Annotated in this window: 45 protein-coding genes and 1 tRNA gene (1 of these 46 running past the window's edge); 21 read left to right on the top strand and 25 right to left on the bottom strand. The window is 46.8% G+C overall.

The genetic code is table 11. From position 1 onward, the window contains the following. Positions 1–16, top strand: the final stretch of a protein-coding gene (locus Q7V32_RS06565) for a VPLPA-CTERM sorting domain-containing protein (protein ID WP_304896180.1). It extends 533 nt beyond the left edge of the window; the window shows 16 of its 549 coding nt (coding positions 534–549); the start codon falls outside the window, past its left edge; it ends in the stop codon at positions 14–16. Between the two features lie 227 nt (positions 17–243). Here the strand turns inward: Q7V32_RS06565 and Q7V32_RS06560 are convergent, their stop codons facing one another. Genes Q7V32_RS06560 through argH form a run of 3 tightly spaced genes read right to left on the bottom strand, consistent with a single transcriptional unit; the run spans position 244 to position 5,124 of the window. After that, positions 244–3,084, bottom strand: a complete 2,841-nt coding sequence (locus Q7V32_RS06560; RefSeq protein WP_304896179.1) for a class I adenylate cyclase — start codon at positions 3,082–3,084, stop codon at positions 244–246. A 43-nt stretch (positions 3,085–3,127) separates the two neighbouring features. Beyond that, positions 3,128–3,733: a histidine phosphatase family protein gene (locus Q7V32_RS06555; RefSeq protein ID WP_304896178.1), complete on the bottom strand. Its 606-nt coding sequence runs from the start codon at positions 3,731–3,733 to the stop codon at positions 3,128–3,130. Then, complete coding sequence (gene argH / locus Q7V32_RS06550; protein WP_304896177.1) at positions 3,730–5,124, bottom strand: argininosuccinate lyase; 1,395 nt, start codon at positions 5,122–5,124, stop codon at positions 3,730–3,732. Before argH ends, Q7V32_RS06555 begins: the two co-directional genes overlap by 4 nt. 425 nt (positions 5,125–5,549) lie before the next feature. Between argH and Q7V32_RS06545 the strand changes: the two genes are divergently transcribed. Continuing rightward, a complete protein-coding gene (locus tag Q7V32_RS06545; protein ID WP_304896176.1) occupies positions 5,550–6,848 on the top strand; it encodes an HD-GYP domain-containing protein in 1,299 nt (432 codons plus the stop codon). 203 nt (positions 6,849–7,051) lie between these two features. After that, positions 7,052–7,342 (top strand): transposase, encoded by a 291-nt coding sequence (locus Q7V32_RS06540; RefSeq protein ID WP_304896175.1) that lies wholly within the window; start codon positions 7,052–7,054, stop codon positions 7,340–7,342. Between the two features lie 400 nt (positions 7,343–7,742). Here Q7V32_RS06540 and Q7V32_RS06535 read toward each other — a convergent pair whose 3' ends face one another. Beyond that, entirely contained in the window at positions 7,743–8,465 is a 723-nt protein-coding gene (locus tag Q7V32_RS06535) for a phosphoadenylyl-sulfate reductase (protein ID WP_304896174.1), read from the bottom strand. Positions 8,466–8,502: 37 nt separating this feature from the next. Next, a complete protein-coding gene (gshA, locus tag Q7V32_RS06530; protein WP_304896173.1) occupies positions 8,503–10,089 on the bottom strand; it encodes a glutamate--cysteine ligase in 1,587 nt (528 codons plus the stop codon). A 99-nt stretch (positions 10,090–10,188) separates the two neighbouring features. On the opposite strand from gshA, the gene recQ reads away from it, so the two are divergent. After that, positions 10,189–12,315: a DNA helicase RecQ gene (recQ, locus tag Q7V32_RS06525; protein ID WP_304896172.1), complete on the top strand. Its 2,127-nt coding sequence runs from the start codon at positions 10,189–10,191 to the stop codon at positions 12,313–12,315. Positions 12,316–12,323: 8 nt separating this feature from the next. Here recQ and Q7V32_RS06520 read toward each other — a convergent pair whose 3' ends face one another. From Q7V32_RS06520 to Q7V32_RS06510, 3 genes are read right to left on the bottom strand one after another with little or no spacing between them, the layout of a single operon-like run. Then, complete coding sequence (locus tag Q7V32_RS06520; protein ID WP_304896171.1) at positions 12,324–12,779, bottom strand: DUF1249 domain-containing protein; 456 nt, start codon at positions 12,777–12,779, stop codon at positions 12,324–12,326. Positions 12,780–12,788: 9 nt separating this feature from the next. Beyond that, the gene (locus Q7V32_RS06515; protein WP_304896170.1) at positions 12,789–13,193 is read right to left on the bottom strand and encodes a 6-carboxytetrahydropterin synthase; all 405 of its coding nucleotides are present in this window, start codon (positions 13,191–13,193) and stop codon (positions 12,789–12,791) included. A gap of 42 nt (positions 13,194–13,235) precedes the next feature. Beyond that, the gene (locus Q7V32_RS06510; protein WP_304896169.1) at positions 13,236–13,535 is read right to left on the bottom strand and encodes a PilZ domain-containing protein; all 300 of its coding nucleotides are present in this window, start codon (positions 13,533–13,535) and stop codon (positions 13,236–13,238) included. A 242-nt stretch (positions 13,536–13,777) separates the two neighbouring features. Here Q7V32_RS06510 and Q7V32_RS06505 point away from each other — a divergent pair, with 242 nt between their 5' ends. Further along, positions 13,778–14,791 carry a tryptophan--tRNA ligase gene (locus Q7V32_RS06505; protein ID WP_304896168.1) on the top strand — a complete coding sequence of 338 codons (1,014 nt, stop codon included), beginning with the start codon at positions 13,778–13,780 and terminating at the stop codon, positions 14,789–14,791. Positions 14,792–15,102: 311 nt separating this feature from the next. Here the strand turns inward: Q7V32_RS06505 and Q7V32_RS06500 are convergent, their stop codons facing one another. From Q7V32_RS06500 to recC, 4 genes are all read right to left on the bottom strand, one after another. Then, positions 15,103–15,672 (bottom strand): YigZ family protein, encoded by a 570-nt coding sequence (locus Q7V32_RS06500; protein ID WP_304896167.1) that lies wholly within the window; start codon positions 15,670–15,672, stop codon positions 15,103–15,105. Positions 15,673–15,773: 101 nt separating this feature from the next. Then, on the bottom strand, positions 15,774–17,768 hold the full coding sequence (gene recD, locus Q7V32_RS06495) for an exodeoxyribonuclease V subunit alpha (RefSeq protein ID WP_304896166.1): 1,995 nt from the start codon (positions 17,766–17,768) through the stop codon (positions 15,774–15,776). Continuing rightward, entirely contained in the window at positions 17,765–21,457 is a 3,693-nt protein-coding gene (gene recB, locus Q7V32_RS06490) for an exodeoxyribonuclease V subunit beta (protein WP_304896165.1), read from the bottom strand. Before recB ends, recD begins: the two co-directional genes overlap by 4 nt. Then, positions 21,454–24,921, bottom strand: coding sequence for an exodeoxyribonuclease V subunit gamma (gene recC, locus Q7V32_RS06485; protein WP_304896164.1), 3,468 nt, complete (start codon positions 24,919–24,921; stop codon positions 21,454–21,456). The genes recB and recC overlap by 4 nt, the downstream gene beginning before the upstream one ends. An 896-nt stretch (positions 24,922–25,817) precedes the next feature. Between recC and Q7V32_RS06480 the strand changes: the two genes are divergently transcribed. Next, entirely contained in the window at positions 25,818–28,229 is a 2,412-nt protein-coding gene (locus tag Q7V32_RS06480) for a SulP family inorganic anion transporter (protein WP_304896163.1), read from the top strand. Between the two features lie 458 nt (positions 28,230–28,687). Beyond that, positions 28,688–28,921, top strand: a complete 234-nt coding sequence (locus Q7V32_RS06475) for a winged helix-turn-helix domain-containing protein (RefSeq protein WP_304896162.1) — start codon at positions 28,688–28,690, stop codon at positions 28,919–28,921. 13 nt (positions 28,922–28,934) lie between these two features. Here the strand turns inward: Q7V32_RS06475 and Q7V32_RS06470 are convergent, their stop codons facing one another. The 8 genes from Q7V32_RS06470 to Q7V32_RS06435 form a co-directional block, all read right to left on the bottom strand. Next, entirely contained in the window at positions 28,935–29,387 is a 453-nt protein-coding gene (locus Q7V32_RS06470; RefSeq protein WP_304896161.1) for a hypothetical protein, read from the bottom strand. A gap of 34 nt (positions 29,388–29,421) precedes the next feature. Beyond that, positions 29,422–32,496, bottom strand: coding sequence for a PAS domain S-box protein (locus Q7V32_RS06465; protein WP_304896160.1), 3,075 nt, complete (start codon positions 32,494–32,496; stop codon positions 29,422–29,424). 377 nt (positions 32,497–32,873) lie between these two features. Next, positions 32,874–33,620, bottom strand: coding sequence for a DUF2182 domain-containing protein (locus tag Q7V32_RS06460; RefSeq protein WP_304896159.1), 747 nt, complete (start codon positions 33,618–33,620; stop codon positions 32,874–32,876). Positions 33,621–33,630: 10 nt separating this feature from the next. After that, positions 33,631–34,242 carry a DUF1326 domain-containing protein gene (locus Q7V32_RS06455; protein WP_304896158.1) on the bottom strand — a complete coding sequence of 204 codons (612 nt, stop codon included), beginning with the start codon at positions 34,240–34,242 and terminating at the stop codon, positions 33,631–33,633. After that, positions 34,242–34,976, bottom strand: a complete 735-nt coding sequence (locus tag Q7V32_RS06450; RefSeq protein ID WP_304896157.1) for an SDR family NAD(P)-dependent oxidoreductase — start codon at positions 34,974–34,976, stop codon at positions 34,242–34,244. Before Q7V32_RS06450 ends, Q7V32_RS06455 begins: the two co-directional genes overlap by 1 nt. Before the next feature lie 106 nt (positions 34,977–35,082). Next, positions 35,083–35,736, bottom strand: coding sequence for a DUF938 domain-containing protein (locus Q7V32_RS06445; protein ID WP_304896156.1), 654 nt, complete (start codon positions 35,734–35,736; stop codon positions 35,083–35,085). 202 nt (positions 35,737–35,938) lie between these two features. After that, the gene (locus Q7V32_RS06440; protein WP_304896155.1) at positions 35,939–37,822 is read right to left on the bottom strand and encodes a hypothetical protein; all 1,884 of its coding nucleotides are present in this window, start codon (positions 37,820–37,822) and stop codon (positions 35,939–35,941) included. A gap of 247 nt (positions 37,823–38,069) precedes the next feature. Next, positions 38,070–38,468, bottom strand: coding sequence for a putative lipoprotein (locus Q7V32_RS06435; protein ID WP_304896225.1), 399 nt, complete (start codon positions 38,466–38,468; stop codon positions 38,070–38,072). Here Q7V32_RS06435 and Q7V32_RS06430 point away from each other — a divergent pair. From Q7V32_RS06430 to Q7V32_RS06415, 4 genes are all read left to right on the top strand, one after another. After that, positions 38,383–38,622, top strand: a complete 240-nt coding sequence (locus Q7V32_RS06430) for a hypothetical protein (RefSeq protein WP_304896229.1) — start codon at positions 38,383–38,385, stop codon at positions 38,620–38,622. The genes Q7V32_RS06435 and Q7V32_RS06430 overlap by 86 nt on opposite strands. A 237-nt stretch (positions 38,623–38,859) precedes the next feature. After that, positions 38,860–39,555: a mobilization protein gene (locus Q7V32_RS06425; protein WP_304896154.1), complete on the top strand. Its 696-nt coding sequence runs from the start codon at positions 38,860–38,862 to the stop codon at positions 39,553–39,555. Between the two features lie 124 nt (positions 39,556–39,679). Next, positions 39,680–40,489 (top strand): transglutaminase family protein, encoded by an 810-nt coding sequence (locus tag Q7V32_RS06420; RefSeq protein ID WP_304896153.1) that lies wholly within the window; start codon positions 39,680–39,682, stop codon positions 40,487–40,489. A gap of 197 nt (positions 40,490–40,686) precedes the next feature. Then, complete coding sequence (locus Q7V32_RS06415) at positions 40,687–41,442, top strand: peptidase (RefSeq protein ID WP_304896152.1); 756 nt, start codon at positions 40,687–40,689, stop codon at positions 41,440–41,442. A gap of 139 nt (positions 41,443–41,581) precedes the next feature. On the opposite strand, the gene Q7V32_RS06410 is transcribed toward Q7V32_RS06415, so the two are convergent. Both Q7V32_RS06410 and Q7V32_RS06405 read right to left on the bottom strand, forming a co-directional pair. Beyond that, positions 41,582–42,061, bottom strand: a complete 480-nt coding sequence (locus Q7V32_RS06410; protein WP_304896151.1) for a PepSY domain-containing protein — start codon at positions 42,059–42,061, stop codon at positions 41,582–41,584. Between the two features lie 284 nt (positions 42,062–42,345). Further along, a complete protein-coding gene (locus tag Q7V32_RS06405) occupies positions 42,346–44,574 on the bottom strand; it encodes a TonB-dependent receptor domain-containing protein (protein ID WP_304896150.1) in 2,229 nt (742 codons plus the stop codon). Positions 44,575–44,941: 367 nt separating this feature from the next. On the opposite strand from Q7V32_RS06405, the gene Q7V32_RS06400 reads away from it, so the two are divergent. Together Q7V32_RS06400 and Q7V32_RS06395 are read left to right on the top strand one after the other, a co-directional pair. Next, positions 44,942–45,331, top strand: a complete 390-nt coding sequence (locus Q7V32_RS06400; protein WP_304896149.1) for a hypothetical protein — start codon at positions 44,942–44,944, stop codon at positions 45,329–45,331. A gap of 182 nt (positions 45,332–45,513) precedes the next feature. After that, positions 45,514–45,590 (top strand) — tRNA-Asp (locus Q7V32_RS06395). 59 nt (positions 45,591–45,649) lie between these two features. Here Q7V32_RS06395 and Q7V32_RS06390 read toward each other — a convergent pair. Continuing rightward, entirely contained in the window at positions 45,650–46,117 is a 468-nt protein-coding gene (locus Q7V32_RS06390; RefSeq protein WP_304896148.1) for an NUDIX domain-containing protein, read from the bottom strand. Positions 46,118–46,403: 286 nt separating this feature from the next. Between Q7V32_RS06390 and Q7V32_RS06385 the strand changes: the two genes are divergently transcribed. The 7 genes from Q7V32_RS06385 to Q7V32_RS06355 all read left to right on the top strand — a co-directional run bounded on the left by Q7V32_RS06385 (position 46,404) and on the right by Q7V32_RS06355 (position 55,788). Continuing rightward, entirely contained in the window at positions 46,404–47,315 is a 912-nt protein-coding gene (locus tag Q7V32_RS06385) for a LysR family transcriptional regulator (RefSeq protein ID WP_304896147.1), read from the top strand. Between the two features lie 189 nt (positions 47,316–47,504). Continuing rightward, positions 47,505–47,789, top strand: a complete 285-nt coding sequence (locus Q7V32_RS06380; RefSeq protein ID WP_304896146.1) for a hypothetical protein — start codon at positions 47,505–47,507, stop codon at positions 47,787–47,789. Between the two features lie 392 nt (positions 47,790–48,181). Further along, a complete protein-coding gene (locus Q7V32_RS06375) occupies positions 48,182–49,276 on the top strand; it encodes an efflux RND transporter periplasmic adaptor subunit (protein ID WP_304896145.1) in 1,095 nt (364 codons plus the stop codon). Continuing rightward, a complete protein-coding gene (locus Q7V32_RS06370) occupies positions 49,273–52,335 on the top strand; it encodes an efflux RND transporter permease subunit (protein ID WP_304896144.1) in 3,063 nt (1,020 codons plus the stop codon). Before Q7V32_RS06375 ends, Q7V32_RS06370 begins: the two co-directional genes overlap by 4 nt. Before the next feature lie 312 nt (positions 52,336–52,647). Then, positions 52,648–53,238: a DUF882 domain-containing protein gene (locus Q7V32_RS06365; protein WP_304896143.1), complete on the top strand. Its 591-nt coding sequence runs from the start codon at positions 52,648–52,650 to the stop codon at positions 53,236–53,238. 590 nt (positions 53,239–53,828) lie between these two features. Further along, positions 53,829–54,815, top strand: a complete 987-nt coding sequence (locus Q7V32_RS06360) for a sterol desaturase family protein (RefSeq protein WP_304896142.1) — start codon at positions 53,829–53,831, stop codon at positions 54,813–54,815. A gap of 472 nt (positions 54,816–55,287) precedes the next feature. Continuing rightward, positions 55,288–55,788, top strand: coding sequence for an alpha/beta hydrolase (locus tag Q7V32_RS06355; protein WP_304896141.1), 501 nt, complete (start codon positions 55,288–55,290; stop codon positions 55,786–55,788). A gap of 91 nt (positions 55,789–55,879) precedes the next feature. On the opposite strand, the gene Q7V32_RS06350 is transcribed toward Q7V32_RS06355, so the two are convergent. Together Q7V32_RS06350 and Q7V32_RS06345 are read right to left on the bottom strand one after the other, a co-directional pair. Continuing rightward, positions 55,880–56,275: a hypothetical protein gene (locus Q7V32_RS06350; RefSeq protein WP_304896140.1), complete on the bottom strand. Its 396-nt coding sequence runs from the start codon at positions 56,273–56,275 to the stop codon at positions 55,880–55,882. A gap of 16 nt (positions 56,276–56,291) precedes the next feature. Further along, positions 56,292–56,858, bottom strand: coding sequence for a cytochrome c (locus Q7V32_RS06345; RefSeq protein ID WP_304896139.1), 567 nt, complete (start codon positions 56,856–56,858; stop codon positions 56,292–56,294). A gap of 147 nt (positions 56,859–57,005) precedes the next feature. Between Q7V32_RS06345 and Q7V32_RS06340 the strand changes: the two genes are divergently transcribed. Next, complete coding sequence (locus Q7V32_RS06340; protein WP_304896138.1) at positions 57,006–57,509, top strand: NUDIX hydrolase; 504 nt, start codon at positions 57,006–57,008, stop codon at positions 57,507–57,509. Positions 57,510–57,671: the final 162 nt, after the last annotated feature.

The raw sequence follows: 57,671 nt of genomic DNA, 5'->3' as shown, positions 1-57,671 counted from the left end.
TAAAAAAGCAGCTTAAATAGTGAGAAAAACTGACTAATAACCGGTTAAGTTTTAAAGCTGCTTAAAGAAGTATTGCTGTAGATGCGAATGGATTTGCATCTACAGTCGGACTTCGAAGTGTCGGAGTTAAACTCATTCTCTTCCGAAATACTTCAGCCATCTACTCAATTAATAACCCTTATCCTAACCTTCGTTCTCAGGAAGAGCGTTAAGATAAGGGACATTTAAAGCCGGACTATAGCGTTACTGATTGATGGCTTGTAAAAGGTTCGCGCCATTAATCCTGTCTTCTATCTTTTGCTTGTATTTCAAAAAATGCAGAGTTTGCAACACGCCGGGGTTGGTTATGCCCAATGTGGCAAGCGGGACTTCAATATCAGAGATATGGATCGGATAACTTTGTCCTGATTTGCGGAATTCCAAAATATAGTTTACCGCTTCATTGATGACCTGCTTGCCGTAGTTGAGGGTGGAAAATTCCCTGTCATTGCAGTAGATCGTATACCGGGCATTATAGCCGGTCATCTCTCCGGAGACCCTGATATTAAGCACCTTGTCAGATGACGACAGATCAAAGGGTTTCGGCAGGTAACGGTTGATCTGATAAGGCTTAGACGTGATTTCGAAAAATTCGACCGGAATAGAGGCTTCAAAAAAATGACGGCTAAGCACCGTTTGTATGAACGTTTGATATTTGTTTAACAGCCCATCCCTATTCGCCTGGGGATGATGCTGCATGAAGAGCGAGCCTCTTTCGTCGAGCACATAAATTTGAATCCCGTTTTTGTCCGATTCAAAAAAAATCTGGATGAATCCGGGTTTGTTTTGTTCAAAAATTAATGGAAAAGCCGTGTTTTCCAGCGCTTCACAATCTATTTCAACAGGGCTGTAGCTGCGTTGGGGAGCGGAAAATTCGCTGAGTAACGCTTGCCTGGAAATGGCGGTGCGAAAATTAAGCAGCTGATTGTCGAATTGAAAAATGAAGAACTGTTCACTGCCTGCAATAATCAGGCGGGGCGAGTAATCGGCATGATGATTTTGCTGAAGTGACAGCAAGCGCGTAAAGATGTTCTGCAGTCGTTGTACGATGCTTTTGGCTCTGATCGAACCTGAACAAATGACGGTGAGATCTTTTTCTTTAAGCGGAAGTTGATGATTATTGAAAATATCCAAAAAGGAAAACAGTAATCCGTCCATGCCATACCAATGCTGGGTGGTCATTTCTCCCCAGCTCGAGATGGATAACTGATCGATGGAATGAACAAAACAGAGTTTTTCTGTTCCGTAACACAGGGGGTCGGAGTGTTCGCTTAAAATTAATTTTCCGTCGTCTCTAAGCCGTTCAGGGTCTATGCCCAAATTAACGACCAACAATGATTTTATAATTTTGTCGGGTGCTTTGTAGTTGTCCAGTTCAGGTGCTTGAACGCTGGAAATAAAACTGTGAATTTGAGCAGTCAGTGTTTCCAGTTCCCGATTTTGCAGCATGAGCGTCTGCGACTGGACGTGCAGCTGGATTTTTTTTTCGTAGAGCCCGTTGACGATAATCCAGGCCAGCATTTCCAGTAAGCTGTAACTCTTTTTGATGGGCGGATTTTTGGGTTTTGAGTCGTTACTGATTCGCTCGACATGGAGTGCCCAGCCGCTCTGGTTATCTGCAAATGAAGTTTCAAGCAGACTCAGTTCATTTTCTCTGACCTGTAGCGCCGACCGGGTTGTCAGGTATTCAATTTTTCCCGGTTTTTTATCCAGAAAGGCGTGTAATTTCCGGCCTATCAGTTTCAAGTCGTCATGATGCTGGTAATCGGCCCGAACATAGTGACCGGCAAAGCCTACCGTCATCCGGTAACATTCTGACAAATGACGAATGATCATCCCATGTTCGCGCACGGCTTTTTGAATATTCCAGCTCTGTTGATGGCTTAAACTGGTGATCAAGTTTGGCGGCCAGTGCCAGCGAGCAGCAATAGACTTGATAAATTCAACGCGATGCAGTCTTTTTTGAGTGTCCTTTTCTCGTTCGCCCAAGCCCATGATTTTGATATAAAGACTTTGTCTGGCCAGTTCCAGCCGTTCAACGCTTTGTGCCTTGCCCAGATAGGTTTCAAGTTTTTCATAAATCAACAGGTAAGGATCCAGATCTCCGATTCTGAAGTTTCCCTGATAAATCATTTTTTTCATATCCGAACAAAGCCATTGTGTTTTCGGATATTCGCTGGCGTAACATTCCATCAGCAATAATTTCAAGAAGGACTTGTGCGGTGAATTGATGGCTTTGTAAATGTGCCACAACGTCACGGTTATAAACTCTTCCGCAGGAACCGCTTCCAGAGAACCAAAATCGATCAGTTCATGGCCTGAAATGAAACGGTTTTCAATCAGATGTTGTGTGTAATAGCCTGATTGATGCTCCTGATGGGGCGGAACCAGCCACCAGGCCGGGGATCTTCCGGCAATATAGAGTGCTGTTCGGTAAAACTCTTCCAGCAGCAAATAATGTTGGGTTGTTCCGCTGCTTTCAGATGAGATCGGTGTGTCCTGACCGGCTTTGAACTTAACGCTGTCGATCAAAAAAAAGTGTACTTCCAGCCCCAGCGAGGTAGCCCATTCCTCAATAGCCAGGCATTTTTGTTGAAGTTCTTCCAATTCGTCATGGCTTAACTCCGGGTCATGGCACAGCCAGATATCCATGTCACTGGTTTTGGAAAAGGCGATACTGCTGACGCTGCCCATCAGAAAAATACTCCAGATGGCGTAGCGACTTCTTAATTTATTGTTGAGTTTAAAATTTTTCGATAACTGCGCGGCATCTTTAAGGGCTTGTCTGGAAGGCGTGTAATCAGAAATACCTGACGGGGTCTCCTTGCTTATAAAGCCGGGCAACAAAGGCGTATTCTGGTGAAATAAAAGCGGCAGCAGATTTAAGAAACAACTTTGCCGGGGCTGCAGAAAACTTTGTATGCGCTTTAGTTGATGGAGGTGCAGATTTTTAAAGCGCTGAATAACCGTCAGCAAATCTTTTTTGCTGATATCTTCGCCGGGTGACCCGAGGGTGATGGCCTTTAAGTTGAGTTGAGTAAACATGACGCTGGTTGCCAGTCTGGATGCTGACAATTATAGAACAGGCTCAGTTTTGACGCTGACCGTGAGCAATCAGTTGGACAAATTGCTGGCCCTCAAGGTGACTTATCTGGAATCGACTCAGGCAGGCATGGTCTATTTTAATCCGGTAAGCGCTGCTGGAAGGCAGGTCCAGCAGTTCTTGAAATAAGGCTCTGATGACCCCCGCATGCGTGATGATCAGAAGATGCTTGCCTTGATGTTGGGCGATTAATTGCTGCCATGCGGTGACGATGCGGTGCCTGAACTCTGCAAAAACCTCTCCCTTTGGCGGCGGGAATTGATCGGGGTCCCGGTAAAATTGATCCAGTGCACCCGGCCAGCATTGTTCAATGTCATCGGCAAACTGTCCTTCCCATTCACCGAAATGATATTCCCTGATGGCCGGTTCAACCTGCAGCGGTAGGTCAAGATCGCTCGCCAGGCGTTCGGCAAAATTAAAGCACCGGCGAAGCGGAGAACAGACGATAAGGTCCCAGTCTTCGAGTCCCATAACGGCTTTGCGCATGTCCAGCCAGCCTGCCGGGGTTAACAGGTCGTCTGTAGAGCCTCGGTAGTAGCGGCCTCCTGAGGCTTCACCATGACGTAATAAATCAATCTTGGTCAGAATCAAGGTGTTTCAAGCGATTTTCTTGCGGTAAAAACGGCTTCTCTTACCGTATCGGGGGCCGTTCCTCCGATGTGCTTACGGGAAGCCACGGAGCCTTCCAGCGACAACACGGCAAAGACATCTTCGCCAATATCGGGTGAGAATTTCTGCAGCTCGGCCAAATCAAGTTCCGACAAATCACGCTGGGTAGTGATGCCCAGCCGAACCGCCTGACCGACAACTTCATGAGCATCGCGGAAAGCCATACCTTTTCTAACCAGATAATCGGCCAGATCGGTGGCGGTGGCAAACCCCTGTTTGGCGGCTTTATACATGCTGGCTTTTTTGGGCTTGATATGCGGCACCATGTCAGCAAATGCGCGCAGGCAATTGATCAGCGTGTCTACTGTGTCAAACAGCGGTTCCTTGTCTTCCTGATTGTCTTTGTTATAGGCCAGCGGCTGACTTTTCATCAGCATGAGCAGTGATATCAAATGACCGGTCACACGGCCGGATTTGCCGCGAACCAGTTCGGGCACATCGGGATTTTTCTTTTGCGGCATGATGGACGATCCGGTGCAAAAAGCATCAGGCATGTCAATAAAATCAAATTGGGCGCTGGTCCACAGTATCAATTCCTCGGAAAAACGCGATAAATGCATCATGATCAGGCTGCCTGCCGCGCAAAACTCAATCGCAAAATCTCTATCGCTGACCGAATCAAGAGAGTTGGCTGAGGGTCTTGAAAAATGCAGCAACTCGGCCGTCATGTGCCGGTCGATAGGGTAGCTGGTGCCGGCCAATGCTGCAGCACCCAGGGGCATTACGTTGATTCGTTTGTAACAGTCCTGAAGTCTTTCCTGATCACGGCAGAGCATTTCAAACCAGGCCATCAGGTGGTGCCCGAAAGTGATCGGTTGGGCAACTTGCAAGTGAGTAAAGCCGGGCATGATGGTATCGGCTTCCTGTTCTGCCAGATTTAACAACGCCGTCTGCAAGCGGGTCATTTCTTTGGCTATGTGTTCAACTTCGCTGCGAAGATATAAACGGATATCGGTTGCGACCTGATCATTCCGGGAGCGGCCGGTATGCAGTTTTTTTCCGGCAATTCCGATCAGATCGGTCAACCGGGCTTCGATGTTCATGTGCACATCTTCCTGCTTGACGGACCATGTGAATCGACCTTCGGTTATCTCGGTGCTGATTTTTTCCAGGCCGCAGATGATGTCGTCACGTTCTTTATCGGTCAAGACGCCAATCTTGCAAAGCATCTTGGCGTGAGCCAAAGAGCCTTGTATGTCTTGTTGCGCCATCCGTTTGTCGAAATCGACGGACGCGGTAAATACTTCGACAAAAGCGTCAGTGGCTTCAGCAAAACGGGCGCTGGATAGTTTCTCGTTATTAACGTTGGTCATGTCTTCTTGGCAAGGAAACTTAAAAACGCAAATTATACCGCTAATCTCACTAACTACACCAAAACAGCAGAGTTCTTCCGGTAATTTCTCTTTAATCTGTTCGCTGAATAGTGACTAAAGATCTCGTTAAAAATAATCTCCCACCTTGAAAAGTCTCCGTTTGCGCTAAAAGTTGCTGTCGCCCCGGCAGGGATTGCCGGGGTCCAGAAGCCATGGATGGCGTTGTGCTTTCACATCCTTGTGACCTGGATTCCGGCAATCCATGCCGGAATGACGGTGTTGATTTACTTTCAACTACTAATGCGAACATAGCCTTTGAAAAGGGGGGATCGAGGGGGGTTGTTAAATAACGTGTCTTACTACCCTCTGCAACTGTTCCAGCCTTTGCAAATGCCGTTGTTAGCTCAAAGTAACCCGACTCGATCGTGTCGATTCGTAAAAGTCAGTCTATATTAGAGGGGCAAGGATTGATCAATGCGGGCAGGGATTTAAGTGGATTGTTGATTGGCATGTTAATGAATAGAGAAAAACACTTACTGAAAATTCATGTTTACGAACTGAAAATAGGCATGTTCGTTGCCCAGCTTGATATTCCTTGGGAAAAGTCTCCTTTTCTACTACAAGGTTTTGATATCAAATCGCCTGCTGACATCAGTGCAGTTCAGCAGGTCTGCGATTATGTGTACATCGATACATCAAGACAAAAAGATACCCATGGGGCTGTTTCGGATGAATTGAGCGCCAAGTTCAATCAGTCTTTTGAAGGCGCATTCGGCGCGGCAAGAAACACCTATCAAAGCACCAGTAATCTGGTCAAATCTGTCATGGATGATATTCGCTTTGGAAATCAGCTTAATGTCAATGCCGTTAAATCACTGGTGAGTGATTGTGTCGACCGTGTACTGGAAAATCCCGATGCCATGATGTTGTTGACGCAACTGAAAAATAAAGATGAATACACCTCGCAACACAGTCTTAATGTCAGCATCATGTCAATACTGTTGGGGCGGCATTTAAACTATTCGGTTGAAGACCTTAACAAGCTGGGGTTGAGCGGGCTGCTTCACGACATGGGTAAAATGAAAATTCCACTGGAGATTCTTAATAAAGAGGGAAATTTAACTCCCGATGAATTTAAAGTGATGAGAACCCATGCCATGCTTGGCCGGGATATTTTGATGTCAGCCAGAGATATTTACCCCGGTGCAATTGATGTCGCCTACATGCATCATGAAAAGCTTGATGGCACAGGCTATCCCAGAGGGATTAGAGATACAGGAATCTCGCAATTTGTCAGGATAGTAGCAATAGCCGATGTCTATGATGCCATCACCAGCGATAGGGTTTACCAAAAAGGACGGCTCCATCTTGAAGCGATCAACACGTTGACGCATAACAGAAAGACGCATTTTGACGGGGATCTGGTCATCAAGTTTATCGATTGTATCGGTATTTATCCGGTGGGTAATCCGGTAGAGATGACTAATGGGGAAGTGGGTGTTGTCATTGCCGGCAACAGCAAGCAAAAAACCAAGCCGAAAGTCATGATGTTGCTGAACTCAGAAAAAACAGAACGCGAAGCGCTGATCATTGATCTTGCTGATCCTGCTTGTGTTGATTCAAAGGGCGAAGCCTACCGTATTTACAAAGTGCTGCACCAAAACCAATACGGCTTGAATCTTAGAGATTATTTTAATGATGGGAAATTTCTTTCGGCGACTTGATACCCCCAATATTTCAAAGCCATGGCGTTAACTGTTGGGTTGTGAAAAGCGCACAGCCCAACCTACGGCACCTCATCTTTTTATACTATCAACATGCACCACGATACGATGCGCCAAATAGGATGTGCCGACGTTAGGAGGCGCATCAATCGCGTAATCAAAACAACATGACCGAATACCGTCGATTTTATATACCGAAAGCCATGTGGTTTTTTACAGTCAATCTTGCCGAGCGAAGAAATAATCGTTTGTTGATCGAAAAGATTGATGTATTGCGAGATGCCTTTCGATTTGTAAAACAACAAAGACCTTTTTATATGAATGCGGTAGTGATTATGCCGGATCATTTGCATTGTATTTGGACAATGCCGTCAGACGATGGCGATTTTTCGATACGCTGGAATATGTTGAAAGGGCGGTTTTCTCGGTCAATTGATGTAGGCGAAAGAGTTTCAAAAAGCCGTCAAAAACGCCGCGAGCGGGGTATTTGGTAGCGCCGATTTTGGGCGCATTTGATCGAAGATCAAGAGGATTACAATCGTCATGTCGATTATATTCATTGGAATCCAGTGAAACACGGCCACGTTAAACGAGCAATCGATTGGCCTTATTCAAGTTTTCACCGTTATGTTGAACAAGGTAGTTATTTGGAAAATTGGGGCAATTATGAGGAAACGGAAATTAATAGTATTGAGTAACGCGAACGATGCGCCTCCTATCAGCATATCTTATCGTGTTGATCCTGCTTGTGTTGATTCAAAGGGCGAAGCCTACCGTATTTACAAAGTACTGCACCAAAACCAATACGGCTTGAATCTTAGAGATTATTTTAACGACGGAAAATTTCTTCCTGCGAATTTACGCCCCCAATATTCAAGCCCAACCTGCGGTTCCTCAGCTTTTTATATTATCAACATGCAGTCCGCATTCTTTTTTGTGCGAGGCTTCCCACCACCAGCGACCTTCCCGTTCGTGTTGGTTCGGCAGGACAGAGCGAGTGCAGGGTTCGCAGCCGATACTGGTAAATCCGCGTTCATGCAGGGAGTTATAAGGCACGTCATAAGCTTCTATGTGATCCCACACTTTAGCTGAAGTCCAATTTGACAGCGGATTAAACTTGATCAGCTGATGATCCGGCGTCGAAAAGGCGCTGTCGATTTGAACTTCCGGTAGATCTTGCCGGGTATCCGTGCTTTGATCCTTACGCTGGCCGGTTATCCAGGCATCCAGGTGTGCCAGTTTTTTTCTTAAGGGGTCAACTTTTCTGATGCCGCAACATTCCTTATGGCCGTCTTCATAAAAGCTGAACAAGCCTTTGCTTTTGACGAAGGGATCCAAAACAGTGTAATCAGGTGTTATCAGTTCAATTTCAATGCCGTAGTGCAGTCGCACTTTTTCGATAAACCGGTAAGTTTCAGGGTGCAGGCGCCCCGTGTCCAGGCTGAATACTTTGATATCGTCTCTGATTCGCTTGGCCATATCGATCAGCACCACGTCTTCGGCTCCGCTGAATGAAATGGCAATAGTGTCAAAGCTTTCTAGCGCCTTTTTAAGAATTTTACGCGGATTGGCCTGATGAAGTTCTGATTGGGCCTGTTCAATGTCGAATGCGGTCATGCTTTATTAAATAAACGGTGAGTTAGAGTGGATGGCTTTATTTTTGGGCAAAATACTGAGCAAGAAAATCATCGAAAGGCATTTGATCTTCTTGTTCCAGTTCTTTTTGCTTGGTCAATGATTGGCTGGCCATTTCATTGAAGGTATTCGTCAGTTTGGGATCAAGATGATGCTTGCGGAAGTTTTTTTCATGTTCCGCCGAGGTGCGAAGCGCAAAACAGGCAAAGGGTTCTTTATGATCGGTCATTTTCTCCAGAATTTTGGCAGAGGGCGTCAATTCCTGGTCCTGAACGGTTTCCTGCAACATTTTTAACGCATCGCTGTAAGGCGATGCTTTTTGGTCGGCATCCAGCAGTTGACAGATGGGTTCCATGGCGGCAAATATTTGGTCTGCCCAGTCGTCCAGCGGCATTTCCTCGCCATCCTGTTCCAGTTCAAGGCCTCGTTTGCGGCCTTGATTGGCAACTTTTAACTGATTCATGTTGTTGGTGCGGTGATCTTCCTGAGATAACGGCGGGCTTTTCTGGAAGAAGCAGGTAATAAGAAACGCTTCAACGAAATAGGCGGTTTCCGGTTTTATCCCTATCGGGCTGAATAAATCAAGATCCAGCGATCTGAGTTCAATGTAGCGAACGCCACGGCGTTTTAACGCAAGCGTCGGCTTTTCGCCGGAAAACGCAATTTGTTTGGGTCGGACGATGCTGTAAAACTCATTTTCAATTTGCAGCAGATTGCTGTTCAACTGCCGGTATTGGCCGTCAACTTTTACCCCGATTTTTTCGTAATCAGAAAACGGTGTCGATATGGCCTGGCTTAAGCTTTCGACATAACCGGATAACGAGTTGTAATCGATGTGCAGGTTTGCCTGGTTTTTACTTTTGTAACCGATATCGCTCATTCGAAGCGAGGTGGCATAAGGATGATAAAGCGTGTGTTTATCAAATTCTTCAAATTGATCCATCAGATGCGGACGGCTTTTAAAGAATTTTTTACAAATAGCCGGTGACGCGCCGAACAGGTATAAAATCAACCAGCCTTGCCGCTGGATGTTACGGATCAGGTCAAAATAGGCCGACGCGGTGTAATCTTCCAGCGATAACGAACTTTTTTCCAGCTTGTGCAGTTTTTTAAGCAGAGCGGTGGGCAATGAATAATTGAAATGGATGCCTGCAATGGCCTGCATGGTCCGTCCGTATCGATGCCAAAGACCGGTGCGGTAAATATGTTTCATTTTACCGATGTTGGACGACCCATATTCGGCTATCGGGACACTTTCATCGCCGTCAATGCCGCAGGGCATGCTTGCCGCCAGCAGCATTTCGCCTTTGACCTGGTCATAGACGAACTGGTGTATGTTATTCAGATAATCCAGCGTATCTTTGGTATCAGCAAAAGGCGGCGTAATAAACTCAAGCAGCGCTTCGGAATAATCGGTCGTGATATGCGGATGCGTCAGGGCGGCTCCCAGCGCTTTCGGATGAGCGGTATGGGCAATGACGCCGTCGGCGGAAATTCGTAAGCTTTCTTTTTCTATCCCTTTCAGGCCGCCGCTGATTAAGTCCTGGCCATTATTGTCAAGAAGCAGTTCAAGCCGTTTAGGTAGTTTATAGTTTAAATTGGTCATAAGGTGGGCGATGAGGCCCTTCAGTCCTGATATAATCGGTGCATTATAAAGGTTTAACCAGATTGAAGAAATATTATCGAAAATCAGGATGTTTCTATTATGCCGGGCAAAGCCCTAGAAGTATTAAAAACTGTTTTTGGCTACAGTAGCTATAGAGGGCATCAACAGGCCATCATAGAAGATGTATTGCTGGGAAAAGACGTATTGGTTTTGATGCCGACCGGGGGCGGCAAGTCGCTGTGTTTCCAGGTTCCCGCCATCGTCAAGTCCGGTGTCGGTATCGTGATATCGCCCCTGATTGCGCTGATGCAGGACCAGGTGAGTGCGATGCATCAACTCGGCGTCAAAGCGGCTTATCTTAATTCGTCAATGACGGCTGATGAAGTCAATTCAACCGAGCAGCAATTGCGCAAAGGCCAGTTGGATCTGCTGTATATCGCACCGGAACGGTTGAATTCGCCAAGAACCCTGTCTTTGTTGAATCAGCTTGAAATTGCCTTGTTTGCGATTGACGAAGCGCACTGCGTTTCTCAATGGGGACATGATTTCCGGGCGGATTATCTTCAGCTTTCCATTTTGCAGGAAAACTTTCCGCGTGTGCCGCGCATTGCGCTGACAGCCACTGCCGATGAGAAAACCCGGCAGGAAATTATTCACCGTCTGGGCCTGGAGCAGGCCAATATTTATATTAGCGGGTTTGACCGGCCTAATATCCGCTATCGCATTATCCAGAAACAAAGTCCCAAAGAGCAGTTATTCGATTTCATTCAAACCGAACATCCGGGCGATGCCGGTATCGTCTATTGCTTGTCGCGCAAGAAAGTCGAAGAGACGGCACATTGGCTTCAGGAAAGAGGCATCACCGCATTGCCCTATCATGCGGGTCTGGATAACGCGATCAGAAAAAAACATCAACATCGGTTCTTGATGGAGGAAGGCCTGGTGATTGTTGCAACGATTGCGTTTGGCATGGGGATAGACAAACCGAATGTCCGTTTTGTCGCCCATCTGGATTTGCCAAAGAGTATTGAAGCCTATTATCAGGAAACGGGGCGGGCGGGCCGGGACGGTCTGCCCGCAAATGCCTGGATGGCCTATGGTTTGCAGGATGTCATCATGTTGCAGCAATTGCTGGCCGGTTCAAATGCCGATGAAAGCCATAAGCGCATCGAATATCACAAATTGGACGCCATGCTGGCGCTGTGCGAGCAGGTCAGTTGCCGCAGACAGGCCTTGTTAGGGTATTTTGGCGAACGCATGGAAACGGCCTGCGGCAATTGTGATACGTGCCTGGAGCCGGTTGAAACCTGGGATGGATCGCTGGTAGCTCAGCAGGCGTTGTCCTGTATTTACCGGACCGGGCAACGGTTTGGCGTCAATTATTTAATTGATGTGCTGATGGGGCGCTCTTCCGAACGCTTAAAAAGCTTCGGTCATGACAAACAGTCGACTTTTGGTATAGGTAAAACCATTGACGAAAAGCAGTGGCGATCGGTATTCAGGCAATTGGTGGCGAGAGGTTTGGTTGCTGTTGATTTTACGGCTCACGGGGCGCTCAAATTAACCGAGGCATGCCGGCCGATTCTGCGTGGAGAACAGAATCTGATGTTAAGAAAAGATGTGCTGTTCACCAAAAAGAAGCGAGCGGGCCGTCTTGATAGTCTGAGTAAAGAGAAACAGAAGAGTTCTTCATTATGGGAAGCGCTGCGGGCTAAACGGCGGGAACTTGCCGAGGCCCAGGATGTTCCGCCTTATATGATCTTTGGCGATGCTACCTTAAATGAAATGCTGGAAAAAAAGCCGCTGACTCACGATCAATTTATAAGCATATCGGGCGTAGGGCAGAGAAAACTGGATTTATACGGTGACAAATTTATTGCGGTTATTAAAACCTGGAGTTCTGCTTCGCAAGACAGCGAAACTGTGGCAAAAACGCTGGATTTATTCCGGCTTGGATTTAAGGTTCAGCAGATTGCCGAGCAGCGTTCATTGACGATGGATACGATATACAGCCATCTTTCTAGAGCGCTTGAATTGGGTCTGGCCGAGTTGGCGGAGGTTGTCGAATTATCGCAAACCCAGATTCAAAGCATTGAGGACGTCATCATGAGTTTACCGGAAGAGCAAAAAAATGCGTTAAAACCGGTATTTGATTTCTTCGAGGGGCAATACAGCTATGGCGTTTTACGCTGCATTCGGGCGGCATTTTATTTTAAAACCGGTTAGGATTTTGTTTAACTTAGCGCACTGCTGGCTTGGTTCTCATCGTTAAACGTGTAATCGGTTGTCAAGCAGTGATCCAACCATTTTTCCAAAAAATAATTCAAGCGCCATTTGTAATGAAGTATCTCGTTGATTTGAGCCGGGTCTTTAAAAACCCGGTAAACCTCGGATCGATCGCAATCGTTCAGTACTTCGGCGAGTTGGGCGTCTTTATACATTCGAATGGTCACGTCCGGTGTGATCGGGTAGTCCGTCGCATAACTGAAACGATGGCTCAGTTTTATCGTCAACGTGTAGTGGGATCGTTCGATAATAGACAAAGTTAAATCAGGTCTTTCAGGTGAAATGCCAACGGCAGTTACGTTAATTTTGAGCAGCTCGGGTATAAGTCTTATCAGTTTCTTATAATTCGATTCGCATAATAGCTCCAGACAAGCCGCTTTGTTGATAGGGTTAACGTAGCCCATGATTTTCTATTAATCTTCCCGGTAACACGCATAAGCACTGGCAGTTTCCCACAACACCACCTGATCAATATCAAAACCTGCACTTTTAATGTATTGATAAATCATTTTACTGAGTATTTCGGCGGTGGGGTGTTCGTCTAAGGCGAGAAACCTTTCCTGGTTTTGTTCAAGAAGCGGAATGATGGGATCATCTTTATGAAGCAGAAAATTATGATCGAGATGCTCATCAATAAAGGACTCGACACAGTCTCTTATATCAGAGAAATCGCACACCATTCCTTGATCGTTGAGCTGATCGCGTTTGATCGATATGGAAGCTTTGACACTATGGCCATGAAGATTACGGCATTTTCCGGGATGATTCATCAGACGGTGACCGTAACAAAAATAAACTTCTTTGGTAATGATGTGCATATTCGATGGGTACACTGTCCGTTTTTAAGAAAGATAATGTGATCAAGTGCCTTTGATGCTTTTGATCGTTGCGGCTATTTCAAAACGGCCATCGTCTTGAAGTGTATTTCTGACCACCTCAATAAATGCCGTCATTGGCGGCGTTACAGAATTTTTGGGCATGATGTTAACTTCCATCGCCTTACCGGGTTCAAATGCAGCGTCGGCAATAAAAGAAACGCCCGAGCCACTGATTGAAGTGCAGTTACCCGTTTTTATTTCAGCCGAATCGGCGAGTCTATAGCTCAACTCGCAATCGACGTTCATGCGGATGTAATTTCGTTTTTCATCATATTCCAGCATAGAAATCCTCTTTAATTTTTGCCTGGCTTGCGGCTTATTCCAAAGCATTTTATAGACCATAGATCCAAAGTTTACTATAAAAAATGGTGGTAATGATGAAATATAATGACTTTTGGGAATTGATAATGGCGGTATTACATCAATATCAGGGCAAAACAGACTTAGCTCTGGCAATTGATAAAAAATGATGTAATATCTAGCCCCCTGAATCCTGCCTTTCTCCGTATGATTAGGTTAAAAGAATGACTAAAGCGACAGTATTGACCGGCATTACCACCACCGGTACACCCCACCTGGGAAACTATGTGGGTGCGATCAGGCCTGCAATTTCAGCCAGTAAAGATCCGAATGTTAGCCCGTTTTATTTTCTTGCCGATTATCACGCGCTGATTAAATGTCAGGAGCCTGAACGTGTCAGGCAGTCCAGTCTGGAAATTGCAGCGACATGGCTGGCGTTAGGGCTGGATACCTCAAATGCCGTGTTTTATCGCCAGTCCGATGTGCCGGAAATCATGGAGTTGACCTGGTTGCTGACGTGCGTTACGTCCAAAGGGCTTATGAACCGTGCCCATGCCTACAAGGCGGCTGTCGCCGAAAACGAGCAAAGCGGTGAAAACGATCCGGATAAAGGCATCACGATGGGCCTGTTCAGCTACCCGATTTTAATGGCCGCCGACATTTTAATGTTTAATGCGCACAAGGTTCCGGTCGGAAAAGATCAGATTCAGCATATTGAAATGGCCCGGGATATTGCCGGACGTTTCAATCATATTTATGGCGAACATTTCGTGATTCCGGAAGCGGTCACCAGCGAAAATGCAGCGACTCTGGCCGGCATGGACGGCCGCAAGATGAGTAAAAGTTACAACAATACGATTCCGCTGTTTGAACCTGAAAAAAAGTTAAAAAAATTAATCAATAAAATCAAAACGAATTCTCTGGAGCCCGGCGAACCTAAAGATCCCGATACCTGCACCCTGTTCGGCATCTATCAGGCTTTTGCTACCGCACCTGAAGTTGCGGAGATTCGCCAGCGCTATGCTGAGGGCATAGGTTGGGGGGAAATGAAATCGGTGTTGTTCGAGTATATCAACGAACATATTGCACCTTCGCGCGAACGCTACGAAGCCTTGTTACAGGCGCCGCATCACATTGAAGAACAACTTCAGGAAGGTGCTGAAAAAGCAAGGGCCGTCTCTGTACCCTTCATGAAAGAGTTGCGAAAAGCCGTAGGCATTTCGAAAATCACCGCTTAACTTACTATACCGTTCGCACTTCAAATTTCGGTAGTGCCTAAGGAGGCAACGGGTTGTTCGGCAAAGGCTTTGCCAGCATGGATGCTGGCATAGAGCCTACATGGATGTATTTACGGCGTCCTTTGACGGCCACCCCGGCGCCGAATTTCGATCTACGATGGGTACATATGTAGGTTGGTTTGCACGCTTTTCATAACCCAATAATCAAGGCCATGGCCTTGAAAGTAATTATCAGTCCCCCCTCTTTGAAAAAGAGGGGGGTAGTGACACAATTGTTAACTAATCTCATCAAGTTCTCAGTGAGATTCGGCTCAATCACACTGAGGATAGAGTTCAATCAACAGCGATTTATTGTCTACAGGCAGTTCAGCCAACAAGACAATCTGCCCTGAAAATTGTTGATCGACAATTCTGCCCTTCAGTTTATTGAGCTGATATTCAAACTGTTGCAGCTGATTATAATCCAGGGTGAGTTTTACCCTCTCAAAGACAACATAATCAATAATCTCGGTTGCTTCGATGGCTTTTTTGGCAACATTGCCATAGGTGCGCGTCAATCCGCCTGCGCCTAATTTCACGCCGCCAAAGTAGCGGATGACGGCAACCACCACATTGACCAGATCTTTTCCCTGTAAATGCTGAAAGACCGGTTTTCCCGCCGTTCCTGAAGGTTCGCCCGCATCGAAAAACCGGCAAACCAATCCTTCCGGCGTCAAAATTCGGTAGGCAAAAACAATATGGCTGGCATCAGGATGCGCCTCATGAAGACCTTTGATAATGCGTAAAGCTTCATGTTCATTCGCGCAGGGCGACACAATACCGATAAAGCGTGATTTTTTTAGCGTTTCTTCAACCGTTTGTCCGGCCTTCACACAGTACATGGGTGACTCATTTCTTTATATTTGCGGCATGTAACAATATGCTCAAACCGTTGATTTTGGGGTAGGTCCAATCCACGCAGCGTTACTAATAAAGCGCTGCATTATTTGCAGGTAGCCAAAACGGCTTGATTAAACACATCGGCCTGACTTTCCAATAAGGTGAAATGGGCTTTGGCCCGGGTAATGCCCGTATAGACCAGTTCACGGGTCAGAACAGGACTTAGGGTTTCAGGCAGGATCAAAGCAACATGGTTAAATTCGGAACCTTGTGATTTATGCACCGTCATCGCGAACGCGGTTTCCACATCGGGTAAACGCATGGGTGATATCCAGCGGATAGCCATCTCGTCGCCGGTGTCAGGGAATGCCACTCTCAATTTTCCGTTAAAGTCATAAAGTGTGATGCCGATATCGCCATTCATCAAGCCCAGGTTGTAATCGTTACGAGTGACCATGACCGGTCGCCCCTCATACCAGCGGTCAAGACGATGAGATCGCGCAAATGGATCATCACGTTCCCCCTGTTTTAAACCGGAAAGAGCCGTTGGAGCAAGTTTGTAATCGCTAAACAGCCACTGCTCGATACGCTGATTTAAACCTTCTACCCCCCACGGGCCCATTCGAACGGCGCATAGAACCTGAAACGTATCAAAAGCATCCAGAACCCGTTTGGCCCATTGATTGAACTGTTCGCCGGCATCAGGGCGTTGTTGCAAGATTACATCAAGAAAATAGCGGTAACCTTGGCGTTGATGAGGATTGCCATTGGCCGTGATCAGTTGTTTTAAGCGGCTGTCGCCTGGATCGTCAAGTAATAAACGGTTCAGGTCTTGATAAGTCGCCGTATCATTCAAGATAGCCTGCGCCTTGAGAGCCTCGCCCGCATTAACCGCTCTGGCCAATTGGCCTATGCCGCTGTGCTCGCCGAACCGATGGCTAAAGCGAAGCATGACGGTTTGTTGATTGATCGCTGAACCTTTTAAGTCGGATTCTGCCAGTGCCACGCCCGCAGTTTGTGCTATCCAGTTCAGGGTTGGCGGGTCATAGGCCTGATTATCGGCCCCTCGGCATAAATCGCCCATCACCGCTCCGGCTTCTACCGATGCCAGCTGGTCCTTGTCGCCCAGCAATATCAATTGAGCCGTCTCCGGCAAGGCATCGAGTAACGCCGCCATCATTTCAAGATCAATCATTGAGGCTTCATCAATAATGACGATATCTGCGACCAAGGGATTATTGCGATGATGAATGAATTGCCGGGTGCCTTGCCGACTGCCCAACAGCCGGTGCAAGGTGCTCGCTGATTTGGGAATCAGTTGTTTGATGGCGTCATCAACAGTCAGTTTGGCCAACGCCTGACTGATCGATTCGCTGACTCTCGCTGCGGCTTTGCCGGTGGGTGCCGCCAGCAGCACTTTGAGCTTGCGCGTCGAACCGGTATTGCTTTCAGACAATTGAATCAGCAAGGCTAAAAGCTTGGTCAGCGTTGTGGTTTTACCGGTTCCAGGCCCTCCGGTAATAATTGCGAACCGGGATCTTAGCGCCAGGGCACAGGCAATTTTTTGCCAATCCGGTTGTTCCGCGTTGTCCTTAAACAAGCCGTTGAGCTGCAAGATCAAATCATCGGGAAGTTTGCTTCTTATCGGTTGCAGACGTGATTGAATCGACGCATTTAAAATTTGTTGATACTGCCAGTAACGGCGCAGATACAGGCGATGGCCGTCTAAAACCAGCGGCGTATTGCCGTCCCCCGAAGAGATCAATGGCGAGTCGGCAAGCGCTTGTTTCCAGTGCTGCAGAGTGTAGGCTTGCAGAATAGCGACTTCGGCAAACACCGTTTCGTTACCGGAGCGCCGGACTTCCTGACCGGGAATGGCGAGGGTCAACCCGGGTTGACGGCTGAGTTTTTCCAGATCCAGAAACACCTCGCCTTGTTCGAGCTGATGGCTCAGTAACGCTCCGGCCCATAGCACGGCTTCGTTTGCCTGTGCATCCTGAGTCAGCAGAAAGTGAGCAAAAGCCCGGTCTAATTGACTCAACCAGCCGCGAACAAGCCATTGGTCAATGTGTTTCAATGCGGAGTCTTGGTGATTCATGAGCCGGCTCCATGACGGTTTGTGCCGGAAAACAGTTTGTCCATGCCGTCAATCAGGATTTCGGGCGGTTTCTCGAACATCCGCCCCCCGGATGGATGTTGACTGCCCCGCAGAAACAGATAAAGACCGCCGCCCAAGTGTTGATCGTAATCATAACGCTCGCCCATTCTGGTTTTTAATAGCCGATGCAAGGCCAGCAGATACAGTGCATATTGCAGGTCATAACGTTTGGCCAGCATCGCCGATTCCATTGCCTCCAGCGTGTAAGCCTCATCGTTATTGCCCAGCGCATTGAATTTGTAATCGATGACGTAATAGTGCCCCTGATGCTCGAACAGCAGATCAATAAAGCCTTTCAATAAGCCGTTAAGATGATTGGGGAGTAAGCGTGGCCGAGGTTTGCCGCCGAATGTGTGTCGGGTGACCAAGTGGTCCAGCGCCTGAATATTGACCGCATCGGCGCCGATCAAAAATTCGGGCTCAGCCTGATAATGGCCTTTGCTCAGCGAGGCCAAGCTGATGCCTTGGTCCTTCAGCAAAGGCAGGGTTAGCCAATGGCTTAAACCTTCACTGATGAGATCATGTTGATCAATCCAGTCATTGTGATGAAAGATGGATTCAATGAGTTGCTTGCGCAGTTGTTCATCGGCATGGACGTTTTGAAAATCTTGTTGAGCGCATTGCTCCATCAATTCGTGAATCAATACGCCGGGTCCTGCGCCTCGCGGCAAGCTGTGGATGCCTTGCACGGTCATTGACAAATCTGACGGACTATCGGCTTCATCGCTTTGTTTGTCGTCCAGAAAGTTTTCCGGCGCTTCGGGCGTATAGACTTCGCTCTGGATAAAACCCTGATCCTCTGTTTTCAATGAACTGTAACTGGCTATCCACCAGTTGTCGGCAATAGGCGCGGTTGAGGTTCTGGGTGATTCTGTAGCAGGTTGCTGTTGCAAAGGCTGGTACAGGTCAGGACTTGGCTCGGGCAATACCTCAATAGTAATGGCCTTGCAATCGCCTTTAAGCAGTCCCAGTTGCTGGCCTAATTCGCCAGCCGCCATTTTGGCTTGCCAGCCCAGCAAATAGCCGATGGCACTTTTTTCCAGCTGGCAGTTTTTGGTATTGCCGGTTTTGACGGGTGCAATTCCCAGCCAGCAGGCATATTGCGCTCGCGTGATCGCTACATACAGCAGGCGTAAATCTTCCTGCAGCCGTTCTTTCTCGTTCAGTAGCTTGTTTTCATCGCGCTTGCTCAAATCGATAGTTAAGGCCTGATGTTCATCGTGGAAGCGGTAATAACGGGTGCGCTGACTGTTGATTTCTCTGAAACTGCAGATGAACGGCAGGAATACCAGCGGGTATTCAAGGCCTTTTGATTTATGGATGGTAATGATCTTGATCAGATTGGCATCACTTTCCAGGCGGATAACGCTTTCTTCGCTGCCGTTAGCGTTCTCTCTGTCGGCGATAGCCTCGGCCAAGTGCCTGATCAGTGCTTGTTCGCCTTCAAGCTGCCCGCTGGCTTGCTGCAACAGTTCGGCCAGATGGAGCAGGTTGGTGATGCAGCGTTCGCCTTCGTTGTTTTCGGACAATCTGGCGTGGACAGCATAGTCACTGAGCAGTTGCCGTATCGTTGGCAAAATGCCGTCTTGCTGCCACCGTAGCTGGTAGCCGAGAAAACGTTCCAATTGTATTTCCCAGGCCGGTTCATCCAACGTGAGCTGATGCAGCGTTTGGTAGGACCAGTCCAACGTCGCGGTGCTTAAGGCGGCGCGCACTTTACGCTCGTTGTGGGGTTCGGCCATTGCTTTCAACCAGATCAGTAGATCGCTGGCTTCGCGGCTGTCATATATAGAGTCACGTTCTGAGAGGTAAACACTGCGTAATTGCCGCCTCGCCAAAGCGGCACGCATGATTTTAGCTTCCATTCCGGTACGTACTAAAATCGCAATATCAGCAGGTTGAACGGATCTTAATGGACCTGATGTCGCTTTAAATCCGGTTTGCATAGGCTGCGCCGAATTCAGTAAGCGGACGATTTCACTGGCTGTGACCTCGGCCATTTGCGTTCTATAAACGGGCAAACCGATGCCCTCCGAACTCTCCCAATGCCAAAGCGTCAACGCTGGAACCTCTGATTTTCCGTTGATCAGCCAGGCATCATCGCGGCCTTTGGCTGCAACCGGAATAAACGGTAAGGGATTGACCTCGCCGTTTTTGAATCGAAACGCACCTTCTTCCTGTTGATCGGCAAAGACAAAGACCTGATTGACGGCATCGACCAGGGCTTTAGTGGAGCGGTAGTTGGTGCCCAATGTGTAATGTTTGCCTGCCGTAGCATGATGAGCTTTAAGATAGGTATAGATATCACCGCCCCGAAAGGAATAGATCGCCTGTTTGGGATCGCCGATCATAAAGCAGCCCAGCCCTGTTTCATCGGAATAAACACGCGCAAAAATCCGGTACTGTACCGGGTCCGTATCCTGAAATTCATCGATCAATGCAATAGGGTATTGCTGCAGAATGACTGATTTCAGGCGCTCGCCGTTAAGTCCGGACAAGGCTTTATCCAGACGCGTCAGCATGTCGTCAAACGTCATGCTGGCGATGCGTTGCTTTTCTGAATCGTAACGGTTTCTAATCCAGTGGATGGCATGTAAAGTGAGTTTTTCTGCGATGTCTTCTTCTTGTCCGGTATGGATGACTAAGCGGTCTATCGCTTCAAACGCGGCGTGCTGTAAAGGATCTGCTTGTTGATGGGCTTTGACCAGTCCTGCCGCTAATTTTTGCCGACCGAATTTTGCCAAGGCATCAATAGCCAGCGTGTAACCGTGTTGAGCCCATGCGTCCAATTCAGCCAGTTTGCCGGTAAATCCGGCTTTACGGTAAAGATTGCCGTTCAGCCATCCCTCCTGAGATGCCTTGTTGAGCAAGGCTTCGATGGTCATCTGATCGCCGGACCAAAGCCTGCGCGCCTGGTTATCCAGGTCTTGCCGCTGTAATTCCCATAGTTCCCATCGGTTAAATACCGCGGCCAAGTCATCATCGACGCACGCCAATCCTTGTGCTTCGGTTTCCGTGAGTAATGGTTTAAGAAGCCGAATCAGGTCATCCGGGGAACGGGCCAGTTTGAATACGGCTTGACACTGAGTTTCGGTAAGCGGGTAAAAAAAAGTCCGCCAATAATCCCTGACCGTTTCATTCAAAAGTTCGGTATCGTTATTATCAACCTCCTGACGAAACAGACTGCCGCTGTCAAACGCGTGTTGCTGCAGCATGCGATTACACCAGCCGTGAATGGTATAGACCGCGGCTTCATCCATCCAGTTGGCGGCCAGTTCCAGACGACGTGCGCAAGCAGGCCAAAGGTCAGGCTTATAGCGGGTCCTTAATTCGGTCAGAAACTCATCAGAGGCAGTGCTTTGTTGACGAAAATACGCGGCTGCCTGGGTCAGGCGAGCACGAATGCGTTCGCGCAGCTCTTTGGTGGCGGCATCTGTAAACGTAACAACCAGAATGTCCGGCGGCAGTAAATCCCGTTCCGGTAGCGAGCTGTTGTCTGTTGCGCCCAGAATCAAGCGGACATAGAGAGCTGCAATGGTATAGGTTTTACCGGTACCGGCACTGGCCTCGATCAGCCGGGTGCCATGCAAGGGAAAATCAAGCGGGTTTACCGTGTTGACGCCTGTCATACCGGACCTCCCTGTTGCTGAAACTGCTGAAAAACGGGCTGGTAAAGCAGTGCGGCCCAGGTTCCAAAAATGTCCGGGTTCAAGCTGATGAAACTTGGGAAAAACCGCGCCAGATAAGGGTCATAGTCGACTTCGCCCGGTTTCCAGTCGTCGCCATCGTATTGCTCTTGGGCCGTTGCCATGGCGGATTCAGGCTGGGCATCTAACCAGGTAAACGCAGTTCGACAGGCAATCGGGAGGGGGGCTTGCATGCTTTGGTACCAGACTTCGGCTAGCGTATTGAGCAGTGTCAGTGCGTCGGCTTGGGGCAGTGGGGCTATTTCAAGCACCGTATCGGCGCCTACCACTATCGATTGGACAGCCATGCCGCTTGCACAAGCCGCCAAATGCTGTACCCAGTAGTGCAAAAGATTAGGGTATTTGATCTTGTCACCGTTCATCAGTTTCTGTGCGGTCAAATGAATCATGCTGAGTGATAAATCATTGCCGCTTTGCCGCAAATGATCGAGGTCTCCCTGCAAGCTTATATGGATGCCGGCATCCAATTCAAAATGAAACTCTACCGATTGCGGTGCCATTTCAACAGGCCAGCAGGATTCAATCGTTTGATAGTGTAGCCAGGCTTGTTTGACGGGTTCTGCAATCGCATTATAGGCGGGTGTAGCAAAGCCGCCATAAGGCAGCTGGCCTTTTTGAGACATGGCCATGCGCTGAGACTCAAAAAAGCGCTGCGGATTCGCAGGTTTTTCGCTCTGCAAGGATGACAGCAAATTATTAGCCAGAAGATACGCTTCCAATGCGTTAAAGCCGAAAGGTTCATTATCTTCGCTGGTTACGGTCTCTTCATCAAAACCGAACTTAAGCGTATGAAGGCAGAACGCTTTTACCGGCGCTCTCATAAAACGGGCCAGAGACTCGAGGGTTAACGAAAATGCTTTTTCATCAGCCACCCTGGTTAACGTCAAGGTCAACTTTTCCTGGGTTTGCTCATACCATTCCTGTGCATAAGTGAACAGGCGGGGATCTCGGCTTTTGGCCACATAATGGAGGCTAAAAGGTTGTAGCGGGTGCTCAACCGTTAATACTTCAAGCAAGGGAGGATCTGTTTCTGCCAGTTTCCAGCCTTGAGCCAGGACATCACGTAATTGACTCACCAAGACTGACGGAGGCCGCTCACTGTTATCACGAATACTGCGGCCCACCCAGCTGATATAAAGTTGATCTCTGGCCGACAGCAGCGCTTCCAGAAACAGGTATTGATCATCCTGTCTGCGCGAGCGGTCGCCGGGACGGTACTGGCCCCGCTGACTCATCAGGTCGAAGCTGTGACCATGCTGAGTCCGGGGATAATCACCGTCATTCATGCCCAGCAGGCAGATCAACCGGAAAGGAATTGCGCGCATCGGCATCAGCGTGCAGAAATTGACCCGGCCGCTGAGAAACCGGCGGTGCAGGGTCGGCTCATCCACTTCATTCAGCCAGGCTTCCCGGACCACAACCAACGGCAAGGTATCGGTAGACGTTAATCCGGCTTGCTCGCAGATGTGCCCCCAGTCGATTAATGCACGACTGAGCGTTTCCAGTATTTTTCTATCCCGTTCATTGCTGGCAGTAAAAAAATCGTCCAATAAGCCCGATAAGGTCTGTTGCCAGGTTTCGACATTTTGTTCATGGCGCAGGAGGCGGGTATATTTTTCAAGCGTTTCCAGGCAAACAGACAAACTACCCAGCCACTTCGCATCCAGTCCGCCGATTTCTTCATAAGGTTCTATGCCGTTGAAGGCTTCTCCGGCTCCTACCGCATAACCCAGCAGCATTCTTCGCAAGCCGAATTGCCAGGTATTGGCGTCCAGATGGTCGGGCATGGCGACCGTTTGCGTGCGTTGTTCCGCATTGAGCCCCCAGCGTATGCCGGACTCCTCTATCCATTGATGCAATTTGGGAACGGCGGTTTCATCGATAGCAAAACGCGCTCTAAACGCGGGTACCTCCAACAATGCGAGAAACTCACTGACCGTGAAACGCGATTCCGGCAACTTGAGCAACGCTTCGACAGCGACCAGCAGCGGGTTAAGCCCTCTTTGTTGCTGATCGGCCAAACTGAAGGGTATGTAGCGCGGATCATCAGGTTTGACCTGTCCGAAGACGGCAAGAATATGCGGCGCATATTTGTTGATGTCGGGCACCATGACAATGATGTCGCGCGGGTATAAGGGGGTGTCGGTTTGCTCTGCGTTATTGAACCGGGCCAATAACTGGTCGTGCAGAATTTCGACTTCGCGCTGCGGGCTGTGAGCAATATGAAACGCCAGTGAAGCATCCGCTGCGTTAATTTGGACGGGTTCGGCGGGGACGGGCTCCAGATCCAGAATCGATTGCTGCAGGTGGTTCAGCAAACTGCGTTGGCCGGGTTCCCCAAAGTCGTTGAACAAGTCGATTTTGTTATCCGGCCAATGCCAGTTTTCGTAGGTCTGGGTTTCGTCAAAGTGATCCAGCAAACGGATATAGTCTCGACCCTGTTTACCCCATGCGGCCAGTAAAGGATTGGCATGAAGATGCAGTTCGTCATCGGTGAGTGCGGTGGTCATGCCGGATTTATAGCTTTGCCTGCGCCGTTCGGCTTTCAACAGTTCTTTGTCTTCTATGATATCCGCCCAGTAATGCCGGCACGGGTTTGGAACAAACAGCACAATCTGGCAAAATTTTCCCAGTTTGGCCATGACTTCCAAAGACTGTTGCGGTAAGGACGACAAGCCGAATAATATCACTCTTCGCGGCAGTCCCTCCGGCCTTGTGTCTATTTCGTCGATGTCATGCATGAACCGGTCATGCACCAACGCCCGGCTCGCAAACGCGGTATCGGCTTCATGCAAATCAGCCATGACGGCCCGCCATAAGGCGGCTTGCCAATGGTGTTGGCCGGCAAGCGCTAAAGGTTCCCCATGTGCGCTGCGCAAAAAATCATGACCTTCCGCCCAATCTGCAATCCAGTCCGAACGATAAACCTGGTATTGATCGAACAGATCGGCTAGTTGTTCTGCCAGTTGGTAACGTTTGCGGCGGCTGGAGTCTTCGGCCAGAAAGGTAGCCAGCGTTTCAAATTCCGGTTGTGAAACCAGCGACGGCAGCAAACGGTATAAGCGCCAAGTCAGGGGTGCTTTGGCGAGCAATTGTTGCTTGGGAATCAGCTGTCCCAATACCGCACGGTAAACGCTCCAGATGAACAGCGAGGGCAATTGCACCGTCATTCCTGCAGCGATACCCAGCGAACTGTTTTGCGCCAGGCTTTGCTTCAACCATTGTCCCATGCCGTTACTTTGGACTAAAAAAACCTCATTTTCCAGTGGTGTCAAGGGATGCTCTTGCAGCCAGTGTTCGACCACATCCCGCAACGTTTCCAATTGATTGGAATGGATGATCGCAATGCCGTTTTCTAGAGGCGTGCTGGGAGTTGTTTCAGTCATTGGATATTTAGGATTGATAGAGTTGAAAGCATGAGTTTCAGGTTGCTTAGGGTCGATCTTATTACAGAACTGAAGTTTCCCAGTTTTTTGATAGAGATGTCCAGGCTTATAGTGGTATTTGTTAAGGTTATATTTGCGTTAATAGTTGCCGTTATTCCGGCTGCTATTACCGGAACCCGGAAGCCATGAATGGCAAAGGCTGGTGCATGTCCTTGTGTTCTGGATTCGCTTACGCGGTCTAACGAATCCGGAAACCCATTCCGGGAACACGTCTCTTTCCATACCCTAAAAGTGCTTTATTTAATGAGTTTGTAACTGTTTACGCTGGTCCTGTCGATAAGCCTTCAGCCCAAGCATAATGAGGGCCTGTTTTTAAAGTTATGGGGAAACTTCAGATAGATATGAAAGCTTGGTGTAAGGTTCTTGAAAGCATTTTGTATTAGTATTGATTCGCTACATTAATCAGGAGTGTTATTATGAACCGAACATTCTTGATACCGACTGTTTTTTGAATTACGCGAAACAAACTAAAACGGGGATAACTACTCGACTGTGTTGTATTGAGGGTGGATTTCAAGCACATCTGAATATAGACCTGCAGCATTCTGCAGCACGCCTGTTGCAGAAGCCTTTTTAATCAACCACCTTGATCCAATATGGCTGGAGGGTCATAGTTACAACATACCAATAAAAAGCACTTGATTTTTATTGACCTTATTTTAACCAGTCGGCTTAGTTGTGATCATAAAAAACCGGCTTACAACCAATGTTGTTTAATGTGCTAGATAAACCTTACTCAACGCAAAAAATAGAGTGTTACTGGCTAATAGCTTCAATAGGTGCCTGGGTACCTGAATGGACTATTTAATGAAATAATTGACCTAAAAAATAAGATTATGAAAACGATCGAAAAAACTTTAAGCGATCGATCTGATATCGACAGCATGAGATCGAGCCCATCCCAAAAGCCTGACGAGAGCTTAGGGCGGGTAATTTTACAGCGGCTGAAAATTTTTAATACCCTTTTGGACAGTCGATTTGAAGATTTGACCCGGGAAACCTGGGTCAAAACGACTTATCGCGATATGAGTGCAGGACTGATTGTCGCGTTAACCGCAATCCCGATGGCCATGGGGTTCGCTATGGCTATGGGCCTAAGACCTGAGCAAGGCATTATTGCCGGTGCTTTGGCTTGTGTGATCGGGCGTACATGGGGCGGATCAAAATATCAGGTTTACGGTCCCACCGCTGCATTTATTCCCATCATTGCAGCACTGATGGCTAAATACGGCGAGGCAGGCGGCGGCACCTTTGCCGAGGCGCATGGTTTTCTGGTTTTTGTTTCGGTGATCTCCGGCGTCATACTGATGCTGATGGGGATTTTTGGGCTAGGTAAGTATGCCAAGCTGGTGCCCAATTCCATTATTGTGGGATTTACCGTTGGGATTGCTGTCGCAATCGCCCTGAGTAACTTTGAGTCAATTCTGGGGATTGAGAGCTTTGCTGATTTATTGGGTGAGGACGAAGACCTCACCGGAGGTTTATGGCATAACCTCGCCATGGCTTACGAGAACATCGACAAAATCAATCTGTGGTCGGTTTCTCTTGGTCTGGCCACGTTTGTTTTGACCAAGGGCTTGTTACGAATCTCCATTTTTATCCCGGCCCCATTACTGGCCATCGCTACCAGTACGATACTGGCTGCTACCGTCATGTCTGGTAAAGGCGTTATTCTGGTGAAAGATATTTATGGCTCTATTCCCAATAATTTCTTTGTGTTTACCCCACCCGTCATGCCTGCTATCAGCGGTGGCGTGGTCATCGATATTCTCTATTTCGTCGCCGCGATCGTTTTTGTTTCCGCGGTAGAAAGCCTGCTGTGCTCGTCTATGGCTGATCGTATGGCCAATAACCGTAAAACACCATTTAACCCGGACAAAGAGTTTTGGGGGCAGGGTCTGGTCCAGATTATTACACCTTTGGTTAATGGCTTTCCCTGCACCGGTGCTTTGGCCCGGACGGCGACCAGTATAAAAGCCGGTGCTGTCACTCCTCTGGCAGGTTATTTTAAAGCCATCTTCAAGCTCTCATTGGCTTATTACATTGCCGCTTATCTGGAAATGGTGCCCATGGCCTGTATTGGCGGCATCCTGTTATGGGTTGCGTCAAATATGATCAAGATTTCTGAAATAAAGGAAGTGTTTAATCACAATAAGTTTCACGCCGGCTTGATGGTGTTTACCGCCGTAATGGTGCCGGTGACCGACTTTTTAACCGGGGTATTATCTGCTTTGGTTATCTATTTCGTGGCTTACCGCTTTCTTGATAAGCCGGCCACTGAACAGGAAAAAGTTACTAAAAAAGCGGTATCGGTCAAACCTCTAGCGGTGCTTTCAACACCCGGCAATTTCAACAGTGTCACTATTCCTTTGGCTCTGACAGCTGAAGATGTTGGACTTTTACGTTACGCAGCACGTCTGGCAAAACTGGGTGTCGCTAAAGAGTTTCACTTTGTCCATGTGGTTACCCCGCATGAAAAATCACGCAATCCAGCTTCAGCCAGTCATTTGAAAAAAGGCATGGCTGAAGAAGTCATGCAGTATTTTGACGGCGCCCTGGAACAGGTAAAAGTTGATTACCAAACGATAGATGGCTCCAGTCGTATGGATGAGTTGGTCAAGTTCACACTGGCCGCCAAATCCGATCTGATATTGCTGGGGCATCGCAAAAACAGGACAGGTCAACGCTCTTTGTCCAGGCGTTTGGCGATGATCACCCATTGTTCGGTGTGGATGGTTCCGGAGGACTGCGGTCCCGAGATTAAGCGTATTGTCGCTCCGGTCGATTTCTCTGATCCCTCTGCTGACAGCTTATCGCAAGCAACAGCGCTGGCTAGAGTCAATAATGTTTCCGAGTGTATGGCATTGCATGTGTTTTTTGACGAATCTGTCATTCGCTACGATGAGCACGAAGACATTGTGCGCGGCGAAGAAGAGGCTGCTTTTGCCAAATTTATGACGCGTATCGATACGCATGGCATCACTGTCAAGCCGGTATTCGAGGAAAGCTTTAATGTCGCTCATGCGGTACTTCGCAGAGCAGAAGAATATCAAGCTGACTTGATTGTGATCAGTACGCGCGGTCATAGTCGTGCTGCCACCATGCTGTTGGGGAGCGCAACATCTCAAGTCATGGCGGAATCAAAAATACCGGTTTTGGCGATCAAACATTACGGCGATCAATTGTCAATTATGAAGACCTTGCTGGCCAGCCGTTTCTGGGAGCGTTCTGATCCTAAAACTAACTGATATCCTGATTGAGTGTTCGGCCAATGTTGTGTGTCCTCATTTTAGCGTTGGCTGACCCTTTTACGCCCGCCGGACACATGTTTGTCCAGGTCGGCTGTTTTATAACCAGCCTGAGCAATCCATCCATTTGATTTTAATAGGAGGTTAATACTGACGCTTGCAGGGAAGCTGCCGTATTTTTGACATTTTCAATGATTTAATCTAACTACTACTCGCCCGCTTGGAATAGAGGGTGTAGGTGATTGATCGGAAACGGTGAAAATTCTTTCGAATTCTGGCTGGGGAGAAAAGCAAAAGCGACCTGAGTCAGGATAATAATTCACTACACCCAAAAATTTGAAGATGAAAATTTTACTTGTAGAAGATGATCCGGTTCTGTCGGACGGCTTAAATTATACCTTCAGCTTGTCCGGGTATGTTGTCACCTGTGCCATGACCGGTAATTACGCAGAAGGCCTTTGATTTTGTTTCCGCCTGAGTTCGGTTTGCTTGAAGTACTCATGCTGCAAGTGGGGCGGGTAGTCAGCAAGGATAAAATCGCACAATGCTTGTCAACCGACCAAAAAGAGTTGGGCGATAATGCCATCGAGGTTTATATCCACCGGTTGCGTAAGCGAATCAAGCCTTATGATGCCAATATACGGGCTGTCCGTGGCTTGAGATATATGCTGGAAAGCGTTGCCGGTGGATAGAAACAGTTTTCCTCTATTGGCACGCTTTATAAGGCGAGCCGTCGACCAAGGCCTGGTATTTGGCTTCCAGTTTAGGACCGCCAGCATAGTTAAATTCAGTATCTACCGACAACACACCTTGTTTTTCTCCCGCGTTGAAGGTCAGTAGTAGCGGTCTGTCTTTATTGGGATCGTAATAGGGAAAAAACCAGAGACTTATGCCTTCGTAAAAATTCCCGCCATAGCTGGCGGCATATTCCGGATGGGTTGCTTTCTCTGATTTTCCGCTGACTTCAAAAGTAAATCCTGTGCTGTCAACAACGATCTGGGGTTGTTTTTTGCAGTCACCGGAGGGTGCGTAGCGTCCGAAAATGGCCTTGAAATCATTTAAATTATTGACCTCGATGGCTATTGTTGCCGATGAAAATAATGAAGCGCAGGTCAGTCCTGCAATCGGCAGCAACTTATTGAATGAGAGTGGTTTCATGATTATCCCCTGAAAAGAGTCGGTATACGATAAACTAATTTTTATCCGGGTTAAAGTCATGCCATTCCGGGCAAACCCGGTAACTGGCTATCCAGTTGATTATGGACTCAGGTGGCATGGGCGCCGCGATAGTAAAGCCTTGCGCGAGCTGGCAATCCAATGCCAACAAGTGCAAACCCTGCTCAACGGTTTCCACGCCCTCGGCGATCACTTGCCGCTTGAAAGCATGGGACAAGGCAATAACACCCTTGATGATCGCATCATCACGAGTATTGGTCAGCATGTTGCGCACGAAGCTGTAGTCTAATTTAATGGTGTCGGCAGGTAAATGGCGCATGTGGGTTAGCGACGAATAGCCGGCACCAAAGTCGTCCAGAGCAATCTTGACCCCTAGCTGGCTGCTGCAGATATTAAGGATGCCGGCAACGGCATTCAGATCACCTAAAGCAGTGCTTTCTAGTAGTTCCAGCTGAAGATTTTTCGGAGCTATCGCCGGGTGTTTGGCGAGTGTTTCAGTCAGGTGACTAATGAAATCGCTGTTGAGTAATTGATAATAAGAAATGTTGATGCTCAATTCCAGATTCAAGCCTTGTTTTAACCAGTGATCCAATTGATCAAGCGCTTGTTCAATGACCCAGTTACCGATATCTATCTCGAGTTGCGAACACTGGACAAGGGATAAAAAATCCTCCGGGGTGGTGAGCCCGCTTGATGGGTGCTGCCAGCGCAGCAGCGATTCCATGCCGAAGATATGCCCCGTCTGCATATTCACTTTGGGTTGGTAATAAAGACAAAATTGACCTTGTTGAAAAGCGTCAGCAATTTCGTCTAGCTGGCTGTGCAGTCTGATAATATCTTTCTTATTGGCATTATCGAATAGATGAAAACGATTTTTCCCGGCCAGTTTGGCCTGATACATCGCATGATCGGCATGGCGTATCAAGGTGTCAGGTGCCGAGTCGTCCAATGGGTATAGCGTAATGCCGCTGGATGCGGAAATAGTAATGACCTGGTGATTAATATAATAAGCTTCAGAAATGGCCTTGTGGATGCGGATCATTGTTTGACAGCAATGGTCTATCGAGTCCATTTCTCCGATGAGCAGGGCAAACTCGTCGCCGCCCAAACGCGATACCGTATCTTCTTCGCGCAAGTGTGTTTTGATTCTTTCGGCAACCTGAATCAACACCTGATCACCCGTCTCATGACCGAATTTGTCATTGACTGGTTTAAAACCATCCAGGTCGACAAAGCAAATCGCCAGCAGGGAGTGATTGCGTTTGCTGTGGGATATGGCCTGATTAAACCGGTCACCGAACAGTGTGCGATTGGGAAGTTGGGTCAAGGGATCAAAATGGGCGAGACGTTCCAGTGCCAGCTGTTGATGCTTGCTTTCCGTAATGTCGGAAAACAGGCCGATATAATTGACGACCCGGCCTTGCGTGTCGCGAAGGACGGAAATGGATAGCAGTTCCGCATACAGTTCACCGTTTTTCTTGCGGTTCCAGACTTCACCCTGCCAGTAATTTTGTTTTGCCAGGGTTAGCCAGATATCGGCAAAAAACAGATCGGAATGCTTGCCTGAATTCAAAATCCTTGGATTTTTGCCGATCACTTGCTCACGGCTATAGCCGGTTATCTCGCAGAAAGTAGGGTTGACATCAATCATGTTTCCCAAGGCGTCGGTGATGATAATGCCTTCATGAGCCTCGCCGAATACGCGAGCCGCCAGTTGCAGCTTTTCCTCCGCTAATTTACGTTCGGTGATATCGCTGACAAACGCGACGCTGTACTCGGTTTCGCCGAATTGGACGTGGTTGGCAATGATTTCAACGGTTAGTAAATGGCTGTCACGGTGTTGGTGCAGGGTTTCGATAATACGCGTTTTATTTTTTTTCAGTTCTTGCCAAGCGCTTTGCCAGTTTTGAAACGGAAATACAGGATCTATATCGGTTAATGACAGCTTCAATAATTGTTCTTCGCTATAGCCCAGCATTTCGCAGGCGCGTTTATTGGCATAGCAAATCCGGGTGCGTTGATCGATCCAGTAGATGCCGATACTGGCATTGTCCATCGCAAACTGAGTCAGTCGTAAACTTTGCTCAATCTCTTTTCTATCGCTGATATCCTGAACAAACGTGAATGTATATTCCTCTCCGTTATGGACGATGTAATTTCCGACAACTTCGACTGGAAAGATAGAACCGTCTTTGCGGCGATGGCGGGTTTCTATATTGATGTAGCCTTGTTGTTTCAGGTTTTCCCACATCGGCGGCCAGTCCTGTGCAGCGAAGTCCGGGTCAAATTGCCACACGGGCTGCCCGATAATTTCTTCGCGGGAATAACCCAAGGCCTCACAGACATGATCATTCGCATAAAGTATCGTGCCATGGCTGTCTATCCGGTAAAACGAGCTTCTGCTTTTGGCAATGGCCGTTTGAGTCAGCCAGAGTTCCTGCATGATTTTTTGCAGCGGTGTGATGTCTTCGTAAATGCTCAGTAAACCCAGGACGGTTCCATCGTTATTGAGAAGTGGAATTTTAGAGGTACGAAGGCAAATTTCTCGGCCGTCCGGTGTGGTTTGATGTTCCTCAACACCCAGTTGTGGGCAATGGGTCGATATGACCTGTTGTTCATCGGCATGATAGCGTTCAGCGTTCTTTTTCCAGCTTAATTGAAAATCGTCTTTAGCCGTTATCTCATCGGAGTGGTCCAAGCCTGCGTTTTTTGCAAACAGCTGGTTACAACCCACATAACGCAGGTCTTTATCTTTCCACGATACCCTGATCGGCAAGGTTTCAATAATCGTTTGCAACAGGTGCTGGGTTGTCTGTAGTTCTTTTATAATGCCCTGTTTTTCAAGGGTTTCAGACTGACTCTTGATTAAGTTCGATTGTATCTTAGCCAACTGGATCAACAGCGTGCTGACAATGGCGCTGACGCAAAATGAGGCGACTAAGCCGGTAATCAGATAATTAACCGATACTTCACCATTCAGCAAATGGTCCATGGCCGCGACAATCAGGCTGGTGGCAACCATAGCCGATGTTATCGCGTAGAACAGAATGCGACTGCGGCTGAGTTGAGCTAATTTTGCGTAATCAAACATTTTTTGGGCCGCAGACTAATGCAATTTAAACGGTATCATTGTACAGCTAGCAGGGTATGGATGGGATAGAGATTAAGGCGAGATCTACTCTTCCGAGTTTGATATTTTCAGCGTCATTTTGGATTGGGAAAAGCCTTTTCAATCAACCGCCTGCATCCCAGCAATTCCCAACTTGACACCAAAGAAGGGGGTAAGGTGAGTTTTGCGAGGATGTCGAAAGCAGGATCACTATCGTCAAGCTCCCATGGATGGGTTCACGGCGTGCCTCGCCAGACTTACCTTGCCCCTAATTAACGCTAAAAAGCTCAAACTGGGAATTACTGTCCTACACCCTATAAAAATAGGAGGAGGTGAGCAGGTGCCCATGATGAAAGTTGTTACCCGACTATTGAAAGGCAATAAGCTGCCCAGGCCAGAAAAAAGATACCGATAGAATGGCTGATTACCTTTGTTTTGCCCGGCAGCCATTTTTCAACTATCACCAGCAAGGTGATAAAAATCATGCCCCACAGGTTCATTACGCCGATAACGAACATCAGCAGCATTTGCACCCAGCAACAGCCCAGACAATCGATGCCATGCTTTATACCCATTTGAACGGCACCGGATTGACCGGGACGCCATTCATTGATCAAAAATCCAAAAGGGGTGCGGCAATGTTGCAGACAGGCGTTTTTTATGGGAGTGAATTGGTAAAGGCCTGCGGCAATTAAAATAGCGGCAGCCAGGAAAGGATGACGATTTTCCATCATCGGCGACAACCAGGCAATGCCGTGAAACAACCATTGCAAACCGGTCAGTACCAGGCTGAAGCCAAACCATACCACTAAATATCCACTGATAAACCAGTGGGAGAGGTTCTCGGTTGATAACCGCCGGCTTTTGGCATAGCGGGAAAATGCCCCTATCATCGGTAATGCGGTTGGTAGCATCATGGCCGCCATCATGACCGCCCACATGCTGTACACCCAGATTAAGCCGGTTAACGGCCAGAGTGTCAAGGATGCGGGAGGCATCCACATTGCTGTCATGGGCATATGGCTCATTTGCCATGCGTGATAAAACAAATAACCCCAGGCGGCACAAACAAGAGCGACAACGCCCATCAATGTTTTAATCGGCACGAAAAGTTAATCAGGGTTGATAGATAAACGGGGAGTGAAATCCGTTGCGATGAGAAAAGTTCCAGGCTTGATCATTATCCTGATAGCGGAAATAGTTGGATTTGGAGACCACCGATGCATGACTGGGCACCACGCACAAGGGCGGGTTTTTTATGGTAGCATCACCATCGGCTATGCCCTGGATGCTTTGAATTTCAGCTTCAGCAATACCCGGTATGATGAGCCGGTGAATATCGCCGGAGTGCTGATAGTCCATGGTTACCGATTTTACGCCCCAGACTTCACTGACGAAGCCCATCAGAACGCTTAAGTGGCCGCCTGCCTGGCCGCTGAAAATCTGAATAATGGCTTCGGTTTGCTCCGTATCCGCCAATTCATCAATATACAACGCAGCTCCCCAATTACCATCAATCATGGTGCCGGGCGCATAACACGCTAAAGCCACGCTCAAGTTATCAAGGCCCACATCTTCCAAATGGCCTTTATCGATATGCCAGGCTGCCAATAATTTACAATTACCTTCAGAAGGGGGCTGTAACCAAATACAGGGACAGGCCAATTCACAATTACACGTTTCAAAATAGTGGCCTTCCAGTCGCCAGTCAGGGTGGTTGTTGTTCATTAGAATATCTCCTTGAAGGGACGCAGATCAATTTCGTGCGTCCAAGCACTTGGGTGTTGTTTGTGTAGCTGCCAATAAGTGTCGGCAATCGCATCGGGCTGTAATAAGCCGTCCTGACCTTTTGCGCTGACGAATTGGGGAAATTGTGCGCGTGCCCGGTCGCCGTCGATGACGCCATCGATAACGGCATGAATCACATGAATGCCCTGCGGCCCGAATTCTCTGGCCATACCTTGCGCCAACGCCCGCACACCGGCCTTGGCTGCGGCGAAGGCCGTGAAGGGTGGTTTTGCACGTAATGAGGCAGTGGCGCCGTTAAAAATCAAAGTTCCCCTCTGTAGAGGCAGCAGGTGTTTGATCGTCTCTTTTCCAAATAAGAAAGCGCCCAACGCATTCTGCTGCCAGAGTAATGTAAACAGTGCCGCATCGGTTTCCAGCAGTGGTGCCGGAATATTACTGTCAACGTTATAAGCGGCAATTTCCAGTTCGCATTGGCTTTGGCCAATAGTTTTAAACAGATTAACAATATCAGCCTCTACGGTAGCATCGGCAACGACGGGCGTTGCTGAGTAGCCTGATTCATTGATGCCGGCCGCAACGGCAGTCAATTTTGACAGGCTGCGGCCGGCAATGAAAACATGCAATCCTTCTGCAGCAAAACGCCTTGCCAACGCCGCACCTAAACCGCGCTCAGGGCCTACGCCCAAAACCAAAGCTGCCTTTGTTGATGTCATCAGTTATCCCGTTTGGTTTGAGTTAAGAGGCCGGGAATAGCGCTTTTATTTCGGCCGGCATCTGACATTTCGTTGAGAAGCAGGTACATGACGCTTTCCTTAGGCTTTATTTGAGGCCGAAAATAAGTGAAAAATTATTGGCAGGCATATCAATGATCTCTTTTAATTCCATGCCGTGAGCAGCGGCCGCTTTTTTCAAATCGGCTACATCTTTCAATCCCCATTCAGGCACTTCATAAGACGCCAAGGTTTTATGGAATTCTTCGTTTGAATCGGTGGTGAATCCGCCTTCCATTTTAAACGGGCCGTAAATCAATAAAACGCCATTATCGCTCAACAGATGTGAAGCGCATTCCATCATGCCGTCAGCAATCGAAATGGGAGCAACCTGAAAAATATTGATACAAAAAATGGCGTCAAAAGAATTTTTTTCGCCCGGATTAAACCAGGTTTCGGGATCGGTCAGATCAAGATGAACGGGATCGGCAATATTGTCGTTGCCGTGTTCGCTGGTCAGATTTTTGATGTTGTCAAAGACTTCAACGTCTCTATCAGAGGGATGAAAATGCAAGTGATCGAAGTGGGGGGCAAAATAATTGATATGCATGCCGCTACCGCTGGCCATTTCCAATACGCGCCCTGATTCTTTGGGCAGTTTTTCTTTCAATACGCCAAGAATGGGTTCGCGGTTGCGGTTGCCGGCCCAGGCCACATATTCACTTAACGGATGCGGGTTTAAAGGTGGTTTATCGGTGCTCATCTGTGTCTCCTCATTAGGGTTTAATTTATAGTTATAAGACAAAACAAGTACGTACTGCCTGTCTAGCCAGAGACAAAGCAAACAATAGGCCAACTATTAATATTTACAATATCGATAAATATCAAGGAGTTATTTTTTATAGAAAAAAGGAATGTGAAATAAAATTTCAAATTATGCAAACTAATTTCACTTTTTTGAGAGTTTACTGCATTTTCTTGTAGGGTAGATAGTTGTAACTGCCCTTGCGCATATTAAAAAAGACCAGTTCGGGCAGACTCATTAAAACACCTGTTGCGCCTGATTTTAAATTCTTTCCCGAATCAAACGGCCAACTCAACAAGCCGAGTAAGCTCTGTCCGATACCGGTTGTGGTATTGATCGCACCGAATAAGGGTCTGAGCGGGGTGTTGTCGTCGGTAAAAAAAATAAATAAGGCATCCTCCGGGTTATAGCGATACAAGGTGCTGCTGAGGATATTGGATTCCTGCAGGCGGATAAGTAGTTGCTGTCCATTTTGATAGCGCTTGGTCATTTCCTGCTGCCGGTATGACGGCATGGTTTCGCTGCGGTTGATGCGGTATTGATCAAGCACTGATTGGTAAGACACAAACGGTATGAAGTTATAAGAAGCTTTGACATAACCACCCAGATGTTGCTTGGAGAGTGCCTTGATGGACTCGGTCTGAGGTGCTTTTTGTAGCAGTGCATTATCGATGCTGCGGAAAATTTCAGTGACGCAATTACGCGTGATCAGATCGTACTGGTAGCGCTGTTTTAACTGGCCCATCCATTGCTTTCGATAAGTGTCCAGTTCAACTAAGGCTGCCTTCAGTTGTTGTTCGGACAAATCGGGTTTGGGGTCTTTTGGTAAATCGATGCCCAGACTGGGGAGAGCCTTTTGTCCGTAAAACCGGAGGGGCATCAGGTGCTGCCCTTTCACTAGTTCAGCGTATCGATTGGCTGCAAATTCCAGTTCACTGTATTCGCTTTCAGAATAAGCATCGGATTGAACCAGCGTTGACTGAAGATTATCCAGGCTCAATTTTGCCTCGCTAATCAGTTGTTCCATGTGTTGCGGGTCATTTATAAATTCTGCAGGCTCTATCCATTGCGCTGTTTCGCTAAAACCATCGAGGAAAACCCATTGCCCCTGTTGCAGAGACGTATCAACGGCAATGTAGCGGGCCATATTGATGATTGCCGCGTAGCCCCAATCCGGACGTCCCGAGTTCAATGATCGCAACAGGGTGGCTTCCAGTTGCTGGCGCAAAACGACCAGCTGCTTTTTTTCGGTGTCAGTCAATGGCTGTGTTTGCGGGTCCAGCATGAAGAAAGCGTCAGGTTGCAAGGACTTTGCCTCTTGCAAGACTTTGATGGCAAACAAGCCGGTTAAAGCATCGTTATAGTGATCGGCAAAAGAATAGGGGGGTGCGGGCCGTTGGCTCTCGATCGGCAATGGATAAGCGGCCGACCAGTCTAGCGGTTTTAATGCGTTGATCTCTGCTTCAAGGGCAAGACGCGTATGAGTTAAAAAATCACGGCCATGGTGTTGTTCGATTTTATTTCGCAGCTCAATCATCATGCCGGATTGCCGGGTTGCCAAATCGGCATCCGGAGTCCGGCTCTTAGTTTGACTGCTTGGGTAAAATAAACCGGCGCCTTTAAGACGCAGCGTTGAATCAGTTTCCGGCTTATCTAACAGCTGTTGAATCAATTGATATTCTTTATTGACCGCTTCCAGATGTTTGTAATGCTGTTCCTGGTCTAAAAACTGCCACTGAAAATAATCGTTCAGGGTGTTGAATGTTGCTTCAGAGACGTCAATTTCGCTGAGATGGATAGGCCGGTTCTGCAAATAGCGGTAGGAAAAGTGAAAATCGTTGGGATCTTGTCTGAATAAACGAATCAGACCCGGGTCGATGTATTGATAATGGTAAATGTATTCGCCAAATTGTATCGCGCTGTGTCCGCCGCTGGAATTGCCTTCGTTTGCTTCTATATACAAATAGTTGAAGGTGGCCGCCGAAGTGGTGGCTGATACAAAACACCAGAGCATAAAAATCGTAAAAGTGTTGATGATTTTCATGCTCCGGTTCCTGGCTTTGCAACAGTAGCTGGAAAGTTTTGTTAAGAATTCCGTCATAAATAACTTCCCGGAATTCGGATTATGTCGAACCGTACCATTATTCTCCCTCTTTGAAAAAGAGAGGCTGGGGGAGAGTTTTTATTAATAAATCCCCCTCGATCCCCCTTTTTCAAAGGGGGAAGTTATCTGCAGCGATATCCTGAGCGTCGTTTGTAGGAGCGGGCCTATTAATCTGTTGAAATGCCGCTTACTTCTCTGAGTCATAACCGTCTTGAATGTGGCCCATGTTTTCCTGGCTGTAATGAGCAAAATTCTTTTTGTAGGTTTCGTAAGCAATACCCTCTACCCCGGCTTTTTTAAGGCCTTTGCCGATAGCGATATAGGTTTTAGGGTTTTGGTCCCAGTTGGCAATTCCGATTTTCTCGGCTATGTCGCTGACACCTTTTAGATAGCTGTTGTAATCAGCATCAGGATCGGATGATTTTACGTAGGCCATGGTGTAGTCGGCGACATCTTTTTGGTATCTTTTTTCCTTATTCGATGCCGATGAAGGACTGCTGATGACCGAACTTGCCGAATCCGAAATACTGCCGGAGCTGTCTGATGAGCTCTCCGAGCTTGTTGAAAATGAGCATGCTCCAAGCACGAGTGGCAAACAGACAAGCGCTAGGTTTATTCGTTTTGACAGGGAACGGTGCGAACATAAATGCATGATTTTCTCCTGGATGATCAAAAAAATGAATTCATCGCATTTTATTTCGACACCTGAAATTCTTCCCTTTTTGAGCGAAGATAAGTAAAGGGTCTGCATAAAACCGAAATCTAAAGTGCCTTTGGGCTCAATTGAAAGCGATTATAGCAGTTCACAGTAAAAGTAAGAAAAGCGGAGTGAACGCTTTGGCTTTGATATACATGACCGGACTTCGAATAGGCCAGATTTTGTTGATTTGAATGTGATACGATTAACTGCCGTTCAAATTAACCGGCTTTATCTCTTAACTTCAACAACTTATCTGCATTAATTTTACGGGGAAAACATGAGTACTATTCATCTGATTGGTGGAGAAAAAGGCGGTGTGGGTAAATCTGTGGTTGCGCGCTTGCTGGCGCAATATATGATCGATAGCGATATTCCGTTTGTCGGATTCGATACCGACCGCTCGCATGGCGCTTTGCTGCGCTTTTATACCGATTATGCATCACCTACGGTAATTGATGATTATCAAAGTCTTGATGCCATCATAGAAACCGCTGTGGAGAATCCGGGAACACGCATTTTGGTTGATCTTGCTGCTCAAACCCATTTTCCGCTGGCGAGATGGATCGATGAATCGGGCGTGCTGGAATTGGCCGAAGAAATGGGAGTCAATTTATGTTACTGGAACGTGATGGATTCCGGTAAAGATTCGGTCGAGCTTCTCGCCAAATTACTGGATCAATTCGGTTCAAAACTTAACTATGTACTGGTGCAGAATCAATTGCGCGATGACGATTTTTCTATTTTGGAACACTCGGGTGTAAAAGATCGTGCGTTGGATTTGAATGCCAAAGTCATCACGTTGAAAAAACTGCACGCGCCGGTCATGACCAAGATTGACGGCAACAGCTCCAGTTTTTGGGCCGCGCAAAACAAGGATGGCGAGAATGCTAATGCCTTGGGTTTGCTGGAAAGGCAAAGGGTCAAAATGTGGTTGAGACATGCTTACAACGAACTGAAATCGGTTGGTATTTAATGGACTGAATGTTAATTGGCTGAACCCCATTACATGGACACAGCCGATTTTAATTTAACATCATGACGGCATTGTTTTTTGGCAATGCCGTCAGTCTGCGTTTTTGTTACGACCATCATTTTATATGAGCATAAAACTCAGAGTCAGTTGTAATCTCCGTTTCAAGATAGAAGATGCCAGCGCATTGATATTCAAGTTGCGCCCGTTCAGGGGTATCAATCAATGGATTATGCGCGAAATGTATACCATCAAGCCCTCTGTTCCGGTTATTGAAAGTACGGACAGCTACGGCAATTCCTGTCAGCGCTTAGTCGCTCCCAAAGGTAATTTAGTCATCCATAGTTCCGCTGAAGTCATCACTGCTGCCCATGCCGATTTTGCATCCGGCTTGGACTTTGTGGAAATTCAATTTCTTCCCAATGATGTGTTGCCGTTTTTGTTGCCAAGCCGTTATTGCGAGTCTGACCGCTTTGGTGAACTGGCCAGAGACATAGTGGCCGATGCGCTGCCGGGGTACGATCAAGTCAGTCTTATTGTTTATTGGATAAGAGCATCAATCCAGTACCTGCCGGGTTCCAGTGATATCCCTCTCTCTGCAATGGAAATATACAGCCGCCGCTTCGGTGTTTGTCGCGATCTTGCCCACGTGGGCATCGCATTATGCCGTAGTATCAGTATCCCGGCGCGTTTCGTAGCAGGTTATCTGCAGGGGCTTGAGCCCATGGATTTGCATGCCTGGTTTGAGGTCTATGTGGGTGGGCGCTGGTATACCTTTGATCCAACCCAGGCAGATTTGAGCGGAGGCAGGGTGGTGGTCGCATTTGGACGTGATGCGGCGGATGTGCCGGTGTTTCACCAGTTTGGTCTGGGGTGTATTTTGAGTGCAATGGTTGTCAAGGTAGAACAGTTAGATGGCCATCTCTCTAAGGTTTGATAAGGATTATGCTGGGAGCTGCTTGAATACATCCTGTTAAGTTCGGACGGCAAAGCCCAGAGTCAGATAGCCCTATAAATCAATAGCCTGTGTCTTAAATATAAGATACCCTGAATAGTTAGGATGATAGTAACTAGATAACAAACAACACCTAGGATAAACTGACAGTTGTTTCTGCTTAATTTCGAATTTTATTTATGACCTATTGTATTGCGGCTTCCATAGACGAAGGACTTATTTTGCTTTCCGATTCAAGGACCAATGCCGGTATCGATAATGTCAGCACGCATGGCAAAATGCATGCATTCGATACCCACAGTGATAGGACAATTATTTTACTGTGCGCAGGTAACCTGGCAACGACTCAAGCGGTTCTGGAGCAATTACACCGGGATAAAATCAAGAAAGCCGAAGTTAACATCAATTCTGTGGAATGTTTATCAGAGGCGGCTGATTACCTGGGTTATGTCAGTGTTGAAAAACAAAAGCAGCATTTAAGCTCCAAGGGTCAATCGGTTTTTAACCCTTCTGCTAGCTTTATACTGGCAGGTCAGATAGGTAGTGAGCCGCAAGGGGCTTATATGATTTACGCGGAAGGCAACAGTATAACCAGCTCAGCTACGACCCCTTTTTTACAAATCGGCGAGAGCAAATACGGTAAACCGATACTGGATCGATTTCTTAAATTGGGCACCTCTATAGACGAAGCAGCCCGGTGCTGTTTGGTGTCTATGGATTCAACCATCCGCAGTAATGCCAGTGTAGGGCCGCCGATAGAAATGCTGATTTACCGTAAAAACAGCTTTAGATTGGATGAATATTATTGTTTTGACGATGACGATGATTACTTATTGCAACTCAGAAGAAGCTGGGAAAATAAACTCCGCGAGGCAATTGCCGGTTTACCCGCTCTGGATAAAGTTGCGGTCAAAAAAATGAGAGTGGATTTGTAAATTGATTAAAGATCGCAAGCTCTGACTATCGTTAAGAATTTAGACGGCAATAACTTCCCGGATTGATCTTTAGGATCGATCTCAATCGCCCCTTCAAGAAAATTAATAAGCGGGAAGTTATTTCAGGTCATCAAGACATTCAATCTTTTTCCGCTTTTACAATTTTACCGGTAGCGGCATCGACTTCGACTTCCATTTTGCTCCCATCCGCCATTTTGATTTCGAACTCGTAGATAGCGATTCCGTTTTCTATTTCATATTCCACTTCGGTGATCGTGCCGGGATGAGCTTCTAAGGCAATTTTACGGGCTTCAGTTTCATCGATTTTTTTTAATGCTGAAAACGCAGGGTGATCAGCGCTAGTTAATTCCTGTTCTGTTTCGATGATTTTACCGCTGGTCTTATCGCACTTGAATTCCCATTTACTGCCGTCGGGTGATTTAATCGCGATTTCATAGACTTCCATGCCTTTTTCTTTTTCCAGCTCGATTTTGACAATTTCGCCTTGGGCGAGCTGATTAGCGGCATTGCGGCACACGTCTAATGGACTGTTTTCCTGCGCTAGAGCGCTGGATGCGATTACAGTTAACAGTCCTGTCAAACAGTATCGGATGTTCATCAGTATTTCTCCTTTTAAAAAAAGCTGGGTTTGAGCGCTAATAGTAACCCGTTATTCTGAGAGAAGGTATAAGGGGCCATACGCACTCAGAACCAGCCAATGTTCATAATATTGTCGTTCATGAAAGCTTTCATTGTAAAAATGTAGATTGTTCGTGCTGAGCCGAGTCGAAGCAGGGACGATTTAAAATGAGATTACCGTTCACCCTTTTATGAAGTTCAGGGAGAACGGTATTTTGAGTTAATCAATGACTCATTATTAAGCTAAAAATAAAAGAATCCAAATCAGAAGCTCCATTTCACGCCGCCCATCATTTGGAAGCCTTGACCTGGTTGAATGCCGTCTATTCGGCTGGCTATGTATTTTTTATTGCTCAAGTTGTAGCCGTTCATGAAGATATTCACATCTTTGATGACTTGGTAATTAGCCGAGACATTATAGGTCGTATAACCGGGAATGATGCCCAGTTGACCGTCTTCATCTTCGGCAGCCGTGTTTTCTACGTCGCTGAATTGTTCGCTTACGCCTTGTACGCCAAAGCGCAGATCCAGTCCCCAAGGTGTTTCAACGCCGATGTTTGCGTTAATTAAATGTTCAGGTGTATAGGGCAGGCGGTTTCCCTTTACAATCGCTGGTTCTGCATCCGATACATTTCTGTCGAAAAATGCATCGGTATAGGTATACGAGGTAGTCAGGTAATAATTGTATTCGGTACCGAAGAGTTTATCCGAATCCAGACGGAATCCTGTTTCTACCCCCTGATGAACGCTTTCCCCCACGTTCTTGAAAAAATCGTCATCATCAGGCACGGGCACATTGACAATTTGATCTTGGAAATCGATTCTGAAATAGGTTAATTCGGCGGTGATGCCGGGGATAGGAGAAGTTCGCACACCGGCTTCGTAATTCAAACTCATTTCCGGTTCAACCTGACTCAGTACGCCGTTAATTGGGTTCAACACATCATCGATTCGTGCGGGGGCAAAGCCACGGTGTACGCCTGCAAACAGCGTCATGTTGTCAATGCCGTTGTAGGTGGCGCCGATTCCTGGCAAGGCTTCAGTTCGAGAATAGGATTCAGAAGCCTTGTTGATGTGGTTAGTATTGTCTTGTTCATAGTGTTCAATACGTATGCCGGGCGTGACGGTAAAATCACCCAGGAAAAAGCGGTTCTGAGCAAAGAAAGACATGGCTTGCGTATCCAATGAATTGTCTTGGTAACGATTTCGGTTATGATTATTTCGTCCGGTGCCTTGTGTGGTATCTCTGGGGCCGTCATTGCCTACATAGCGCTCTCTATCCGCCCATTCGAAGTGGCCACGAATTCCCGTGGTGGTCTCGCTTTGAACGCCGAATAAATTGTGCGTGAATACCAGTTTGGGTTCTATTCCGAACACATTGTAGGTTCTGGGGCGTTGCTCATTGCCGCAGCTGGGTGCCACGCCAGCGGAAATAGGTTCACCTCGGACTGCGCAATTGTTCATCCCTGATGAATCATTCGCCTGGCGTATCGATTCTCGGAACATATGGTTGCCGTAGATATTCGTGCTGAATTGCATCGAATCGGACACGTCGAATTCATATAAGGCTTGCCCCGAATAGCGGCGCACTTCGAAGGTATCGTTCCGCAAAAAATTCGTGCGCGGGTTGTTGCGGTACATTGCACTGGTGAGACCTGCTTCGCCCATGTCTGCGTCTTCGTGAGTCAATGTGCCTTTCAGCATGAGGCGGTGCCGGTCATTGAATTTAATCAAGCTTTTCAACGCCAAGTCATCAACTTCCTGATGCTGGCCGCTACGATTGCCGTCAGCCTCTTGCCGGATATAGTCCAAGGAAAGCCCGACATTATCGATGGTACCGCCCATTCTTAGATGGGTGTCGTAATAACCGTTATTGCCGCCCGCGGCCGAAATCGATCCGGCAAATTCTTCAGGAATAGGCGCGCTGACAAAGTTGATGGCACCCCCTACGGTTTGTGGTCCGTACATGATTTGACCTGAGCCCTTTAAAACCTCGATATGATCGACACGTTTGCTGGACGGCAGGTAATGGTTGCTGGGGTCGCCGTAAGGTGCCAACTGAATGGGTGCACCGTCTTCCAATAACTGGGTCCGGGTTGAGCGTCTCGGATCCAGGCCGCGAATGCCAATATTAATCCGGCGTCCCAGCACGTCTTCGTCGACGATATGAATACCTGGCACGGTACGTAAAGCGTCTTTATTGGATAAGGGGCCTTGACGATCGAGTGTGGTTTTGTCGATTACGAAGGCAGAGCCTGGGATGTGTTCCAGTTGCGTAGGCTCTTCACCGATAATTTCCAGACTAGGCAATTGTAGGGCCGGTGGCGCATCATCGAACCTTTCGGCCATGGCTACCGGTATATTCAGAGCCGTCAACACGGCTGCAGTAATTAAGGCCTGTTTTTTGCGGGCAATGTCAGGTTCAAAAGGCAAGCCAAGATTATTTCCGGCGTTTAGTAAGCTCGTATTGCTATCGGGTTGGGTTAAGGACATGGTATACGCTCATTAGCCATTTATTTAAAAAGAGGGCCATTCTAGTGAGCATTTTTCATGATCCCTATAGGAAAAAATCCTTAATGTAATGAGGGTCGCCGAGTTGGGCTTAATATAAAGGAATGATTTAACTAGGTGAGTTTATTTTTGCTGAAAGAGCATTTGGCGGGGCGGGTATCTTAAAAAGGGTTATCGGGTAGCTTGATTCGACCGGTTGAGGTGCTTATAAACCTCCAGATTACAAGGGTTTAACCGAGTGATAGGTTAATAAATTTGTGAGTATTAGTAATTACTAATAATATAACAATACATTTACGCAAAGGTGGGCGTAAAATGTCGATTCAGTACTAACAACAAGGGGAAAATTATGAAAAAAATTAATTTGGCCGCAATTCTGGTGGTTTTGTCGGCTTTTACAGGGATAGTCAGCGCCGAAATGGCATTTCAGTCGAATCAAGATGTTCAGGGTGCCTGGAAGCTTGAATACACTAAAAAAACAGTAAGCTCCACAGAAAAAATCGCAAGAGAAGACTCATGGGCATTCAGTGGCGATAAAGTCACCATTACTCATATTCCCAGAGAAGGTATTTATTACGATCAAACGCCTGTCAGCTATCTGATTGAAGATGGAAAATTAAAAATATCTCTTTTGGGCCGGTCTGATAAATATGATACGTTTTCTTTGGTTGAAAGAGACGATAAAAGCATGACGTTAAAAGGTAAATACGGCGATATTTATCATTTTATTAAAAAATAAACGAACTCCTATTATCTAAATAGAGATTGCCAAATAAGCATGGCCAGCAGTGAAAGGCCAAGACCTTTCCCTGCTGGCGATCTTGATACCGGTCTGTAGGCTCTGAAAATTTAATTGAACTGATATTGTTCTTAAAACGCTTGACGAAAGGTTTGATTAAGTTAGAATACGCCCTCTTTTGCGGAGCGGTAGTTCAGTTGGTTAGAATACCGGCCTGTCACGCCGGGGGTCGCGGGTTCGAGCCCCGTCCGCTCCGCCAAAGTATTTTTGCAAGTATTCCAAGAACACCCAAAGCTCGAATATTCATTCGCTTTTAGCTTAAATCCTGCTCCAAATCATTTTGATAATATCCGTTAACATCATGTCATTGTTGTTGATGTAGGTGGACATTTGTTCAAAAGAAAACCAGGCACCAGTTTCAATTTCATCTGCGTTTAGACAAAACGGGCCGTTTGCTATGCCTTTATAAACCTGAATAAATTCCTTGCCGGTAACCGCTGCAGCAGGAATTTTAAATAAAAATTCAAGAGGGCAGCTAATTAGCCCCAATTCTTCCTGAAGTTCCCGATAAGCACATTGCTCATACGTTTCGCCCGCATCTACATGTCCTGCAGCCGAACTATCCCAAAGTCCCGGATTGATATCCTTTGATAGTGATCGTTTCTGTAAAAAAAGGGAATGATCATCATTAAACAGCAGGATATGAACGGCCCGATGTTTTAATCCCTCAGCATGGATTCGCTGTCTTGAATCTACACCTATTATGTGGTCGTTATCATCGACCACGTTAAGCCATTCTGTTAGCATTCGAATCCTGAGATATTGTTTATAATCGCATACGGAATTATAGGTCAATAGTAACCGGGGTAAGCAAGAAAAGTAGGGGGATAAAACAAGAAGGTAACGCGGATGGAGCAGATGTTTGTGATTACAACCGCCTAAACTCAATGACGAGTCATTGAATAAAGGCGGTTATTACTATCTCCGTTAAACAGTGTATCAGTGTGAATTAAATTTCAAATAGGCAAATAGGTTTATAAAATATAAACCTATTGTTTATATTAGGGGTGCCATGGATAAATTAAATAACATCAGGGTTTTTTGCCGGATTGTAGAGCTGGGTACTTTTGTGGCGGTTGCCAGAGAGATCAATGTATCGGCGATGATGGTGAGTAAATACATTGCGCAGTTGGAAGAGTCTCTGGGCGTTGCTTTGTTAAACAGGACTACGCGCCGTATCAGTCTGACCGAGGCCGGAGAAAGTTACTATGCCCGCAGTAAACCTTTGTTAGAGGAATTGGCCGAACTGGATGAGGATATTTCTGAACTAGGCAAAAATGTCAAAGGCATATTGAAGGTAACAGCGCCCATCGATTTTGGCGGCATCTATGTGGTGCCAGCGATTGAGGCTTACCAAAACCAGCATCCGAATGTAAAAATCATGATGTCTTTACAGAACAGCCATATCAATCTGAGTGAGGGAATTTACGATGTTTCAATTGTTGTTTCCAATTCGGTTGATTTAGGGGTGGTTGCGCGAAAAATTGCCGAAACGAAGTTATGTACTTATGCATCACCCGCTTATATTGCAAAATACGGCGAGCCGCGCGATATCGATGAACTGAATCAACACTTATGCCTGCATTATATCGATACGCCCCATGAAGATTTTTGGGTTTTTAATGTGGCCGGTGAAGAGAAAAAACTCAGAACGACCTGGCATTTTGCTTCCAATAACGGGAGAGCGCTTTGTCAGGCGGCTTCTTTGGGGATGGGAATTACGCAAGCGCCGGAACTATCGGTGGCGAATTATCTGGAACAAGGCCGCCTGATCGAAATTCTGCAGGATTACCGGATACCTGCACTGTCTATTTATGCGACCTACATGCAAAGACGATTTATCCCCGCCAAAATAACCACTTTTGTAAATTTCCTGAGTCATTTTTTTGATAAACAACATTTTGAGAGTATTCAAAAGTTTTAGTGAAAGTGGAATCTCAAATAAAACTCAAAATTACATCAAAATCACCCGATTTGATAAGCGGCCAGAACTAATCAGCTAAAATGGAGTCACACCTTTGTTTAAAAAAAACTAGGGTAAGAGAGCTAACCCAATTAGGTTAACTCTGAATTTCAAGCTGCACCGTCACAACTTAAACTGAGGTAACCCACTATGCCTACCTTGCTCAACACGTTGGAAAAAGAAGAATTTGCGGCTCAACTTAGAGCGCATTTTGCTCAAATCCGAAATGAGCTTATCAGGGAATCGCAATTGCATAATGGGCCAGAAGAAGCTCAAAATCAGCATGACAGTGAATATGATGGATGTCTGGATTTACTCTTCGATTTAAATTTCGGTCTTGTTGATCTGGCTGAATCCAGCCCCGATTTGCAAGGTGTATCCCCATTATTTTCTGAACTTAGCCGCAAAAATAATGGAAAAGGAAGCCTCATTTAACCAGCAATAAACAAGGGTAAAACGCGCTCATGACGCTTTTAACTTCGCATTTGAACCTACCTCATATCCCTAAATAACTGGTTTTATCAAGTTGCTGACTTGATTGCCGCTTAAATCCTCTCAATAGCTTTATCAACAAGCTTTGTCTGGATGGTTCTCTAAATGAACCATCTTGTTCGCTTCGGGGTCAGAAAGATTCTTCATCATTACCCAACTGATAATCAGAAGAGAGCAGTTGAAATCTGCTAGAGTCTGTTAAACTGCATTCATTATTTATATTTTTCTACTAATGGACTGAACAACTCTTCTGTTTTTAATGCGCCTAAGGTTCTGGCCAATTTCATTACTTCCATCTTCATTAAATCAGGCGTCATATCCGGCGCAAACACACTATGCTTAAACGATCTTTAATTATCCTGCTGATTACGCTATTGATTTTTGGTGGCTTATTCGGATTGAAATTCCATCAAATAAGTCAATCGGCTCAAGCGTTTAATCCGCCGCCACCGCCCATTGTGGCGGTTACTGAGGTCATACAGGAGGATTGGCCGTCGACCATTTCTGCAGTCGGTTCATTTGTCGCAGTGGCGGGTATTGATGTGAGCAACGAGGTGACCGGAATTGTCAAAGCCATTCATTTCGAATCGGGACAAACAGTAAAAAAAGGGCAGCTGCTTCTTGAACTCGATGCCTCTACAGATCGCGCTGAACTCGATGGATTGCAGGCCGAATTGAGGTTTGCTCAGGTAAGGTTCGATCGAAGCGCTCAGCTGATTGATAAAAAGTTTGTTGCAAAGTCTGTTTATGATCAGAACAAAGCTTTGCTGGAAGAAGCGATTGCCGCCGTGCACACCAAGAAAACGCTGATCGACAAAAAGTTGATTAGAGCACCGTTTGACGGTGAAATTGGGATTCGTCAGGTCAATTTAGGTCAGTATCTTGCGCCCGGTTCGGCAATTGTATCGCTGCAAAAACTGGATCCTATTTATATCGACTTTACTGTTCCTGAGCGCGATTTAAGTGGAGTAAAGATAAATCAACAGATTACCGCCACTATTCAGGCGTATCCCGAGCAGGTTTTTACAGGAAAAATCAGTGCCGTCAGTCCGGCCATGGATCAGGATTCCCGCTCGGTCAAAATTCGTGCGGTACTGGGCAATAAGATGCGTTATTTACGTCCGGGAATGTTCGCTCAGGTCAATATCTTATCGCAACAGCCACTTAAAGTGCTGACCTTGCCGGATACGGCCATTACCTATAATCCCTATGGCAGTACTGCCTTTGTTGTCGTCTCCGGTGAGCAAGGACTGACAGTTCAAAATAGACAAGTCGAAACAGGGTTAACCAAAGCTGGCCGTGTTCAGATTGTGAAAGGCTTAAATCAGGGAGAAAAAGTCGTCAGTGCCGGACAGGTTAAATTACGTAACGGTATGCCGGTGACGCTGGATGACAAACCTGCTCCCGGAGAAAGAGAGGGGCAGCCGTGAAATTTACAGACTTGTTCATTGAACGACCGGTACTGTCCAGCGTAATCAGCTTACTGATCCTGGTTATCGGCTTAAGGTCGTTGACAGCGTTAGAATTGCGTCAGTATCCCGAGACAGAAAATACCGTAGTGACGGTAACCACTTCTTATCCGGGCGCGAGCAGCGATCTGGTTCAGGGCTTTATCACCACACCTTTGCAACAGGCGATAGCGGAGGCCGATGGGATTGATTATCTGTCATCGAGCAGTCGTCAGGGGATTTCGACCATTGAGGCGCACATGCGGCTCAATTATGATCCGAATGCAGCCGTATCCGAAATACAGGCCAAAGTCGCCAGTCAGCGCAATGTTTTGCCTTCTGAATCAGAAGATCCGGTCATAACCTCGCAAACCGGCGATACCACTGCCTTGATGTATATTGCCTTGTACAGCGATACGATGTCTGCCTCTCAGATCAGCGATTATATGCTTCGAGTTGTACAGCCTAAAATTCAGGCTGTGCCTGGCGTTGGAAAAGCCAAGCTGTTAGGTAACAAAACTTTTGCCATGCGGATATGGTTGAAGCCTGAACGTATGGCGGCGTTAGGCATAACGGCAGAAGATGTCTCCGATGTGCTTAAAGACAATAATTACCTCTCCGGAGCCGGACAAACCAAAGGAAACTTCGTCAAAATAGATTTGAGTGCAACAACGGATGTGATCGATGAAACCGGATTCAACGATCTGGTGGTGGGTAACCGGAACGGAACATTGGTCAGATTAAGAGATATTGCCGATACCGAAATGGGCAGTGAAGATTATGAATCGGTCAACTGGTATAAAGGCAAAATAGCTATTTTTATGGGCGTTGAACAAGCGCCCGGTGCCAATCCCCTGACGGTTGCTAATGCGGTCAGGGCCCAGTTGACGGAGATTGAAAAAGATTTACCGGAATCATTGAATGTCTTGCTGCCTTACGATGCCAGCCAGTTCATTCAGGATTCGATTGATGAAGTGTTTCGGACCTTGTTTGAAGCAGTCATCATCGTTTTATTGATCATCTATTTGACGCTGGGGTCCGTTCGGGCGGCTTTGGTACCTTCGGTAACCGTGCCCTTGTCGCTGATTGGCGGCGCAATTTTGATGCTCTCATTGGGCTATTCGATTAACTTGCTGACTATGCTGGCCATGGTGCTGGCGATAGGCCTGGTAGTTGATGACGCTATTATTGTCGTGGAAAATATCCACAGGCATATTGAAATGGGCGAGTCCCGGATTGATGCGGCAATAGTCGGTACTCGAGAGTTGGTGCTACCTGTTGTTGCAACCACAGTGGCGATCATCGCCGTTTATCTGCCTATCGGCTTCATGGGAGGACTGGTTGGTACGTTATTCACCGAGTTTGCCTTTTCATTGGTCGGAGCCGTAATTATTTCCAGTATCGTGGCGCTCACCTTGGCACCTATGCTCAGTTCGAAAGTACTGAAGGAGAAAGGCCAGGCAAGCCGCTTTGAAATTTTTGTGGAACATGCATTTACTCGCTTGTCTGAGGGTTACCAGCGAACTTTGCGGCCCTTGTTGGACGTTCCGTCAGCAATTGCCGTATTTGCTGCGTTGGTCATGATCAGCATTTATTTCATGTTTAATTTTTCGCAAAAGGAATTGGCGCCGACAGAAGACCAGAGCATTCTGTTTTTTATGGCGACGGGTCCGCAAACAGCGACACTCAACTACAACGAAACCTATACACGTGAATTGATCAAAGTTTTTGAAACATTTCCTGAATATAAGGAAAGTTTCTTGTTACTGGGATTTGGGGGTGATAACAATGCGGTTTTCGGCGGCTTCAAAATGCCTTCAGCTTTTGATCGTGAGCGCTCTCAAATGGCGATTCAGCCGGATTTGCAGGCCAAGGTGAACGATATTGCCGGATTTCAAACGGCTATTATTCCGAGGCCCAGCTTGCCCGGTTCGGGCGGTGGGTTGCCTTTGCAATTCGTCATGATCACGGATGCTGATTATCAAACCCTGGATAAGGTCGCGGATCAAATCGTTAGCAACGCGATGCAGAGCGGACGGTTTTCTTTTTTAATGAAGGACGTCGAATTTAACCGGCCCAAAGCAACGTTAGTGATTGATAGAGACAGAGCGGCGGATTTGGGTCTTACGATGCAGGAAATCGGTAAAAATCTGGCTACGTTGTTAGGCGGGCAGTATGTCAACCGGTTCAGTCTGCAAGGCCGAAGCTACAAAGTCATTCCTCAGGTTGATGATTTGGCGCGATTGGATATCAGTAAATTCGATAATTATTACCTGAGAACGGCGTCAGGAGGGCAGGTGCCGCTCTCCTCGCTGGTGCGTATCGAACATTCGGTTGAGCCCAGTAAACGGACGCAGTTTCAGCAGCTGAACAGTTTGACGTTGAACGGCATGATGGCGCCGGGTGTGTCATTAGGCGATGCGATGGCCTATCTTGAGCAGGAGGCTGAAGCCGTTTTTCCGCGTGGTTTTAGTCACGATTATACCGGAAGCTCAAGGCAATACGCCCAGCAAGGGAGCGCCTTGATCTTGACTTTCTTCATGTCTTTATTGGTTATTTATCTGATGCTGGCCGCGCAATTTGAGAGCTGGCGCGATCCCCTGATTATTTTGATCTCGGTGCCATTGTCGATAGCGAGTGCATTGGCCTTTATCATGCTAGGGTTTGCCACAATCAATATCTATACCCAGGTTGGACTGATTACCTTAGTCGGCTTGATAGCAAAAAACGGCATATTGATTGTTGAGTTTGCCAATCAGCTGCAGCTTACGGAAGGCATGTCCAAGCGCGATGCGATTGAAGAATCCTCAAAAATCAGGCTGCGACCAGTATTGATGACGACGGTTTCAATGATAGTGGCGATGGTGCCTCTGTTAATGGCATCAGGACCTGGAGCTGCCAGCCGGTTTGATATTGGCTTGGTTATTGCCAGTGGATTGGGCGTCGGGACATTGTTTACTTTGTTTGTCGTGCCCGCATTTTATTTATTGATTGCGCGAGATCGTAGTCTGGAGGTTAAAAAAACGTTACCTATCGTCTAAGTCTGATTTTGTTCTTGCCAATTTGCTGTTAAAGAAGGCCCTGCGTGCCGGAAAATAATACTTTATAAAGCCTGAGAGCTGTAAATTAATCCATGCCTTATTTGGCAGAGTTATAAACAGATCCCATGCGTCAGGCGGCAAACAGCAAGACCAAACGGCCGATTTTTGTTTTCAAAAAAGGACAGTAGAATAGCTTGTTTTATTTTGAAAAAATGAAAACAAGATCGCAATATTTTTCATTTAAGCTAAATTTAAGGCAGACTGTTAAGAATGAGTCTGCATTAAATTGATTAACAAACAGAAGTATCAACTATGACAAAGCATATTTTAGAAAACCATGGTCACGACGAGGATAGTGTGGTTGCGTCAAGGCGGCGGTTCTTGAAAAACATGGCTTATGGCACGCTGCTGACGATTGGAACACCTGTCATTGCTAACGCATCGGTAAGACGTTTTCCGGTTTATAAAACGTTGGCCTTTCAAAACATGCACACCGGCGACAAGTTAAAATTGACTTATTTCGAGCAAGGCCGTTATATCAGCGAGGCATTGCAGGAGATCAATTATTTGCTTCGCGATTATCGTTCGGGAGATGTGCATCCTATTGATCCTGCTTTACTTGATCAGTTGTATGATCTTCGGATGATGTTAGGCGTCAATAAACCTTTCAATATCTTGTCGGCTTATCGGTCTCCATCTACGAACGCCATCTTGAGAAAACAAACCCACGGCGTAGCAAAGCACAGCTTGCATATGCAGGGAAAAGCCGTTGACATTCGTTTGCCCGGTGTGGACACAAGAAAAATTCGTAATGCAGCTTTGGCTATGCGACAAGGTGGGGTAGGCTACTATGGCCATTCTGATTTCGTGCACATTGATACCGGGGATTTCAGAACCTGGTAGATTGTTCAATAATTCATTCATCGTATCTGCTCACCTCCTACAATTTTATTGGGTGTAGTTGGTTGATTGAAAGCGTTTCTGCAACAGGGACGTATTCACGCGTACTTTGAAATCAAGCATCTACATCCTCAATTGAAAGCGGGCAAGTAGTTACCATTCATCTTAAAAAAGCGGCACATCTTTTTAAAATATGTCGCTTTTTTTATTTGCCGATTCCGCTCACCTGTTTTTATACAGTGGTTTATGTAAAGCCTTTTAAGGGCTGACGGTCTTTATAGCAATGCCAATTAATGCTTAAGTCTAAATTCCGGGAATTCAAGGAATCAAAGCGAACCAAATGAGTGCAAAAAACAACAAAATCAAGCGACTTAAAAGCTGTCATATTAATTTAATATAATAAATGTACTGTAATATCAATGAGATTTGTTGAAAACAGTGAGTCTGGCACAATATTAGCTTTTGTTGTTATATATTGACAAGCACCAGTTGTTTTTTTCCAGACTTGGATAGGATAGATTTTTCATGATTTTTATCTAAGCAGAGGACGCTGAAGACAACGGTTTGATGGTTTCTATAATGGGAGAAATGCTATGTTAAACCCTGTTAATTTATCCTCTGATGTTTTGGGCGCTTTACTGGATTGGAGTGATATCAGTACCGGCCGCTTAGCATCGGCGGCACTGCTGATGTTTTTTTCGATACTGTTGTCCCTGGAAGCGCATTCGCCTTATAAAAAGTGGACATTCAAGGAGTGGCGTCAATCCTGCCGGACAAATGCCTCATTATTTTTATTTAACAGTGTGGTGTTATCGTTTTTCTCGGCCGGGCTGTTGTTATTTTCAGCCGATTTGGCTGATGGCAAAGGTTTGCTGTCATTTATTGAAAGCCCTCTGCTTAAAGGGCTCCTGGCGTTTTTATGGTTCGATCTGCTGTTTTACCTCTGGCACCGAGCCTGTCACCATTTTGAAGGGCTATGGCTGTTTCATAAGGTCCATCACAGTGATGCTCATCTCAACACCTCGACTGCATTTCGGGTGCATTCCATAGAGCTGTTACTGACCAATCTTTTGAAATGCGGATCAGTTTTATTGTTAGGTGTTGATAAGTCGACTGTATTGTTGATCGAGGCAGTGACAACATTATTTGTAATGTTTCATCATGCCAACATTGCCTTTCCCTTTGAGCGGGTTATGGGAAGGATCTTTATTGTGCCATTTTTACACCGACTTCATCATTCCAAAGAAAGAGCCGAGCATGATCGCAATTTTGGTGCGGTTTTTTCACTTTGGGACAGGGTGTTGGGCACTGCGGCAGAAGCCGAGCCATTAGAAATTGGCTTAAAAGATAAGTCATCGCCCGGCTTTTGGGCTCAGCTAAAATTCGGCTTCATCAATACGGCAAAAAATGCAAAAAGTCAGTTGCCTGTTGCAAGCACTGAAAGTATCCAGACCATGGTGGCTGAGGCTGCTTATTACAAAGCCTTAAAACGGGGGTTTTCAACGGGCGATACATTCAAGGATTGGGTGGAGGCCGAACGTGAGATCAGAATGCGATTCATGAACCTGCAAGGCGAATAAAATGATGTCGTTAGTGCAGCCGGGTTTAGCTCTATCGAGCGGGCCCTGCTTGCTTGTTTTGTTGTTTGAGTTCTACGAAGATAAAGCAATCAGATCGTGAATGTTTGCTCATATTGCAGTGCATAATGGATTAAAAAGCATGCGGTTTATTTGAAAACACGATAAGTTACTCAAGCAGCAGCAATTCTCAGTTTGATCTTTTCGGCGTCATTTTGGGCTGGGAAAAGCCTTTTGAGGAGCGTCGTAAACCTTCCATGGGGGCTTGACAGCAGCATCTGACCGCCAAGAACGGTGGAAATGCAGATTTTGTCCTGAATAAAAATCTTCCCCCCTGCTGCCGACATCCTCAAAAAGCTTCCCTCAGCCCTTTTTTCCCTTCAAATTGAGAATTGCTGCACAAGCAGTGAGATGCGCCATTCTGACTGCCCCAAAATTGAGGCTATTTTACAGACGATTCTTTTAATAGGTGCTCATGAAAAAGAAAGTTATTTATAGTCACGGCAAGGATAGTGTGCCCTGGGGTGAGAAAACCCGGGCTTTTGCAGATGTGGCCAAGCGTCATGGATATGAGGTCGAAAGTCCTGATTATCGGACACAACCGGATCCGGATGAACGGGTTAAGCAGTTATTGGCAACAGATTGGCAGGAATATGACAGCGTGGTGCTGGTGGGGTCCAGTATGGGTGGTTATATATCGACGGTGGCCTCACCCGTTATTAAACCTAAGGGACTGTTTTTGCTGGCACCTGCATTTTATCTGCCCGGTTACCAAATAACCGGTTTTACGCCTATGGCTGAGGCGATAGCTGTTTTTCATGGGTGGCAAGACGATATTGTTCCGCCTGAGCATGTCTGGCGATTTTGTCAGACCCATCGGATTCGTTTGAATCTTTATGACGCCGATCATCGGTTGATGAGCGTTCTGCCGGAATTGGCCGCTGAATTTGATCGCTTTCTTGCCGAATTAGGATGAGAAGGTTTGATCTTAAGTCTTTTGCCTTAATGGCAATCCCTTGCCGATTGATGATCCAATTTGAGGCTTTTGGTATTGTTGGTTCGGGTGGTTAGAGAGGTTGATGCGGTTTCGGCGAGGTTGCCATTTCACGTTCCTCGATTGCCTTTTTTATCGCATTAGCATTGCTCTCAATTTTCTCTGCCATTTCGTCATCTTTAGTCAATTGTTCCAGCAACACCTGATGGCGGTTTCGTTTTTGCTCAAATGCCTCAAAGCTGTCTTTGGGCACTGTGCTTTCCATCTCTTTAGTCCAGACCTTTTTTTGGAGTTCCTCTTTTTGGGCTTCTTTATCAAGATAGCGTTTATGTTTCTCCGCGAAGATGGCTTGTTTTGCATTCATCGACTTTTGGCTTTCAGGGCTTTGTTTTGTTTGTTCTGTCAGTCCCTGAACTGAAAAAAACAGTCCAGTCAAACCAGCGAACAATAAAAATAATTTTTTAATCATGGATACTCTCTTAACATTATAATGAGCCCAGATAGGCGGCTATTGCCTGTATCTCGGCTTCAGAAAATTGTGCGGCTACGGTCGGCATAGGTCCGCCTTTACGGTCGCCTTTCTTGAAAGCGGTTAATTGTCTGATCAGATAATCAGGCTGTTGACCGGCTAAGCGGGGGATATGAAGATTGCCTTTTAAAGCTTCGCCATGGCATCCCATGCATTGACTAACCAGCGTCGATCCTTGTTTTGACAAGGCCGCGTCGCCACCTGCGCTTTGGGTTTGCTGGCTGTTGAAATAGGCGGCGAGCTGTTCCATGTCGGATTGACTCAGGTTTGCGGCCTGAGTGTTCATGATTGAATTTTTCCTGCGGCCTTCTTTAAAGGCTTTGAGCTGAGCAACCAGATAGGCGGCTTGTTGGCCAGCCAGGTTGGGAAAATCGGGAGAGCCGCTATTGCCCTGAGCGCCGTGACACCCTGTGCAAGTGGTGGCCAGTTTTTCTCCGGATGAAGTTTCTGCTGCGGAGCAGGGTAAGGCAAGCAAACCAATGATTGACGCGCATAACAGCCATGAAGATTTGTGGTTTAGCATGACAGTCTCCCGTTTTGAAATAAGAGGGAAGGTGGGCATTGTGATGACAGGTTTATTTTTTCAATGGATGTAACCTGATTACCTGTCCTCACTATAAACCCAGTTTAGCTCTCATGTCAGTAAAATATTATTCATCAATTCAGTGTCATGATCATCCCTATAAATAACCCTCCCATTCCTGCTATTGGTGTCAGTGGCATCGTATTTAACGCTCAGCATAACGTGTTGCTGATCAAGCGTAATCAGCCTCCGGCTTTCGGGCTCTGGTCAATTCCAGGAGGCAAACTGGAGGCGGGAGAAACGTTGGTCGAAGCTTGCCGTCGCGAGGTCAAGGAAGAAACAGGCATGGATGTTCGGGTAGTGTCGATGGTCGCCGTTGTTGAAAGAAGGATTGATCAGTTTCACTATGTCATCGTTGATTTTTTGGCTGAACTTGAAGAGGCTTGCTCCTCAATACCTGTTGCCCAGACCGATGTTTCTGAAGCTCGCTGGGTCAGTATGCAGCAATTAGATGATTTTGAGTTGGTGCCCGGACTACAGGAAATCATGGTCAGGACCTATGACGCTTATTGCCGTGGAGAATTTCCAGGGTTTTGTGATGCTTCAAGCGTAGGTTCCGACTTCATCCTGCCTGCGGCAGGCGGTTTTTAATTCATGAAATCAAAAAAGAAATGTATCTGCTCACCCCCTCCAATTATAGTGGGTGTAGGTGGTTGATTGAAAAGGCTTCTGCAACAGGGATGTTGCAGAGAGCTACAGGGACGCATTTACGCGTCCTTTGAAATCAAGCACCTACACCCTTAATTCAAAGCG

Origin of the sequence: Methylicorpusculum sp. (assembly GCF_030651835.1) — a bacterium.
In the GTDB taxonomy this organism is placed as follows: domain Bacteria; phylum Pseudomonadota; class Gammaproteobacteria; order Methylococcales; family Methylomonadaceae; genus Methylicorpusculum.
This window is presented reverse-complemented; position numbering and strand designations above follow the sequence as displayed.

Coding starts and splice junctions, on each gene's coding strand:
- Q7V32_RS06560 (WP_304896179.1), bottom strand. CDS start 3,084: ATGTTTACTCAACTCAACTTAAAGGCCATCACCCTCGGGTCACCCGGC.
- argH (WP_304896177.1), bottom strand. CDS start 5,124: ATGACCAACGTTAATAACGAGAAACTATCCAGCGCCCGTTTTGCTGAA.
- Q7V32_RS06540 (WP_304896175.1), top strand. CDS start 7,052: ATGTGGTTTTTTACAGTCAATCTTGCCGAGCGAAGAAATAATCGTTTG.
- Q7V32_RS06535 (WP_304896174.1), bottom strand. CDS start 8,465: ATGACCGCATTCGACATTGAACAGGCCCAATCAGAACTTCATCAGGCC.
- gshA (WP_304896173.1), bottom strand. CDS start 10,089: ATGACCAATTTAAACTATAAACTACCTAAACGGCTTGAACTGCTTCTT.
- recQ (WP_304896172.1), top strand. CDS start 10,189: ATGCCGGGCAAAGCCCTAGAAGTATTAAAAACTGTTTTTGGCTACAGT.
- Q7V32_RS06520 (WP_304896171.1), bottom strand. CDS start 12,779: ATGGGCTACGTTAACCCTATCAACAAAGCGGCTTGTCTGGAGCTATTA.
- Q7V32_RS06515 (WP_304896170.1), bottom strand. CDS start 13,193: ATGCACATCATTACCAAAGAAGTTTATTTTTGTTACGGTCACCGTCTG.
- Q7V32_RS06510 (WP_304896169.1), bottom strand. CDS start 13,535: ATGCTGGAATATGATGAAAAACGAAATTACATCCGCATGAACGTCGAT.
- Q7V32_RS06505 (WP_304896168.1), top strand. CDS start 13,778: ATGACTAAAGCGACAGTATTGACCGGCATTACCACCACCGGTACACCC.
- Q7V32_RS06500 (WP_304896167.1), bottom strand. CDS start 15,672: ATGTACTGTGTGAAGGCCGGACAAACGGTTGAAGAAACGCTAAAAAAA.
- recD (WP_304896166.1), bottom strand. CDS start 17,768: ATGAATCACCAAGACTCCGCATTGAAACACATTGACCAATGGCTTGTT.
- recB (WP_304896165.1), bottom strand. CDS start 21,457: ATGACAGGCGTCAACACGGTAAACCCGCTTGATTTTCCCTTGCATGGC.
- recC (WP_304896164.1), bottom strand. CDS start 24,921: ATGACTGAAACAACTCCCAGCACGCCTCTAGAAAACGGCATTGCGATC.
- Q7V32_RS06480 (WP_304896163.1), top strand. CDS start 25,818: ATGAAAACGATCGAAAAAACTTTAAGCGATCGATCTGATATCGACAGC.
- Q7V32_RS06470 (WP_304896161.1), bottom strand. CDS start 29,387: ATGAAACCACTCTCATTCAATAAGTTGCTGCCGATTGCAGGACTGACC.
- Q7V32_RS06465 (WP_304896160.1), bottom strand. CDS start 32,496: ATGTTTGATTACGCAAAATTAGCTCAACTCAGCCGCAGTCGCATTCTG.
- Q7V32_RS06455 (WP_304896158.1), bottom strand. CDS start 34,242: ATGAACAACAACCACCCTGACTGGCGACTGGAAGGCCACTATTTTGAA.
- Q7V32_RS06450 (WP_304896157.1), bottom strand. CDS start 34,976: ATGACATCAACAAAGGCAGCTTTGGTTTTGGGCGTAGGCCCTGAGCGC.
- Q7V32_RS06445 (WP_304896156.1), bottom strand. CDS start 35,736: ATGAGCACCGATAAACCACCTTTAAACCCGCATCCGTTAAGTGAATAT.
- Q7V32_RS06440 (WP_304896155.1), bottom strand. CDS start 37,822: ATGAAAATCATCAACACTTTTACGATTTTTATGCTCTGGTGTTTTGTA.
- Q7V32_RS06430 (WP_304896229.1), top strand. CDS start 38,383: ATGACCGAACTTGCCGAATCCGAAATACTGCCGGAGCTGTCTGATGAG.
- Q7V32_RS06425 (WP_304896154.1), top strand. CDS start 38,860: ATGAGTACTATTCATCTGATTGGTGGAGAAAAAGGCGGTGTGGGTAAA.
- Q7V32_RS06420 (WP_304896153.1), top strand. CDS start 39,680: ATGAGCATAAAACTCAGAGTCAGTTGTAATCTCCGTTTCAAGATAGAA.
- Q7V32_RS06415 (WP_304896152.1), top strand. CDS start 40,687: ATGACCTATTGTATTGCGGCTTCCATAGACGAAGGACTTATTTTGCTT.
- Q7V32_RS06410 (WP_304896151.1), bottom strand. CDS start 42,061: ATGAACATCCGATACTGTTTGACAGGACTGTTAACTGTAATCGCATCC.
- Q7V32_RS06405 (WP_304896150.1), bottom strand. CDS start 44,574: ATGTCCTTAACCCAACCCGATAGCAATACGAGCTTACTAAACGCCGGA.
- Q7V32_RS06400 (WP_304896149.1), top strand. CDS start 44,942: ATGAAAAAAATTAATTTGGCCGCAATTCTGGTGGTTTTGTCGGCTTTT.
- Q7V32_RS06385 (WP_304896147.1), top strand. CDS start 46,404: ATGGATAAATTAAATAACATCAGGGTTTTTTGCCGGATTGTAGAGCTG.
- Q7V32_RS06380 (WP_304896146.1), top strand. CDS start 47,505: ATGCCTACCTTGCTCAACACGTTGGAAAAAGAAGAATTTGCGGCTCAA.
- Q7V32_RS06375 (WP_304896145.1), top strand. CDS start 48,182: ATGCTTAAACGATCTTTAATTATCCTGCTGATTACGCTATTGATTTTT.
- Q7V32_RS06365 (WP_304896143.1), top strand. CDS start 52,648: ATGACAAAGCATATTTTAGAAAACCATGGTCACGACGAGGATAGTGTG.
- Q7V32_RS06360 (WP_304896142.1), top strand. CDS start 53,829: ATGTTAAACCCTGTTAATTTATCCTCTGATGTTTTGGGCGCTTTACTG.
- Q7V32_RS06355 (WP_304896141.1), top strand. CDS start 55,288: ATGAAAAAGAAAGTTATTTATAGTCACGGCAAGGATAGTGTGCCCTGG.
- Q7V32_RS06350 (WP_304896140.1), bottom strand. CDS start 56,275: ATGATTAAAAAATTATTTTTATTGTTCGCTGGTTTGACTGGACTGTTT.
- Q7V32_RS06345 (WP_304896139.1), bottom strand. CDS start 56,858: ATGCTAAACCACAAATCTTCATGGCTGTTATGCGCGTCAATCATTGGT.
- Q7V32_RS06340 (WP_304896138.1), top strand. CDS start 57,006: ATGATCATCCCTATAAATAACCCTCCCATTCCTGCTATTGGTGTCAGT.